We start from the raw sequence: 57671 nt of genomic DNA, 5'->3' as shown, positions 1-57671 counted from the left end.
ACGATAAATTTAAACATAGAAGTCACTCTTGGTTTGGACATGAATGCGCAATTGGCGCGCCGACAACGGGCGCGCGATTATAGCAGACTTATTAAAGACTAGGAAATATACAGAGGATAACCAGCTTTTTCTGGTCTGTGGGGTCAGGCAATACTGGGCAATGCGGCGTCCGCCATCGCCTGATAATGCTCCTGTAGCTGTTGGATTTTGTCCCTACTGAGTGAAGTCGCATAGGGTTTAAACAGCATTAATACCTTCACAATGCCATTATAGATGTCCTGTTGTTCCAGCACCCCGGTCATTCTGCGCGCTTTGACATAGGGCGTCCAAAAGCTCACCACCATCTTCAGCATATGCGCCAGCTCGTTGGCATCGTCGTTACTGATGGCAATCACCTCGGCCTCTCGTAGCCCGATCACAACGGCCTTCACCTGCTCAAATAATCGTGCCTGAAACGCAATGTAGTCTTTTTTAAGGACGTCATCACGAGCCAGAATATCGTTCAGGTTGTCGTAGAAAAAATGGTATCGCCACATCAATTCAAATAACGAATCAAGATACTGAGTAAGCTGCTCTACCGGTTCATCATGGGCGGCTAAAGGCTTAAAATGCGTACTCAGGTGCTCGCTATACAGGGCAAAAATATTGCGGATGATGTCTTCTTTGTTTTTAAAGTGGTAATACAGGTTACCTGGACTGATCCCCATGTTGGAAGCAATGTGATTAGTAGTAATTGCCCGCTCGCCATGTAAGTTAAACAAAGCAATGCTGGTACGAATAATTTTTTCCTTGGTGTTCATATTCGGTTCTCTGATAACACGTAATTAATGAGGCGATATTGACCTTTCGGTTATAACGCACAGTGAAAATAGCACTAAATGGGAATAACATTAAATTTTCATTTTGAAATCAGACCAGTGATATTGTGTCGTAAGCTTGATAATATAAGGCAAATTTGAATTGTTATGATCTCAACATGCAAGTAACCGCTTTATATCCGGGCACCTTTGACCCGCTCACCAACGGGCATGCCGACTTAATCAAACGCGCGGCCAAAATGTTCGATACCGTCATTTTAGCCATCGCACACAACCCCAACAAAAAACCCTGTTTTACTTTGGATGAACGTGTTGCTTTGGCCAAAGAGGTGCTGGCGGCACATAGCAATGTCAAAGTGATTGGTTTCAGCGGGCTGTTAGTTGACTTGGCCAAACAACAGCAAGCCAATGTGCTGATCCGAGGGATCCGTGCGGTTTCCGATTTTGATTATGAATTCCAGCTGGCCAACATGAATCGACGCCTGTTTCCTGAGCTGGAAAGTGTGTTTTTGACGCCATCCGAGAAAAACTCTTTCATTTCTTCGACTCTGGTCAAAGAAGTTGCCTTGCATAACGGCGATGTCAGTGAGTTTGTCAGCCCACAGGTCGCCAAAGCCCTTGAGGAAAAGTTACACGGATGAAAAACCAATTTTTTATGCTTAGCGGCCTGATGTTGGCGTCGGCACAAGCGTTTGCCTCGCCCTGGATTGAGGCTGAACAAAGCAACCTTAAACACTCCATTGATCTCTTGGTCAGTGCCGGCGTCATCCAGCGCCCGGTCAATCAGTATCCCCTGATGTGGAATGGCTTAGTAGATGATCTGGCCAACACTGACCCCAGCGCACTGCCCGACGATGTGCAGTTTGCCTTGCTACATGTGAATCATGCTCTTGAACAGGCCAAGCGGGACAGGCTTTCTGGCGTCAAGGCGCACTACAGCGATGAACAAACTATGCCAGCCGGCTTTGGCCAGCAGACCCGCTCTCGCAGTGGTATCAGCAGTTTTGGGCAGCTCACCGGCAGTAATGTCAGTGCCCGTGTCCAGGTTAACTATGCGGATGACCCGCAGGATGGCAAACATGTCAATCATCACGGCAGCCACCTTGCTGTGTTACTGGGAGACTGGGCATTCAGCGCTGAGCGCTTGGATTACTGGTGGGGTCCGGGCAATGAGAACGCACTCATGCTTTCTAATAACGCCGCCCCGATGAAAGCGCTGCGTATCAGTCGAGCCAATACCAATTACAGCGGCCCCAGCTTTTTGTCTTTTATCGGTCCCTGGCAAATTACCGCCATTGCAGCAAAGCAACGTCCATTATTGGACGTCGACAATGAAAAAGACTTCTGGGGGTTCAGAGTATCGGCCTCTCCCATCGCAGGTCTGGAACTGGCGTATGCCACTACGGCCAGCGATTTTGTATACCAGGTCGATGCGCAGGATGAAACTCAGGCACAACAGCGCCTCAGCAGCATAGATGTCAAATACGCCTCGCGCATTGCAAGTGTCCCGGTTGCCTTTTACGGTGAGCTCAGTGGCGAGAACGACCAGGGCGCATTGCCGGCGCACCGGAATTTCACCTTAGGCACAGAAGCCTTCTGGGGCACGGTGGAGTATCGCATCAAATCTTACCTTGAATACAGTGACACAGAAACCGACTGTCAGGCACAGCAGGTCAGTTTCCAGTGCCATTTTGCGACCAAAGGCAAAGGCGCAGACTACCAGGAGCGAGGACGCTGGCTGGGTGCTCATATGGGACCACAGGCAAAGTCACTAAGCTTAGGCGCCAACTACTACGGTATGGGTGGTTACGGGGGGTATGCCAAACTAAAACGGCTGGAGTTTAGCACCCTGGATATTGACCGGGATTTATTGCAGGTCGGCTATCAACAGGGTTTATTTAACGGTTTGCTGAAGCTGGACCTGGCATACTGGCGCGATAAGGGCACGACTGACTCAAATAACGAAACATCCGCCTCAGTTAGCTGGGAATACCGCTTCTAACGGATTGCCGCCCGGCTCATATTCGGGCGGCATAGTTCACTGTGGGTGTGATCTGTTCCTCAGGCCACGAACTGACAAGGAATACGTGCAGGCTCAGCAGCTTGCAACATAAACTCCATCGCCACTTCATCACAGTTGTTTTTACGCAGGCACAATTCACAGTCTTTCATGACTTTTTCAGGCAGACTGTCTTTGCTGCACCCACTAAAGCCTTGCTTATCGAAAAAGCCGGGCACCCGCGTCAATACAATAACGCGCTTCAGTGCCAGACGCTTGGCTTTATCCAGCAAATGCGAGACCAGCAACTGCCCCTGGCCTTTCACCTTCACTGTCGGATCGACCCCGAGTGAACGGATCTCGGCAAGGCCGGTATCATAAATATACAACGATGCACAGCCGGTGACCTTGCCGTCGACCTCAGTCACAGCAAACTCATTGATACTGTGGATCATATCGCTTTTGGCCCGAGGCAGGTTTTCACCTACCTTAGCCCAGTACTGGATCAACCCTGCGATGGCTTCAACATCGTTTAAGGTCGCGTCACGTACCGTGATTTGCTGTTTTTTTTTCGCCGCACCAATGGCTGCTGACACCTGCGCCATTGAAGTGCCGCCTTTCGCACTGCGCGCTGCAATACAGGCATCCAGCTGTAATACCGGGTAAACATCCTGCTCTATCTGAGCACAGACCGACTGAAATTGCGCCAGGCTGAGATCTTCCAGATTTTTTTGCTCACTCAGTGCCAGCTGTACCAGCTGGCCGACAATGTGATGGCCCTCGCGGAATGGGATCCCTTTGGCAACCAGATAGTCGGCCAGCTCAGTGGCATTGGCGTGTCCGCCCTGCGCTGCCTGCTTGGTTTTATCGCCATTGACTTTGACACTTTCAATGCAGGACTGGGCCATATGCAACGCGGCCAGCCAGGTTGGCATAGCGTCAAATACGCCTTCTTTGTCTTCCTGCATGTCTTTATTGTAAGCCAGTGGTAGCGCTTTTAATGTCATCATCATGGCACTGAAAGCACCAAATACCCGGCCGGTTTTACCCCGGATCAGCTCCAGCGCATCGGGGTTTTTCTTTTGTGGCATTAAAGACGAGCCGGATGTCACGTTGTCGCCCAGCTCAATAAAGCCAGCTTCTCCGGAGTTATAAAAAATCATATCCTCGGCAAGGCGCGACAGATGCAACATAGAAATAGAAGCACAGCTCAGTAGTTCCAGCACAAAATCCCGGTCCGACACCGCGTCCAGGCTATTGCGGGTGGCACAGCGAAAGTTCAGCTCCGCAGCCAGCTGCTCTCTGTCGATATCGTAGGCAGTGCCCGCCAGTGCGCCGCTGCCAAGCGGGCATTCATTTAAGCGTGTCACGGCATCCTGCAGGCGCGAGGTATCACGCTCCAGCATTTCTACATAGGCCATGCACCAGTGGCTGAACAGCACAGGTTGTGCCCGTTGCAAGTGGGTATAACCCGGTAAAATGGTGCCCAGCTCACGCTCTGCCAGCGCAACAAACGCCACTTTAAGCGCCCCAAGTGCTTCGAGCACAGTGCCTGCCGTGTCGCGACACCACAAGCGAAAGTCGGTGGCCACCTGATCGTTACGGCTGCGTCCGGTGTGGAGCTTTTTGCCCAGATCGCCCACTTTGTCGATCAGTCGTGCTTCCACATAGGAGTGAATGTCTTCATACCCAGCCGTCGCAATGGCGTGCGGATCAACACAGGCCTCGTCCAGTAACGCCTGCAACGCCGCCACAAGCTCGGCATGTTCATCAGCGCTCAAGACCCGCACCTGCTTGAGTGCGCCCGCCCAGGCTATCGAGCCGACAATATCCTGCTCAGCCAGCTGATAGTCAAACGGCAAGGAATCATTAAATTGTTTAAAGGCCGCATCCGGCCCAGACGAAAAGCGTCCACCCCACAGTGCCATGTTACTTTACTCCTCTGATCACCGTTATTTAACCGACTTTTGCTTGTTCAATGCCGCAATACGACTGGACAAAGAGAACAAGCGGATAAAGCCTTCGGCATGAGACTGGTCGTACACATCGTCCTCACCGAAAGTCGCAAACGCTTCGCTATACAAGCTGTTCACCGAGCGCTTTTGTATCGCGCTGACCTGACCTTTATACAGTTTCAGCACCACCTCGCCGCTGGCCACCTGCGCCAGTGACTGGGCGGCCGCCAGCAGCGAATCTTTTAACGGAGTGAACCAGCGACCGTCGTACACCAGATGTGCAAACTCGTTGGCCACGGTTTCTTTCCATTTACGGCTGGCCTTGTCCAGCACCAGCTCATCAATGGCCTGAAGTGCAGCCACCATCACAGTTCCCCCCGGAGTTTCGTAACAACCGCGCGACTTCATACCCACCAAACGGTTTTCAACGATATCAATGCGGCCCACACCATGTTTAGCGGCAATCTCGTTCAGCGTCAGCAGGCAGTGATAAGGACTGAGGTTTTGACCATTCACAGCCACCACCTGACCGGCCTCAATCTGCACACTGACCAGTTCAGCCTCATCGGGCGCCTGTTCTGGCGATACCGTCCAGGTCCAAACCTGCTCGCTGGGCTGGTTCCAGGGATCTTCCAGCTCGCCGCCTTCATGAGAAATATGCCAGGCATTGGCATCACGGCTATAGATTTTGGTGGCAGAGGCGGCGCAAGGAATGCTGCGCTCGGCCAGATAGTCCAGCAAGGACTCCCGGCTCGACAGCGACCACTCCCGCCACGGCGCAATAACCCCAAGGTCCGGCGCAAGCGCGGCAAAGCAAGATTCGAAACGCACCTGATCATTTCCTTTACCAGTACAGCCATGGGATAGCGCATCCGCGCCGACTTTGCGAGCGATTTCAACCTGCGCTTTGGCAATGATAGGACGCGCCATGGAAGTCCCCAACAGATAAGTGCCTTCGTAGATCGCACCACTTTGCAAGGTTGGATAGATGTAATCACTGACCAGTTCGGCCTTTAAGTCGACGATATGGCATTCGCTGGCACCAGATGCCAGGGCTTTTTCCTCGACGCCCTGAAGCTCTTCTTCACCCTGGCCGACATCGGCAACAAAGGCGACCACTTCACAGCCGTAGTTTTCTTTTAACCAGGGCACAATGGCCGACGTATCCAGACCACCTGAGTAAGCCAGAACAACTTTTTTAATCTTTTTCATGATGTTTTTACCTTAATTCTTAAATCCTATTGGCTCAGACGATTTGTTTATTCATGAGCGCCAGTAACAGGGCGTTTTGCGCATGCATGCGGTTTTCTGCCTGTTGCAGGATCCGCGCTTTAGGGCCGTCCATCACCTGGGAGGTGATCTCATAGCCCCGGTGTGCAGGCTGGCAATGCAGCACTGTGCTGGCCCCGGTTTGTTCGAGTAATGCCTGATTGAGCTGGTAGGGCATAAAGGTGGTTTTTGCCTGATCAAGTGACGTATCACTGCCCATTGACACCCAGGTATCTGTGTACAGGGCGTTGGCACCGACTGCGGCTTCAATGCGGTCGCTGATCAGCACAGACGCCCCATTAACCGCCGCGATTTGCTCCGCCTGCTTAACGATTTGTGCATCGGGCGAATGGCCTTTCGGGCATACAGCCACAAAATCGGCCCCCAATGTTGCCGCCAGCAGCAATAAAGACTGACAGACATTGTTACCCTCACCCAGATACGCCAATTTGATCTGGCTGACGTCGCCAAACGCCTCCTGCAGGGTCAGAAAATCGGCCAGCGCCTGACAAGGGTGGTACAAGTCACACAAGCTGTTCACCACCGGAATTGATGAGTGCTCAGCCAACACCTCCAGGGTGTGGTGAGAAGAAACCCGTGCTACCAGTGCATCGGCCCAGGTGGCAATATTGAGCGCAAAATCCTGTACAGATTCACGGCTGCCCATGGCGCCGTTTTGCTGGTCCAGATAGACCGCATGACCGCCCAGTTTGTTAATCCCAATATCAAATGACAAACGGGTTCTGAGGCTGGGTTTTTCAAATAGCGTAACCACAGACTTGCCCGCCAGTGCGTGGGCAAATTCCTGCGGCTGTTGTTTCATATCGCTTGCCAGGGCAAGCAGCTTAAGTGCCTGGCTTTTATCAAATTCCAGACCAGTTATAAAATGACTCGACATAAGGTTTCCTAAGGTAAAATTTGCGTTCCGACGTGCTGCCCCTCCAGCAGGGCAAGCAAGTTATCTGGCTTTTGCCAGCTCGAGATATACACCCCGCGTCGTAAATGTCGGGCAGCGTGAAGACTGGTCTTAACTTTGACCTCCATCCCGCCCACAATCACCTTTTGTGCTATCAGTTGTTCTATCTGGTCGCTATTTAATTGCGCCAGCGGTTGACCTGCGCCATCTAATACCGCCTCTACATCGGTCATAAAAATCAGTTCAGCGCCCAGCTGATGTGCCAGTGCTGCGGCCGCTTCGTCGGCATTGACGTTAAACAGTGCGCCATCAGCGCCTATGCCAATCGAGCTGACCAAGGGGATCCGTCCGGCTACCAGCATCTCAGGCAGCAAACTGTCGCCCTGCGGCTCACAGGTGCCCACCTGCCCCAGTGCTTTGAGTTTTTGCGTGGTCATCAGGCCCGCCTCATACAAGCTGAGTCCAACTGGCCTTAACCCCGCCGTAATAGCCTGGGCCATGAGTTGTTTGTTGGCACACCCGGCCAGTGCGCCGACAATATAAGGCATTTGCTCTTTAGGGCTGATCCGCAGCCCCTGGTGTTTAGCAGTGGCAAATCCAGCGTCATTAAGCCAGCTATCCACGAGCGCGCCACCACCGTGCACCACCACAAAACCTTGCGTTTGGTCTTGCAGCACACGCGTATTCAGTGCGCTGAATAAATCATGGGCGGCCTGCTCTGAATTAAGCACCGCGCCACCGAGTTTGATCACCCAGATTTTCTTATCTGTCATGGTTTACCCCACTAACCCTTGCTCATGGGGATACTGGCTGGCCAGATTCATACACTGCAGCGCCTGCCCTGCCGCCCCTTTCAGTAAATTATCTATCGCCACTGTGACAATCAGTTGCTGCCCCCGCTGCTGCCAACCAATATCCACAAAGGCGCGATTTGCCACCCCTTTGATTGACGGCATGCAGGCCCCTTTGAGACGGATCAGCGGCTCGTCAGCCAGCACCTGATAGGCTTGTGCAACCTGATGCTCCGACACACCTGGCTTGAGTGAGACATAAATGGTTTCCAGAATCCCCCGAGGAAAATTGCCCAGATGCGGCGTAAACAACACTGGGTGCGCGAGGTAGCGTTCAATTTCCGGGGTATGGCGATGATTAAACAGCCCATAAGGTGCCAGAGACACTTCGCAAAAGTGGGTGTTCAGGCTGGCTTTGCGGCCAGCGCCGGTGACACCCGAGACGGCATTGATAATAATGGTCGTGTCGCTGAGTAAGTCGGCCTGCTTCAGCGGCTTAAGCGCATTTAGCGCAGCGGTTGGATAGCACCCGGGCACCGCCACCAGCTGAGCTTCGCTCAGGGAATCGCCGTACCACTCAACCAGGCCATACTGCGCCTTGTCGAGCCACTGTGAGTAAGGGTGGCTAAAGCCATAGTATTGCTCGTAATCTGCGCTGTTTTTAAGCCGATAGGCCCCGGACAAGTCGAAGACTTTCTTGCCCATGTTCAGAAAGGTTTGGGCCAGCTCTACGCTTACCTTGTGGTCGGTACAAAGGCAGACATAGTCGACATCGCTGTCGGCTATGTCTGCAAACGCCTCATTCGTCAAAGGAAGCAGGGAGACATCAAGTAAACCTGTATGCTCAGGATATAACTCGCTCAGACACTTCCCTTTATCCAGGCTGTGCGCTGACACATAACAGCCACTGAGATTCAAACCCGGGTGACGGGCCACTAAACTGGCCAGCTCTGCGCCGCTATATCCGCTGGCGCCAACAATTGCTACGTTAAACATCGATAACTCTTTAAACTAAAGTGAACACAAAGACCTTATATTTGCTATTGATGAGCTTATCGTCGCATTGTTGCACCCTCTATATTTATGCTAAAAAAATGAATTGATATTCACCTTACATACATATAGATTTTTATGCAACAGGTTTGAATAAATATTTTCAGGATAAACGCAATGTCTCTACCCGACTTTAAAACCATGTACCGCGAACTGATAGCGCGCCCTTCTGTCAGCGCGCTCGATGCCAGCCTCAATCAAAGCAACCGGGCAGTCATTGAACTGCTTGCGCAGTGGTGTGAGCAGCTGGGTTTTAGTACCGAAATCACCGAGCTGCACGCCGCGCCGGGCAAGTTCAACTTACTCGCCAGACGGTGCCCGCCAGGCATGGCAGAGCACAGCGGCGGCCTGATGCTGGCCGGACACACAGACACCGTGCCCTTTGATGACAGCCGCTGGAACTTTGATCCCTTCACCCTCAGCGAGCGGGATAACCGTTTATATGGTTTGGGCAGTATTGATATGAAAGGTTTTTTTGCCTTTGTTTTGAAAGCACTGGAGGACCTGAAAGATCTTAAGCAGAGCGCCCCAATCATGATCCTGGCCACTGCAGATGAAGAGATCACCATGGCCGGTGCACAGGAAATTGCACGCCACAGTAACCTCAAGCCAGAGCGCTGTATCATAGGTGAGCCAACCGATATGGTGCCGGTTTATACCCACAAAGGGCATATGTCTTCGGCGATTCGGGTAACAGGGCGCTCCGGGCACAGCTCCGATCCGGATCGCGGCCTAAATGCCATCGAGATCATGCAACAGGTGATTACTAATCTGTTACAGTTAAAAGAAGATTTAAAGAATAAATATTCACTTGAGGATTTTGCAATTCCGTACCCGACCTTGAATTTAGGTCATATTCATGGCGGCGATAACGCCAACCGAATTTGTGGCTGCTGCGAGCTACATATTGACCTGCGACCTCTGCCCGGACTCAGCATTGCAGAGCTACAGGCCTTGTTACTGCAGGCCGTTGCCCCGATCAATGCGCGTTATCCCGACAGCGTGTCGGTGCTTGACTTGCATGACCCCATTCCTGCTTTTCATGGCACCCGGGATTGCGCACTGGTAACGCTGGCTGAAAAAATTTCAGGTCAGCAGGCCGTGGCCGTAAATTATTGTACGGAAGCGCCCTTTTTACAGCAGCTTGGTTGCGAGACGATTGTCATGGGACCCGGCTCCATTGCCCAGGCACATCAGCCCGATGAATATTTGGCGATGGAAAAAATCAAACCCAGTCAGCAGATCCTCACGGAGCTTATCAAGCAGCAGTGCTTTGTGTAATAGTGTGTAATTTGCACAAACGACAACCAGCCACTATACCTGATCAGATGTAATACATGAGCGGTAAAAGCCTGCCTGAGCGCGCCCCGTCAAGCGCGTTTAAGCTCGCTTTTATCGTGATTGATGTGCCCGAACAGGCACATCAGGGCCGTTCGGGCCATCGATTGTCAGCATGGATGCCGCAGTATCGCTCTACTGACAAGGAAGGGGCAAAAAATGTGCAAACCACTTTCTCATAACCGGTGTCATGGTATCCACGGTACCATGCGCCGTTACTTGCCCGGTAAACAACCGAATATCCGCCTTGTTTCTCACCTTCCGCTGATGTGCGCCGCTCGCCGATTTTTCTCATCACTTCATCAGGGGCAAACTTATGTACAGACTGACCGATTTTTATCGTCTCAGTGCCACACTGACCGGCTACGACGAGGTCGAATTACAGTGCACGGGCGTGGGTCCCACTTACTGCAAAACGCTCAGCCAATGGGTGCGTCAGGACGTGATACAGGAACTTTATCACCGGGCTGAGGAAATTGGTTCGCTCGAGTGTGACTCCAATCAGGCACAATTTTACGACCGTATCTGGAACTGCGCCAAACTTGGCCCGGTTGCCAGAAACATCATCAAGATGTGGTATCTCTCCATCTGGTATCAGCTGCCTGCCGACTGGAATGCTCTGTATGGGGTTGACGATTTCAGTGCAGATAAACAGCCTGTTGAAGACTATGTGATCTCCAGCAATGCCTATATTCAGGGCCTGGTGTGGAATGCCCTGGGTAGTCACCCCATGGGAGCAAAGCAGCCTGGGTACGGCACCTGGGCCTTTCCCGGCCAATCAGTGAAACCTCTTAACCTGGATTAGGAAAGCAGCATGACACATCATCATACAGAATACGACGTGGTCATCGTCGGGGCCGGTATTGCAGGTGCCATTATGGCTAAACAGCTGGGTGAGCAAGGCAAGAAAGTGCTGATCCTGGAAGCGGGCACGGGCACCGACGGACGTTTCTTCGACCAGGGTAAAGAGAAAGGCTATGAGTCTTATATGACGCGTTTCTTCACTGCCATGGCCAAGATCCCCAACGCCCCGTATCCCAACAACCCTAATGCCCCGCAACCTTTGGTCACCGATATTCAAAAGCCACCGCTGGATAAGCCCGTCAGTGATCACGGCTATTTTGTTCAGTATGGCCCGGATCCGTTTGCCAGTACCTACACTCGTAGTGAAGGCGGCACCACCTTGCACTGGCTGGGCACCTGCCTGCGCATGCTACCCGAAGACTTTGAGCTCAAAACGCGCTTTGGCCGTGGCCGCGACTGGCCCATCAGCTATCAGGATTTGCAACCCTGGTACGAAATCGCGGAACAACATATTGGGGTCTCGGCCAATGCCGATGTGCAAACCTATCAGCAGATTGATAACCCCAGCGTACAGCTACCGTTTGAAGAAAATTACGATTATCCGATGGAGCAAATTCCGCAGAGCTTTTTGGATCAGTATCTGGCCAAAGGGCTTCAGGGCATGCAAGTTGAAATTGACAACCAGCCCTACCCCATTGATGTGGTGGCAACCCCACAAGGGCGCAACGGCATGCCGAGGGGTGATTACCGCCCTGTGGGGGCAGCAGGAAACCCAGATCTGGGTCAACGCTGTGCGGGTAATTCTAACTGTGTGCCTATCTGTCCTATCCAGGCCAAGTACTCAGCTTTAAAAACGCTGGAGCAAGCCAAAAACACGGGTAACGTGACCATAGAGACTCAGGCGGTCGCCTACAACCTGGAGGTGGACCACAAAACGCAGCACATCTCTAAGGTCCACTACAAACGCTACCACTCTACTAAATCCGCAGCTTATGACGATAAAACGGTCAAAGGCAAAGTGGTGGTACTGGCCGCCCACGCCGTCGAAAACGCCAAGCTATTGCTGGCCTCCAATGTGGCAAATTCCAGCGATCAGGTCGGTCGTAACCTGATGGACCACCCAACTATGCTGACCTGGGGCCTGATGCCCTGCAAAATCGGCGCATTCCGTGGCCCGGGTTCAACCTCAGGGATCCCTTCACTGCGTGGCGGAGCATTTCGCGCCGAGCAAGCCGCTTTTCGTATTGAGATAGGTAACTGGGGCTGGAGCTGGCCGGAAGGCGCGCCGATTGCCACTGTGCCAGAGCTTATCGATGAGCAAAACTTATTTGGCCCGGCCCTGCGTCACAAAATCGCCGAAGAATACCCGCGCATGTTCCGCTTTGGCTTTTTGGTAGAGCAACTCCCCGACCCCGATAATCGCGTCACCATAGACGATCAATACCGGGATCAGCTGGGCAACTATCGGCCGGTGATCCACTACAAGGTCACCGACTACACCCGCGCCGGTATGGCACAGGCTAAAGAAGTGTCGGATGCCATTTTCCAGCGCCTTGCCGTCGAACCTTTTACCAAATATAAAGCCAACGATCCGGGTTATGTGCAGTATCAGGGCAAAGGTTATGTCTACAACGGTGCCGGGCATCTGGTTGGTACGCACCTGATGGGCGATGATCCAAAAACCTCGGTGGTAAACCGCGAACAACGCAGCTGGGATCACCCGAATCTCTACCTGGTTGGCTGCGGCAATATGCCCACCATTGCGACCAGTAATCCGACTTTAACCATGGCAGCACTGACCTTCTGGGCTGCTGACAACGTGTTAAACGCACTCGACCAGTATGAATGAGGGATCTGCCATGTATCATAAACTGCAAAAACGTCCGATAGAAACGCTCGAACAGCTGCACTACGACCTGCAACTGGCGATTGAGCTGGAATTCTCCACCTTGCCAGTCTACCTCACCGCCTTGTATTCCATTGAGGAAGGCACCAATCAGTGTGCCTATACAGTGATCCGCTCGGTTGTGATGGAGGAGATGTTCCATCTGACCAATGCTGCGAACCTGCTGATCGCCACCGGAGGTAGTCCGGCAATCAACAGTCCGGAGTTTCTGCCTACCTTTCCGACTAGGCTGCCTGACGGCGAAACCTGGTTTGAAGCAGATCTGCAAAAGTTCAGCCCGGAGGCACTGCAAAACTTTCTCAACATTGAAATGCCCGCCGCTTTGGCAAAAAAGGGGGATATCACCATAGGCGAATTCTATGCCGGTATTGAAAACGGCTTGCAGACGCTGCACGAACGCTACGGACCCGACCTGTTCCCCGCAGACTGCCACGACAAGCAAATCGCGCACAAGTATTACTATGGCGGCGGCGGAGAGATCACCCCTGTGACAGACCTGGCCTCCGCCAATTTTGCCCTTAATGCCATCATAGCGCAGGGCGAAGGGATGCCAGATGAATGCTGGGATCCGGATCAGCCCTTTCCGCTGGGTGATACCACGGGCGTAGACAGCGGCGACCACCAGTTATTTATGCAGCCCAGGGAGCTGTCTCATTACTACCGCTTTAACGAACTGCTGCTGGGTTATCGCTATGTCCAGGGCGACACGCCCAACTCAGGGCCGACCGGTCCGGCTATCCCGATTGATTATCACCTGGTATATAACGTGGTGAAAAACCCACAACCGGAACACTATCAGCCTTACCCCGCGATAGCCCGGCTCGACACTGAGTTTAACCTGACCCTGAGCCTGCTGCTGGATCAACTTCATCTGGCCTTTAATGGCCAGCCAGACTTACTGGTTGCCGCCGTTGGCACTATGTTCGGACTCAAGGAAAAGGCCCAAAGCATGATGCGGGTACCTCTGCCCGACCACAGCGGGCGCAACGCTACGCCCACCTGGCGCTATATTGCCGCCACAGACCGCCCGGGAGGATGCTGATATGACCACCAGACGCTTCGATCACATTATTGTGATCATGTTTGAAAACCAGTATCGCGGCTACGTGATGAATAACCCGTACATGCGCAACTTGGCCGCGCAGGGCATTGAGCTGACCAACAGCTTTGGCGTGATGCACCCGTCGCAGACCAACTATATTGCGTCTCTGGCAGGCGAGCTGTGCAATGTAACCGACGATGAAGTGCCACCGCGCTTGCCCCAGCGCACCCTGGTCGACCTGATTGAAGACTCAGCTCAGAACCTGGACTGGCGCGCCTACATGGAAAGCTATGTGGCGGGCTGGACGCCCTGGAAAGCAACCAACTTCACGCCCGTAAATAGCTATCCCTATGTGCTTAAGCACGACCCGTTTTCATCGTTTTCCCGCATTCTCGACAGCGAAACGCGCTGGAAAAAAATTGGCAACGAAGCACAGTTTTATCAGGATCTGCTCAACTATACTCTGCCTGAGTTTGCCTGGTTTACCCCCAATATGTGGCACGACGGGCATTACTTACTTGGCACAAAAGATAATGACCTCAAGGGTGAACGCGCGCCGGTACTGGTGGATCAGCAGGCCGACTGGCTGAAGTCATTCTTTGCGTCGATTAACTTCCCCGGCCCCAACAGCAAGCTGCCCGACAATACCCTGGTGGTGGTCACCTATGACGAAGCCGATTTTGAATCGGATTACGATACCAGCCAGAAGTACAAATATTACTACGACGGGCCCAATCAGATTTATACGGTGTTACTGGGCGATACCCTGACGCCGTCGCAGCAGCATGAAGGTTACAATCATTATTCCTTGCTGCGCACCATAGAGGAAAACTTCTCGCTCGGCACCCTGGGTAAAAACGACGAACATGCCAACTATTTCCGCTTTTTGTGGGATGAGGCACTGCACTGGCAACCCGCGGCTTGTGTGCCCCACATTGAGCGTGCCAGTGAACTGCAAACCGCCAGCCTGGGTGAGCTGCTCTACCTGTTTTATACCCGGGATGACAGACCGGGGCATCTGTATTGCACAAGCTTTGATGGCCATGCCTGGTCTGAGCCCTTACTGATGCACGAAGACTGTAAAGATCAGCTACAACTGAGTGCGCAGGACACTACCCTGGTGCTGGGCTATCGCGACCTGGACCTGAGAATTACGTTGCAAACGCTGACGGCAAATCAGGGCTGGCAACCCCTGGCTGCGCCCAGCGATGACTGTGTATCGGCCCTTGCCCTTCAGGTGTTGCCGAAAAGTCACGAGCTGCTTTTGGTGTATCGCGACCAGCAAGGCACTATGCAGGCTCAGCGCTATGCCCAGCAACAGTGGCAAAGCCAGCCACAAACACTGGTGTGCAGGCCGCAAGGGAATTTTACTCTGGCCTCACTGGGCAGCAATACCTTGTTGATTTACCGTGAAGGCAACGCCAATGCACTGGCCTGCCTGAGCTACAACAGTGCCGAGTTTAATGTCACCGATGTCAGCAACAGCGCCTATGCCGGCCCCCAGGACAATGCCGTGAGCCATCAGTGGTCGGCTAACGGCTTTGGTATTGGCCACTTTTCGCAGGCACCGAGTAAACTCACACCCGAAGAGCCAGAGCCACAAGAGCACAGTTACCAAAGTGACGGCCAGCTGGCCGCCGCCACGCTCGATGGCGTGCTGTACTTGTTCCACAACGCCCCCAACAGTCAGCAACTTTTGAATGCCTGTTTCTCCATTCCCGGTGTACTCACCAGCCAGTTGCCCGTGTCTTACGACCCGGCCAAGGCAGATACCACCAGCAATGGGTATGGCACCATGGCCGAGGCGGGCTGGAGTGAACAGCAGCCGCTCAACAACGTCCACAGACACCCAGACACCCCATTGTGCGCCACGCGTTACCGCGACCAGTTGTGGTGCTTTTATCAAAGCAGTCGAGACCAACAATTGCGTGCGCATGTGGCAGCCTATCGGTCGATACACAGGCACAGAAATGCGGAGCAAGACTGAGACACGACAAAACGTGAACACCATAAATCACTGAGTACAGACGAAGGCGGCCAGGGATCCCGTTGCCTTCGTGCAGTCACTGAAGGGATCAGCCTATGGCATACGGGATAAGCACCCAAATGCCAGTAGCAATTAATGAGGACACCACCATGACTGACGTAACGCCCCCTGATCTTTCAAAGCCGCTGCTGATCGATCCGGCACAGGATAACCCACCCGCCCCGACCACTGAGCTTGGCCCACTGCAACATCTGATAGGCACCTGGACCAATCAGCCGCTGGGTACTTCTGGCATGGGTGGCACAGACAAACCGTTTTCGTACTGCCTGATGCCACTGCCCCAGGAAGCCAGTTATATTCTGAAAAACTTTGCTTATTATGAGGAACTGACCTTTTCAGCCATTCACGGTACGGCGCCTAACCGCGGTGGCTTAGGCACTCAGGTTGCCAATACTCTGTTTTATGAACAGCGCGTCTACTTTGCCGATGGCCCGGCCAAAGATCAGCTGGTGCACGCCGAAAATGGTTCATTACTGTTTCTAAGCGACCAAAAGCAGCTGCTGGGCCCCTATGGCAATGGAGATAAGCCAGGCCTGGGCACAGAAACCGTGCCCAACAGCGTGCCGCCCACACAAGCTTATAACTTTATCAAGCAAATGTCGGTGCCCCACGGTAACTCCATTCTCGCCAGCGGCCATTTCCAGTCTGGCACAGGCGTGCCGACCATTCCGATGCTGAGCAAGAGCGACGTCTTGCCCATGGGCCTGCCCCATGATGTCAGCACCGATCAGTACAACACCAAAAGTGTCGGTAATCTGAATCCGGACTTTACCCTGAACCCCAACCAGCCGCTGACCAATGCACTGGAAGTGTCACCACCCAAGAAGTTTATTCTGCTGGAAGTCGATACCGCCCACTCCGGCATTCCGGTCACCAACATTGGCTTTGAACAGCAACACGCCAACGTTAGCCGTTACGCCATCAGCTACTGGCTGGAATCACTCGATGGCACTGATAACTTTACCCAGTTGCAGTACTCGCAAAATATCACCATGGAGATCCCCATTCAGGGCCAGTCCGTCACCTTCCCGCACATCACCACCAATACCTTAGTTAAAAAAGTCTAAACTGAGCGGGCATAAAAAAACCGGACTGAATTCAGTCCGGTTTTTCTCTAAACACGCTTAGATGGGCGAACCCGGCGGCATTGGCAAGGCTTTAAAGCCCGCGGGCCATGTGCCGCTTTTCAGATACTGGGCCACCTGATCAGCCAGGTAGGTTTCGAATGCATCCTCTTTAGAGGCACCACCAAACAAGGAGTCGTTGCCGTATTGCTCCACCAGCTGTTTGAGGTAATAACGCAGCTGCGCCTGAATTTCCGGTGCCAGCTTGTCACTGCTGCCGAGCTCAGCGAGGCGGTAAGCCGTTAAAAACTGCACCCGCTGCGCAAGCTTAGTCGCCATGCCCGGCTGTGCTTTGGGCTGGAAAACATGCTGATAGAGGGTATTCAATACCTCATCGCTGCTCAGGTGGGCACTATTGCGGGCTTCCTGCTGCGCCAGGCGATTTAATCGCTCAGGATTAAGCAACAAGCTCAAAGTATGCTGCGCCGCCACTTCCGGCAGCGCCATGGCATCGAGCGTCAGGCCGGTGCGACCTTTCACACTCTCCCGGGTTTTATACTCACCATAGGCTTTGGGCGGGATCAGCGCCAATACCGATTCTGGGATCATCAGCTGCTCAGGCGATAAGGTCTCCAACAGGGCCGACAGGGCCGCCTGCTGCTTTGCCTTAGCCACTACTTGAGCGCCTTTCGGAGCCTGCTCGCCTCGCACTTCGTAGTCATAGTCTACGCCGCCAATCAGTTTTACTGCCGATTCCACCTGATAACGATGGAATAAGTACAGCGGCACCAGCTTTTCTTCCAGCTGAGACAAAGCCTCACCGGTTTTGATGTTATTCAGGCCAAAACGGGCCAGCGCCTTTTGACGAATATCCAGCACCCGAGTCAACTCGGCAGCCGGATCGTTGCCGTTATCCCACAGGTGGGCGGTCGGGTGCGCACCGCCTTTCGGACGAGCATCGGCATCCGAGATAAACTCCAGCCCTTTGCTCTTGTTTTCAGCCAAAATCGCGGCCAGTGCCTGGGCTTCGTCTTGTGCGGTAAAGTCACTGTAACCATACTTAATGACCTGAGTATCCCACTCGCCCATGCCGGTGGCATAGCCTTTACTGATATCCAGCTCACCCTGCTCGTTCATACCCACCAGCGGATGTGGGTAATCCATTACCGAGGCACGCTCTTTAACCGACGCCGAGAAGTTATGGGCAATTCCCAGGGTGTGGCCAATTTCGTGGGCACTGAGCTGGCGAATACGGTCCAGCGCCATGGCATGCAAACGCTCCGTCACTTCATCGCCTTTAACAAATGGCGCGGCCAGGGCTTCGGCTATCAGAATATCCTGGCGCACCCGCAACGAGCCCAGCGTCACATGACCTTTGATGATCTCGCCGGTGCGCGGATCGATCACCGATGCACCATATGACCAGCCACGGGTGGCACGATGCACCCACTGGATCACGTTGTAACGAATGTCCATAGGGTCGGCATTTTCCGGCAGCACTTTGACCTGGAAAGCATTTTTGTAACCCGCCGCTTCAAAAGCCTGATCCCACCAGCGTGCACCATCCAGCAACGCGGTTTTCACCGGCTCAGGTACGCCCGGATCCAGATAATACACAATCGGCTCGACCGGCTCAGACACTTTTGCCGTCGGATCTTTTTTGTTTAAACGATGACGCGGGATATAGCGTACATACATAGACTCGCTCAGCGGTGCCGAGTAGTCTTTATGCTCTATGCTCCAGTAGCCCGACTGCGGATGAAATGCGCGGGGCTGATAGTTATCATCCGGCAGTTCAATCAGCGAGTGGTGCTGGTGGACAGTGACCGCATAAGGGTTCGCCGTGGCCTGTTTTACATATTCGCCGGGCTTGCTGCCCTTAAAGGTCAGTACCGCTTCCAGCTCAGTATTTTTCATAAAGGCTTTAGAGCGCGGCATATAGGTCGCGCTGCTGCTGGCATCCAGGCTGTAACTGCCCTGATTGCGCGCCGCCAGGGTGCGAGATACGCCATGCACATCCGATAACAGATAAGGCGTATAGTCAATCAGTACGCTGTCGTCATCTTCAGCCACCACCTTAAAGCCGTTTAAAATGCTTGAGGCAAAGGCCTCTTTCACGCTTTGCTGCTCCGCCGGGTTATCGGCACTGGCACGAAAATAGGTATTCAGTGCACGCAGCATCACCTTGTCACCGAAGCGCTCGAACTGCACCAGATACGTGCTGCCCAGCTGGCCTCTATCCAGGCCTATGTCGTTTGAGCCGACGCCATACGGCAGGCTGTGCTGCAACAAAAATGGCTGAGCGAGCTTGTCGACATCGAGATAAATCTTGCCACTGGATGGGTCGCTGTAAAACGCATAGAACCCGGGAAAATGGTTGAGTTTGTCAGTAAATTCATCAATAGACTTAATTGCAGCGTGCGCTTGGGGTATCATAGCCAGCAGCAAAGTCGAGAACATGTGAGGTGCAAAGCGTGATTTTCGCATTTTCTTATCTTTGTTATTTGAGGTTAGATGACTGGTACCCCTTTTGTATATTAAATCGTATACAAAATACAGTTATTTAGGACAAAATTCAGCGCTGTTTGCGGCCTGCTCTCTCACTCTATCAGGGCTGCAACATAACCGTTATCAGGACTAAAATTTATGCGTAGACTTCCACCGGTGTTAATTGAAGACGGCTGTTCCCGTGAACTGGTTTCACTGATCCGAACCATTCTGGCTGCCTGTAAAGAAATCTCTTTCCGCGTCGGTCAGGGCGCGCTGTCAGGCGTGCTGGGTTCAACGCTGGATGAAAACATTCAGGGCGAAACTCAGAAGAAACTCGACGTACTGTCTAACCAGCTACTTAAAGACATTCTGCTGGAGTCTGGCTATGTGAAAGCCATTGCCTCGGAAGAAGAGGAAGGCACGGTAGCAGGTAACCCGGATGCCAAATTTATAGTCGCATTCGACCCGCTGGATGGCTCATCCAATACCGATATCAATTCACTGGTTGGCACCATCTTCTCTATTATGGAAGCACCGGCAGATGCCGATCCGGCCGATCCGGCTATCTTTATGCAGCCAGGTCACAAGCAGGTTGCCGCAGGCTACGTCCTGTACGGTCCGTGCACCACGCTGGCACTGACCACAGGTAAAGGCACCCGCATCTTCACGCTGGACAAAACCCACGGCAGTTTCCTGCTGACTCAAGAGTTTGCCAAAGTACCGGCCGACACCAAAGAATTTGCCATCAACGCCTCAAACCAGCGCCACTGGCAACCGGCCATGCAAAACTACATCAACGACCTGCTGGCAGGTGACACCGGCCCGCGCGGTAAAAACTTCAACATGCGCTGGATTGCAGCCATGGTGGGTGATGTACACCGCGTACTATGTCGCGGCGGCCTGTTTACTTATCCGGCCGACACCAAAAACCCGGAAAAGCCATACAAACTGCGCCTAATGTACGAAGCCAACCCGATGGCCATGCTGGTAGAACAAGCCGGCGGCCTGGCTCACACCGGCGAGCAACGCATTCTGGATATCGACCCGGAGCACATCCACCAGCGCGTGGCGGTGATCTTAGGCTCGAAAAACGAAGTCGAAGCGTGTCTTGGGTATCATAAGTAACATCCTGATTTAGCGACACACTTTATACGCCATGGTGAGTTCGCCATGGCGTTTTTATCTCTCTCTTTTTTCTCATCAAAACCGTCACTGCAACCTGCTCCTCACAACCCCTTCTGCACCATGGTAAACTGAGCCGAACAATAACACTGTGCAATCCGGAGGCACAATGACACAAGTACACCATTATGGCAGCTTCAGAGAGCATGACTTTTACCTGGGGTTTTATCGTGAAAATGTAGAGAGTGCCTATTTTGCCAAGTCAGCATTTGGCGTGCACAAGGCGCACCTTGAATCTATGACTGGGGACAGTTGGGAGTTTGAATGGTCCCGGCGTTGGATTAGCGGATTTAACTTTGCCCTGCATGCCAAACGCCCGCATAACGAAGCACGCTGGTTTTTACATCAAGCTTACAATTACCGGCTGGTGCACTTTAAGCGCCATTTATTCCCGCAACAGCGCCATGAGCTGCGTATTGACGACGTGGCCATCAGCCGCCCGGGTGAGCGACTCAGTCACGGCATTCACCCGTCGGACTGGTACGACACCATTATGCTGGCACTGGCTTACAACGACGGTGAGGCACTGGCCTGGCTGGATGAATTTGACGAGCAGGCGATGAACTACGACGCTAACGCCCGGTTTATTCAACCCCTACAGCTGGCTGAATTTCACATTGTCAAAGCCATTTTAAAACCGCAATCCCGGGATCTGGTACAGGCTATCCAGGCCTATATGCAGGTTGATGTATCAGGAGAATCGGGCAAAGATGCGTTCTATACGCACAACTACTCTTTGCCTAAGATAGACTGCTTACTCAGTGTTTTCTGTCATGAGGACGAACAAACCTATTGCGCAAAAATGTGCGACGCGCTGGATAAGTTTGCAGCTTGTGCGAAAAAAGCAGACCAGGATGACGACCTGTTCCCGGACTTTGCCCTGGCGCTGCTCGGGCCAGCTCGCATGGCCTATCGTAATAAAGGCTACCTGATCCCAGATCATCCTTATCTGCCACAATGGCTGATCACGGAAGATCTCCACGAGATGGCAGCGCCACCTCAACCAGATTCGCTGTAGCCTGGCACCACACAAATTAAAAAAGCCATGGCCGCTTGTGCGTGCCATGGCTTTTTTATTTTACTGCATCGCCGGTTACTGGCAGTTTTCGATCGCTTCCCAAGGCCCTAATGAGGCCGGGTTATTGCCCTGGTTCCACCATTTGGCTTGGTAGGTTTGACCTTCAAAGGTCACCTGATCGCCGGTGATGTAGATGTCGTTTGCATTCCAAAGTGCCGGGCAGGCATTACCTGGCTCAAAGGTTACCTCTACGCTGTGCGCTGCAGCCAGTGCCACAAAGGTGTAGCTTGACTGCGCTGTCACACTGACGCCGTCGACTTTCACTGTCGCAACGCGATATCCGCTGTCTGGTACAAAGGTCAGTGTGAAGTCGGTATTGCCTTTGCCACTGATCACGCCGCTGGCATCCGGGGCTGGTGAAATGCTGCCGCCTGTGCCCACAACCGTAGCCGTGATGTCATAGAACACCGGTACATCAATGGTTGCATCGGTAAAGTTACCCGAGACAAAGTCAAAGTTGGCCGCGCTGAGGCTGTTCACATCGGTGTTTTTCAGTACCAGACGCTTTTGATCGCCTTTTGAGGCTGTCTCATCCAGTGTGATCACTGTGTCTGCGCCTTCCTGCGTCAGGATCAACATGGAGAAGCTGTAGTTAAACAGCGGCATGCTGATCACAGTTTTAGCCGGATCAAAGCTGTTCACGGTCAGTGCCATATTCCAGCCCCAGTTCTGGCTGTTCAGCGGCACGATAAAGCCCAGGCGGTCATAACCACCAGTCACGTTATCAAACATTTCCGGAGTTAAGTCGCCAATCGTCAGGCCGACCAGTTCAACCGAGCTGTAGATGCCACCATCTTTGGCCTGCACACCAATCACCAGTGCTGTGTCAGTTTCGTAGGCTTTGAGGTGCTTAAAGCCAATTCCGGCAGTACCACGAATTTTATCAAGCGAAGGGTTAAAGCCGGTCACGGTTTGTTTGCCTGACCAGGCAATTTCATAAATATCCGACTGGGCGATCACCGCTTCAGTGTTCACGTTCACAGCCGCGGCCGATACGCCTTCTAGTACCACACGTTGACCGGCAAATGCCAGTTCGGCACCGGCAGGAACATCCGACACAGACAGGTTGCTCAGCGGCGCGCTCGCCTGCCAGTCGCGCAGAATAATGCGGTCTTCGCCCACGGTGAAATCACGCACTGTGGTCACAGAGCCACTTTGCTCATGTAGCTCGATAACATCCACACCGCCACCGGGCAGCACTAAATCGTTACCCCAACCCGCCGAGAGTTTTTCATCGTATTTTGAGCCTTCAATGACATCGTCCGCCGGGGTGTCGAAGATAGTATTGTAGCCACCAAATTTATGAACGTACTTGGTGATACAGGTGCCCAACTCGTCACAGGTGATCTCATCTTTGGTCAGCAAACGCGCCGTGCCCCAGGCACCGCGCAGGTGGGCCGCAGCCAGCAAACCAGACATAGTCGCCTGAACTGTGATGGGATTGCCATTGTCGTCTTTGTCTGGCCAGCTCTTCGCCAGCGCCTGCTCCCAGGTCATGTTGGCCGCAGTCAGTAGCTGGGTCATCACGCCATAGTTAAAGCGCATGGCATCGCGCATCACCAGTTCCTGATTATCCGGGATCAACAGATCGGCAAACGAGTTCACACCGTTTTTGCCCACAAAGGTGCCTTCCCAGCGGTTAACGTCGGTGGCCTGAATTTTGTTGCCACCAGAGCCGACAATTTCCACCAGCGCCTCGGTTTTACAGCCGATCCAGGTGCTGTCTTCCACAAACACATAGAAACTATCGTACTCAGTGCCATCCACAGTCACGACTTTCGGGCTGTAGTAGCCCGCATCGATAAGTACCGCTTCACCCAGCTGATACCCCACAAACCCCCAGGCGTTCATGGAGTTATACTGCATCTTCTTGAACATCTCGGGATCATTGGGGGTCTGCGCGTTGTAAAAGCCATCAATACCCAGCTTAGTGAAGAACTGATTGATGGTGGTGGGCTCCGGGATCATGCTGCCTGTTGAGCAATCCCGGATCATGCGCCCCGGTGCCGATACTTTGGCATACCTGTAAACCGGGTTATCGAGATTCTCCAGGTAAAAATCTGCAAGCGCTGGGTTAATACCCGATTCGAAGTTTCTTAAGCTGTCCAAAAAGTCCTGTACGCCGGTGCCCGCCGACGCGGAACAACTTAACATTACGGCCACTGCACATCCTGTCATTTTCACTTTCATTAGGTGTTTCCTCATTATTTTTTTAATCGAAACAAACCCAGCCATATCAACCCGAATAGAGCAACAATTTTAATGAACAACCGCAGCCCAACCCGAAGCCGCCTACCAATAAACCCGCATTAAATATCTATACCGGGCTCATATCGCTGAGGTAGTGAGCTAACCTATCTTGCATCACACACAAAACGGGCATTTCTATTTGCTCAACTAATATACAAGCTAGCCTTGACCAAATAATAAGTCAATCGTTTTTACAAAATTTATTGCAATAAGGTTTCAAGCAGAAATGAGGGCGAAAAAGCAGAGAAATAAGGCAAGCCGGGCAAACTTGCCTTAACCGAGTAGAAGTGTGAGTGCACAGCGCGGACCCAGCAATATTTGCCTGGGCAACGCGCGCTTACACCCTGAACCGCGCACCTTTGCAACCTTCCTTGCCAGGCTACGCGCGGATTGACCAGTTAAAACCAAACTGGCCTAAAGGAAGTGGGTGCTTCCTTTATTAGGTTGCCGCACGGCACGGGCGACCGTGCGCTCTGTCGGTATTAGAAGCGAATGCTGGCACCGACAAAGTAACGGGTACCAAATTCATCCACAGCATGAACGATATTGCCTGCTGTAGGCTGCCTTAGTACCAGGGCCTCATTGAGCAGGTTAACCGCTTCCAGCGACACGTCTATGTTGTCTGTTACATGCCAGACCACAGAGGCATCAACCTGATCATAGGCATCGTTCGAGCTGTCCAGGCCACTGCCGTTGAGCTGTCTGACCCAGTTATCACGGTAGTTATACGCCAGGCGCACGCTGAACATGTCATTCTCGTAGTAACCAGACAGGTTGTAGGAATTTCTCGATACTTCCTCAATCGGTGTTTCCTTTCCGGTCGAGTCGGTGCGGCTGCTGTCGGTATAGGTGTAATTTGCCTGCACCCCAAAACCATTTTCGAATGCATGCTGATATTGCAACTCAATACCACGTACATCGGCCGTGCCCACGTTACGTGAACGCGTTACCAGACACCCTTCACCACATCCCGGATAAAACTCAGCGGCCGTCGTTTGCTCAATGTAATCACTGATGTTCTTCACAAACAAGGTGGCACCCAACACAGACGACGGGTTAAAGTACCACTCAACCCCCATGTCGTATTGATCTGACTTATACGGGTCCAAGTCCGGGCTACCCACGTTCGCCGTTTTAAAGCTTTCAGAAATGATGTCAGCCACTTTCATGTCATCATAATCAGGGCGCGACACCGTTGAACCGGCGGCAAAACGGAAGATCATGTCTTCACTCAGGTCGATGGCTAAGTTCAGGCTTGGCAGATAGTTAGTGTAGGTTTTGTCCACTTCCCCTTTCACGCCATTGATTTCGCCTTTAGAAAGAATGTCGGTTTCCACCACACGCAGGCCCAAGTTACCGCGGAATCCTTCACCCGAGAAATTAGCCTTTACATAGGCTGCGGCAATGTCTTCTTCAATAGAGAAGGCATCTTTGACCGTAACAGTGCCAGGTGCATTGTTGCGCGCGTAGTCCCACAGGCCACGGGTTGCAATCGGGAAAGAAGACAGGCTGCCGGCGCGCCCCTCGGCACTGTGCAGGCCTGAAACAAATCCGCCGTTAAAGTCGCCCAGCGTCAGTCGCTCGCCCCCTTCACGGATGGCATCTACGCTCAGATCCTGGTTGTTTTCTTGATAAGAAAAGACCTGCTCCTGAAACTTAATCCCCGTCTGAATAGAGGTGATCACCGGCGAGTCCAGCTCGAAGGTGAAATCGGCCTGGATATAGTCGATTTCATTGTCGCGTTCGTAATTGATGTAAGTGTATTCATGGAACAGCTCTAAATTATCATGGCTGCTCAGGTAGTCTGAATTGACCGGCTGTAATTCAAGCGGCCCATCGACATTGTAAGAAAAGCCTGAGTTAGCACGCTCGGTAATGTCGCCCCACCAGGTACTTGTCTGGCCGATACGGCCTTCGGCGGTTGACTGGCCCAGTACAAAGTCTGCCGACCAGGCATCCGCCTGATAGTTGGCCGTAAAATTAAGTACATCCGATTGCATATCGGGCGTGCGCAGTACGCTGTTATTGAATAGTGGTGCGCCACCCGGGCCCGATGCGCGCACGGTGGCGCCGGTGACTATGCCCTGCTCATTCACGCTGACGGTTTCGCTTTGCAAGGTACCTGAGCTCATAATGGCGAACATCGCCGAGTTAATATGGTCGTTTTGCAGCTCGAACAGGTTGTAGTCCAGGCTGAGCGTCAGTGCATCGCTGGGCGCGTACTGAACACTTATCTGGCTGCTGCTGCGCTCCCTGTCTTCATCAAAGATAATCGATGAGGCACAGCAAGAGGTTTTTCTTAAAATGCCAGCGCTGTCTTCCAGCTCAGATGCACCAGGAGGTCCGAAGGTGGATAAGGTTTCACGATATACTTTAGACTCTTCATTGGAGTATGCGACAAGGATACCAAAGTTTTCCTGGTCATTTTTCCAACTCGCCAGGCCAGAATAGGCCGGCGACCAGTCTTCGGCATTGCTGTGGTAGGCATTTTCGACAGACGCAAACACAGTGCCCGATTCCATCTCCAGCGGCTTACGGGTTTTCAGGTTTACCGTACCACCCATCGCACCTTCGTTGATGTCCGACTCCACCGACTTATAGACATCCATGCCCGAGATCTGCTCTGATGCAAGCATCTCAAAGTTAAAGCTACGGTTCATCCCGCCTAAGTCAAACCAGCCAACACTGGCTACGTTTTGACCATTAAGCAGTACCATACTGTGCTCCGGTGCAGTACCACGAACAGTTACGCCGCTGACCTCACCAAAGGTTCTGACCACAGTCACACCCGGAATACGCTGCATCGCATCACCGATGTTTTTATCCGGGAACTTACCAATGTCTTCCGCTGAAATCGAATCAACGACCGAGTTAGCAAAACGCTTAGTGTTAAGCGCCTCGGTGAGGCTGCGGCGGATCCCTCTGACCTCAATGGTCTCCATTGCCTGATTCGCCCCTTCCTGTTGCTCTGCCGCGGCACCAAATGACATGCCAGACAGCGCCGTTGCGACACAGGCTGCGACATAACTGGATTTCAGATAACTGTTCAGATATCTGCTTTTTACCTTTGAGCCCTGATTTTTCATGCTCTTCTCCCCTTTGCCTTTTCCCAAGCCGTTCATTCCCAGTGAGTCGACAGGCTTGTGTTTTTATTAAACTGTCATTTTTTATTAGTAAAATTGAATTACTAAGTATTTATTAAATCATTTTGACTAATTGTCAAGCACTTATTATTTCGTTTTTCTGAATCTTTTAAAGTTGCTCTGCCATTGCGCGGGCACTGACTGCTCTGCTTGAGTAGGCGCAAACATAAGTCGATAAATCAGCATATTGCGTTATTTCGTAGTCTGAGCGCATGGCAATCACAATGACTTTATCGGGCCACTTTTGCAGTGCCTGTTGAACACGTTGCTGCTGCGCCACCACATCAAAGCTTTCGCCGGGTAAGGGATAGTCTTCGGTGATCAGTACCAGAGGCTCTGCCAGCGGTTCAGTCGGTGCCTGTAACGCCGCCATCAGTTGGTCATGTTGCCACAGCCGGTATTCCCGTCCGCGCTCAGCAAGGGTAGAAAGGATCACATCCCGCGCCGAATTGGGGTCGTTCGGACCTATTCCCCGGCTGTTCACTATGTTGTCGTACCCTTTGGGATCGGCGGCAAATGCCAGGGTAAATGCCCGGCCTTCGAGTGGCCATTGCTGGCGCTCGTTACGTACAACCCGGATGGCTGCCACTGCCGCTTCTCGCGCCAGCTCATTGGCGCTTTCCAGCACGCTGGGTGCAGTGTGTAACGATGCGGAAAAATGCTGATATTTAAAGGCCAGCACCTGCTGCAAACGGGCATCGACAACAGACTCAGGCAGGCTACCTTGCTTCACAGCAGCCACTACGCCATCAATGGTTTGTGCCTGGATGGCCTTGTAAGGCGTGGTGCTGTTTTCGTAGTGTTCTTCACTGAGCATCACCAGATTGGCGCCCGCCTGCAATGCCAAAATCGCCGCCTCTGCGGGCGCGTAATTCTTACGCATCGACCACATGTTCATGCTGTCGGTGATGATCAGTCCCTCAAAACCCAGTTGCTGACGCAAGATGCCCTGTAAAATGGTCGCAGACAGAGTTGCCGGATACTCGGGGTCTATCTGCGGATAACGAATATGACTGGTCATGATCAGCGGCACGCCCGTTTCAATCGCTGCCTTGAAGGGCAATAAGTCTTCGCGCATCAATTGTTGCAAAGACTTGTCGACTTCCGGCAGGGTCTGGTGCGAATCGCTGTGAGTATCGCCGTGGCCGGGAAAGTGTTTGGCACAGCTCAGGCTGCCACTGCGCTGTACACCGCGCACTGCTGCGGCAACATGCCGGGCAACGTGATGGCTCTGCTCGCCAAAGGCACGCAGGCCAATAATGGGGTTATCCGGGTTGGCATTAACATCGGCACAGGGTGACAGCAAGGTATTGTAGCCCACTTCCTGCATCTGTTCGGCAAACACCTGATACATGTCGGCGGTAAGGGCCGTATTATCGGCCTTGCCCAGGCCCAGATTACCAGGACCCAGATCGGTATACTGAGTCAGGATCCCCCAGGCACCTTCCTGATCAACGGCCAACAGCAAAGGCGCATCGCAGGCTCTCAGCGAAGCTTCGTGTTGTAACTCGCACGCCAGCTGGGCGGCACTGGTGGGGTTCGCGGCATTGTCATCGGTGATGTAAAAGCCGCCGATATGGCGCTCCTTGACCAAGGTTTTAGCGTAGTCGCGATCCTCTCCGGCAAATGCCAGAACAAACAGCTGCCCGACTTTTTCTTCAACAGAAAGTGTGTCGATAAGCTGTGCTACTTTCTTTTCAATATCCATACTGCCCTCTGATTTTTGGCAAAACAAAGCCCTCGGCGCTGGTGCGCCGATTTAAAATGGGTTCAGGTTAACGCGGTGCCCCTCTGGCACCTCACAGGTAAATCAGACTCGCCTTAGTGGCCGACTAAGTTAGGCTCTGCGGCGAGCGAGTGCCTTTACGCGGCGGATTTTGCCCCGGTGATCAGTCCGACCAGATCTTCTTTGGTCACATCACTGACCGACACATCCGCAACCGACTGGCCCTGATACAGCACCACTGCGCGATCGCAGGTTTCGACCACATGTTGCATATTGTGGCTGATCAGCAGCACCGCTACGCCCTGAGAGCTGATCACATTGATCAGTTCATTGACCTGGGCACTTTGTTCCACCCCCAGCGCGGCCGTTGGCTCATCCATAATGACAATGTCGGCACCCCAGTTCACGGCACGGGCAATGGCCACCGCCTGGCGCTGACCACCTGACAAACGGTGGATCTGCTCCTGATAACTCGGAATGCGGCTGTTCAGTCGGTTCAGGGCCTTCTTCGCCCGTTTCTCCATGGCTTTTTTATCCAGCCAGCCGAGTCGGCGTAAGATCGGGTTCTTGTGCAGGATCTCTCGATTGAGAAAGAGGTTTTCCGTGATATCGAACTCAGGCACCATGGCCAGGTCTTGAAACACGGTTTCTATGCCGGCCTCGCGCGCCGCCAGCGGCGAATCGATATGGACCGCTTGACCATTCACCAGGATGGCACCTTCATCGGGTGGGTGGATCCCTGAGATACAGCGCACCAGCGTGGATTTACCCGCACCGTTGTCACCCAGTAAACCGACTACTTCGCCTTTATTGATGGTAAAGCTGACCCCTTTCAGGGCGTGAACGCCGCCAAAGCGCTTGTGTACATCCCTGACTTCGAGGGCGATTTGATCCAATGCACTTCTAACCATTTTTCAACTCCTTGACACCAATTGCCACTGCCACAATCAATATCGCGCCGCGGGCTATCATTTGTTCATTTGTGGAAAAACCCGACAAGATCAGGCCGTTGTTGATCATGCCCATCAACCAGGAACCCAGAATGGCACCTATGATACAGGCGCGGCCACCAAACAGGCTGGTGCCGCCAATTGCCACCGCTGCGATAACCGTCAGCAGGTCGGCCTCACCCAGGGTGTAACGCGCCCCGTGCAGACGACCTGCGTACAACAGTCCTGCCAGTGCCGCAGCCATGGAAGAAATAACCAGCGCGTAAATACGCACCTGAGTCACCTTAATTCCCATGGCTAATGCCGCTTTGGGGCTGCCACCTACCGCAAGTAAGTGCTTACCAAAGGCTAACTTAGTCAGCACCACGTAGCCTAGTGCCGCAATGACCAGGGTCCAGATAAATAAAGACGGAATACCAAACAACTCACCGGCGCCAAAAAACGCGGTAAAGGTTTGATCTATGATTGGCACAGACTCCAGGTTGGTCAGCTGGCGCGATAAGCCCGTGATCACCCCCATAGTGCCTAAGGTGATCAATAAGGAGGATACCTGCAACCGCTCAATCAGCAAGCCGTTGATCAGGCCCACAATCAGGCCCACACTGAGTGCCCCCAGTACCGCCAGCGGAATCCCCACATGCTGTAGTAGCAGTGCCCCGACCAGCGCCGATAAGGCCACCACAGAGCCAATCGACAAATCGATGTGGCCCACCGCCAGTGCAAAGGTCAGCCCGACCGCCATCACGGTGATAGGTGCAGTCTGGCGCACAATGTTCATAAAATTGGTCAGGCTAAAAAAGCCCGTGTCATGCAGTGCAACGGCAAAAATCAGCATCACTGCAAGGAATATATAGTAGATAAAAAACTCTCGTTTTACTGCCAGCAACTTGAGCTGCTGCAAGGGTAGTTGATTAACGCTCATGGTATTCCTTATTGTTTTAACGCTAAATTCAGGAGCCTGGGCACAGGTGACTGGAACGCCTGCTGCCAGATCTCAGCAATATTGTTTCGCTTCACGGTATCAAACGGCACCAGGGTAAAATGCGGTGCCGGTAGGCCCAGTGTGGAGGCCGCACCCAGCCGTGCCATGGTTTGCCCAATGTCAAAGGGGCGGTCTGAAATGGTGCCATAGACGTTGCCCCCCATGGCCATATCCAGCAGGTTATTAACGCCCAGGTCATGGGTGATCACTTTAATATCGCGTCGGCCTAACGAGCGCAGCGCTTCTACCACCCCCTCGGCGGCAGCATCCCAGGACACATAGATGGCTTCAAGTTCCGGATGTTGCAACACCATGGCCGCAGCCACATTGCTGGTCTCGTGCTCTTTGATAAAGCCCTTTTCGATGATCACATCCAGTTCAGGGTAGGCTTTTAGCCCTTTGCGGAACGCGTTATCGCGATTATTGGTGATAAAGTAGCTGGCATCGTGATAGATCATGCCTATCTTACCTTTGCTATCCAGCGCATCCGCCGCCAGGTCGGCGGCCGCCTTGCCCATGCCAAACATGTCGTCAGTGACAATACCGACAAAGTCTTTGCCTTGCTCAAAGCCGGGAATGGGGTTACTAAGTAATACCAGTTTGGCGCCCCGCTCTATCGCCCTGGCATAACTTTGCTTAGTGCTGACACCATCAACACTCAAAGACAAAATAATATCGGGGTTGAGTGCAGCGATGTTCTCCAAATCGGCCACTTGCTTGGCGGGGTCGAACTGAGCATCGGTTGCTGCCACTACTTTAATGCCTAACTTTTCGAATTCGGCACGTGCCCCGCGCGATACCGCGGCAACCCAGGGACTGGCACCGTGCCAGACCAGTGCAGCAGTCAAATCTTTTGATTTAATCGCCTCACTTTGCTGCTCGCTCAGGTGGATATCACTGGATTTTGCCGCCTTACTCCAGTCGATGCTTTGTGCCGCCCAGCTCATCGACGTTGCACAGAGCGCAGCAGCGGTAAACATCCCACTCAGCCACGCCCGACGGCGATGACCCTTCATCTGAGTTCCTGTAGACATAAGTAGATCCTGCTGTTGATTATTAAAATTCGCACTTGCGAACATCCTGGCCGCCGTTTTTGTACTGGCATTTAGGATCAGTTTTGTTGTATTTATAGTCATATTCGGCCAACAAATGATTTATGTCAATCAGTTTGACTAATTATTTTTTATTCGGTTTAGTCTCATGATCGAGTAAGATGATCGGCTTAGTTCAGGGATAATGTGTTGTATAAGCAGGTACATACGGCACAATCACTGGGGCGATATCACAATACAGCCCCAACATCAGATTCAAATAGTAAGGCGAATACATTGAAAGGCTCCAACGCAAAACAGAATAAATCGATAAATTTGCGTCTTGTACTCTCTCAGATTGTCACACAGGGGCCAATCTCCCGTGTTGAGATTGCCCGCAATACCCAGCTGACCAAGCAAACCATTACCAATATGGTTGAAGAACTGCTGAGCGTGCAGCTGGTAGAAGAAACGGGCATTAAAAAATCCGAAGGCGCAGGTAAGCCCTCGAAAATGCTGGTGCTGAATAAAAGGGCCGCATATACGCTGGCGGTGCGCATTGTTGATAACGAACTGGAAGTCGGTTTATTTTACCTCAATGGCGAGCTGCTTAACCGCTTACACACCCGGCTCGAAAGCAACGACGTCTTGCTCGATAAGATCCAATACCTGATAGATACGTTACTGACCGTCGCAAACCTGAGCGTTACCCAGGTGCTGGGTTGTGGTTTATCGGTACAATTGAGCCACCTCAAAGGCGTCGAGATTTTTGCTCACAACCGCCAGCTTCAGCAACAACTGGCAGATACCCTGGCCGTGCCCGTCGCGCTGGAAAGCACCGCATCCGCCTGTGCCAGTTACCAGATGCTGTTTGGTGAAGCACGGTTGCTGGATAGCTTTGTCTATGTCCATCTGGGCAATCAGGTGGAGTCGGCTGTGGTATACGAGCGGCGGATCCTGCTCGGTCAGAATGGTTTGACCGGCGCGCTGGGTGAGCTATTTGTAACCCCGGAAACCGATGAAGACACCGCAGAGCTGGGCAGGCTTAATGACTTTGCGTCGCTCAGTGCGCTTAAGCAAAGCCTGGGACGAGCGGGCTGCAGTACCGAAGAGCTGCACCACCAGTTGCAGGAGCACCCGGTGATCGAGCGCTGGCTTGAACAGGCCGCCGAACCTATGCGGATCGCCATTCACAGCCTGGAGTCTTTGCTCAATACCCAGACCATTATTTTAGGCGGCGACATTAATGACTGGCTGCTGGATAAGCTGACTTCAGAACTGCGCCCGTTTATTCCCTCCATTGCGCAGTTTGGCGAACGCCAGGTGGTGCGCCTGGTCAAAACCCCGGACGTTGCCAATATCGCCCTCAAGGGCATTGCCACCTTGCCACTGCACAGTGCACTCAGTGCCAAAAATATGCAGACTTTGTATCTGCCTGCACTCAATCAGCCCAGCGAGCTTCAGGAACTGGTGTTTTAATTTTGGGTGGTAAGGGTTGCGACCGGCAGGTCCAAATCTTGCCCCCACTCGCTCCAGGACGCATCGTAAACAGATAACGGATAAAACCCGCATTCATCGGCAATCATGGCCAGAATACAGGCGGTGATCCCGGAGCCACAACTGAACTGCAAGGCCTGACTGGTGACGCCCGCCTCACTCAGCAGCGCCCGCAACTGCGCCTTGGGTTTTAGCAAACCACTGTCATCCAGCACGCTGGCATAATGCACATTGCCACTGCCCGGAATATGGCCACTGCGCATGCCTGCTCTGGGCTCGCGCTCCTGTCCGCTAAACCTTTGCGGGCTGCGCGCATCCAGTAATAGCACCTCGGGGTCGTCTATGGCCGCCAGCACCGCTGTTTTATCAATAAAATAGCCAGTTTGGGGGTTGGCAACAAAATCACCCAGTTCGCTTGTATGGGCATACTCAGCTGCCAGTGGTAAACCCAGCTCCAGCCATTTAACCAGGCCACCATCCAGCACATAAACCTGTTCAAACCCCATGGCCTTAAACATCCACCAGCCACGGGCGGCACTGAACAAGCCAAAGTTGTCGTACACAATCACAGTATCCTGTTGGCTGATCCCCAACTCTCTAACCCCTTGCTGAAACCGCTCGGCACTACACATGGTATTTGGAAATATGCCATCGGGGTCGCTGAATGTTTGGCCAATATCAAAACGTTTTGCCCCGGCAATGATCCCCGGCGGCTCGTAATTTCCTTTTGTCCCGGGTTTGAGCATGCCACAATCGAGTACGACCACGCGATCGAGGCTGTTCAGTAACCAGTGACAACTTTTGATGTTTTTCATAATGTTAACTTTTGCTGAAATTGAGGTACAAAGGTGATTTTGTTCACAAGCTTTGGTTATACTAGGCTGCTTTAATGCCCAAAACAAGAAAGTCCATGTCCTTACAAGCCATAGATCCTCACCATTTGAGTGGCCCCATCTTAGTGGTCCTGCCCCGCTATATTGGCGACGCCATCAATACATTGCCAGCCATCGCGCTGCTCAATGAATTGTATCCGGGGAAAAAGATCTATCTGCTAGTTCGCCCTTATATGCGAGAAGTGCTACAAAGAGCGCACGGATATGACTTTGAACTGCTGGATGATGCAAGGCATCAGGCAGAAGAAAAGGCAAGCCTGCTTGGTTTTGCTAAAACGCTCAGGGCCTTGGGCTGCTCCATGGCGGTGTTGTTTCGTGGCTCGCTCACCGATGCCGTTCTTTGTAAACTGGCCAGGATCCGCTATGTAGCCGGATATGCCCAAAACGGCCGCTCCCCTCTGTTATCACATACCCTCAAGCTAAATCATTGCCACCACTATCTATTTCGCTATTGCCGTTTGGTGAACGACATCCATGGCAAACCATTCGACAAATTTGCGCTGCCCCGCCTCAAAGCAAAAACATTGCCGCTCACACAGTCCCAGTCGCGCGCGACGGGGGTTTATCTTGGTGGTAAAAACAAAGGCACCCGCCACTATCCCGCAGAATTAGCAGCGCAAGCGCTGCTAAGAATACATCAGCAAAGCGGCACCCGGTTTTATTTGCTCGGGGACCCATCCGAGCAGCAAGATATGGAAGAACTCAAACAGCTGTTAGACGCAGAGGGAGTTCAGGTAGCCAACCTGGCGGGCAAAACATCTGTGGGCGAGTTAGTCGACACCATTGCAGCCATGGATGCCATGATCACCATAGATTCCGGCCCGATGCATATTGCTGCCGCATGCAAAGTGCCAACGCTGGCGCTGGCAGGCCTGGGCACATCGCCCTTTTCATTGGTTACGCCATTAACACCGCTGTGTCATACCATCACCAGCCACTCGACAAGTCTTCATGAGTCGGAAATTATCTGTGCGATACAACCTCAGGACCTTGCACAGCAGTTCAGCCAGATGCTTGGTGAAGGTCACGGTTCCTGACACGCAACATTTAATACTTCACCGAATATTCTATCCTCTTCTGTCTTTGTGCTTGTATACCAGATCCACAGTCGCTACTATTCTGTTTGCAAAAAAGGAATAACCGGATCACACACATGTCAATTAACAAGCATGCACTACACCCAAAACAATGTTCTAACCTCATTCGTATGGGCAACCAGTTTGATGGTGGATACGTCGTCCCCAAAAATCATATAAAAGACACGGACTATTTACTCTCACTCGGTATCAATGATGACTGGCGATTTGATAAAGAGTTTCAGGCACTCAACCCGGATTGCCGGGTGGTGGGGGTAGACTATACTGTCGGACTTGGCTTTATTGTTCGTAAAACCCTGCAAAATAGCATCAAGTCTTTGCTCAACACCTTGCTGTTTCGCCATGATAAACGCCAAAAATACTGGACGCGTTTGTTAAACTGCGTGTTCTTCTACAGCTTCTTCCGTGGTAAAAATAGCCACCTGCAGCGCCGTGTTAGCAAGACTTCCGGCCAGCTGGATATCAGCCTGGATGAGCTTATTCAGCAGCATTGCGGGACGCCGGAAGACACGGTTTTCCTGAAAATGGACATTGAAGGGGCTGAATATCAGGTGATTGATGACCTGTGCAAGCATGCCGACCGCATCAATGTGGTTGCTGCCGAGTTTCATCATCTGGATACACAAACAGAGCACTTCAACCAGTTTATTGCGGCGATGTCTGAACGCTTTCATGTTGTACATATTCACGGCAACAACTATGGCAGATATGTCGATTCCATCGACTTTCCTGAAACCGTCGAAATCACTTTTATCAATAAAACCCTGATGCCAGACGCACAACCTTCTACCCACTCCTATCCGGTTGCAGGGCTCGACTTTCCAAATAACCCTAAAAAGCCAGATTATTCGTTAGCGTTCGAATAATCAGATCTTGATCACCTCACCACGCAATGGTGCCAGCCTGGCCAGGATCTGGTTTTGCGTGGTGTGGGCAATGCCCGCTTCGGTCATGGCGTTGATCAACAGCTCAACCACACGGTTAAAGTCGGCTTCGGTGATCTGCATGCCGGTGTGGATCTGTACCATAGAGTCGCCCTGATAGTCGCAGGGTCCGTCCAGGGTGTCACATAAGTGTGTGATAAAGCCCTGGCGGAAGTGACTTACATTGGCTTTGGCAAAATAAGGTAAAATGGCTTTATCGCGCCCTATCTGGTTAATAAATAAATCCACCAGACGTTCCAGCCCAGCCTGACCGCCTATCTGTTGATACAAAGTGGGCTGGCTGGCAGACTGACAGCCACTCAATGCGACGCTGGCCAACAGTAAAATAAGGCCATACAGCACACGACTGGCATTGCGTGTTAGTTTTTTCACCACCGCGCTTCCTTAAAAATAACCTGTGACAGACACATACCAGCCGGTTTGGTCCGGCTGACCGGCAATGCTGCCCAAATCCAGCCAGGCTGCGGTGATATTGACCTGTTTATTGATAAACCAGGCGACAAACACATCCTGCCACTGTTGCTCGCCAAGTCCCAGGTTGTCGGGTTTTTCACGGTACTCGTAGCCCAGCGCCAGGTTTTGACTGAGAAAAATAGCCGTACTGGCTTCGAGATAAATACGTTCGCTGCCCTGCTGGCCACCATAGCCCAGCAGACCAAGCTGGTTGGCCTCGGTATGGCGCGCGGTGATATTCCAAAATGCATTAAAGCCACCCAGAGCCCCCAGGTGCAGCTTGCTGGCAGCCAGATAGATATCGGTGCCGCTGTCATCCTCAGCACCCAGTAAGGCAGCAACGGCATCATCTTTGAGTGATTTATGCTGCAAGCCAAGACTTAACTGCGGCCAGGTGCTGTAGACAATATCTCCATACAGGCGCACTTTAACGCCGCTGATCGACTGTTCTATATCGGTATTGAGTGCCGGTACGGCAAAGGTTTGCTCGGCATAACTGAGCTCAACACGGTCAAACAGATTGGCCTGAATACCACACACATCAAGACGATAATCATCAACGCTGGCGCGGCTGCAAAAGCCGCCAAGGCTCCACTGTTCTTCGCTGGCATAGCCTGCCAGTTGTGCCCAGGGGACTATGCCACCCCCAGCACTCCCTTCAACCTGAGACACGCCGGGTGTGGCCAGTAACTTACCTGATCCGGCAAAGCCTGATGTGCTGATGCACAAGGCACCGCAAGCTAAAACAAACCTGTACAGGTTAGCCCGCTTCATGATACTGGCCTAGCCATTGCGTCAATAACTCCGCCTTCAACGGCTTACTCAAGTAATAGCCCTGAGCGTAATCACAGCCCATTTCTTTAAGCAGCTCCAAAGAGGCTTTATCTTCTACCCCCTCAGCAACCACAGAGAAGCCAAGTTGATGTCCCAGGCTGATGGTGGAGCGCACAATACACTGATCCTGATGGGTTTCAGCCAGTTTGAGAATAAACACTTTATCCAGCTTAAGCTCATCAATGGGCAGCATTTTTAAGCGGCCCAGTGAGGTTTGCCCGACCCCGTAGTCGTCCAGCGAGATATGCACGCCAATTTCTTTGAGCACTTTAAGCGCCGCGATGCCTTTTTCTTCATTTTCAATCATATCCCGCTCGGTCAGCTCTATGGTGATTAATGACGGCGATATCTGGTAGCGATCCAGCATAGCTTCAAGGTGTGGCACAAAGTCGGGGTCGGCAATGTCCTGCGCCGACACATTAATAGCCGCTTTCATGGTGATCCCCTGCTCGACCCAGTTGGCCACCTGCGCCACCACTGTTTTGAGCACCCACTGAGTCAACTCAACAATCAAACCTGACTGCTCTGCCAAGTCAATAAAGAATTCGGGCGATACCCACTCGCCATTGCGCCGCTGCCAGCGGATCAGTGATTCAACCTTGTCCACTTGCTGACTATGCATATTCAGTTTAGGCTGATAGGTCATAAACAGCTGGCCATCGTCGCTTTGCAGCGCGGCTTTAAGTTCATCGATGATCAGCAAACGCTCCAGGTAGGCCTCGTCTTCACCGGTTTGATAGAAATACACGGCATTGCTGCCCTGTTGCGCCGCATTGTCGGCCGCGATCAGCGCCCGGCGCACCAGATCTTCAGGATCCTCAGCCTGCTCAGGGTAATGCACCACCCCAACGCTAAAACGCAGATTGATCTCCAGGTTTTGCACCTGATAGGGCTGGTTCAGCGCACTTAAAAAGCCCGCGACGCAACCCTCCATTGAGCTGTCTTCTTTGGCCGCCAGCACAGTTAAAAACTCGTCCCCACCCAGGCGAGCATTCAACCCGTCAAAATCGGCGCCGATTTGTTCAATGCGCTGTGCAACAGCCTGAATACAGCTGTCCCCCACGCGCGGTCCCAGTTTATCGTTTATGTGTCTGAGCCCTTTAATATCAACCACCAGCAGGTAATACACCCGGCCATCTTGCAGCAGCTGAGTCAGCTTCTCCATGGCGGCTGCCCGGTTATAAAAGCGGGTCAGACCGTCGTGACTGGCCTGATAACGAATTTGCTTTTCCCGTGCCTGAATATCGTCGCCCATTTCATGAAAGGCATCTACCAGCTGGCAGATCTCTTTGGTGGGGCGAGACTCATGTACCGTTGCCTCATAATCACCCAGCGCAAAACGGCGTGCCATCACAGTGAGCTGCTGCAGGGGCGTTGCCAGGTTACGGGCCAAGAAGCCACTGGCCACAAAGCCAAACAGCATGGTCACGCACGACGTCAAAATAATGCTCAGTACCAGCTGATCAAACTCCTGATAGTCCTTGGTCATATCGGCACTCAGCACCAAGCTCACCGGTGAGGATTTGAGCGCAGGTAGCGCCACCTCAGCGTTAATGTAAACAGGAAATTCACTCAGCCAGCGAGTGATTTTTTGTTCATGTAGATAAGCGAACAAGTCCTGAGACTCAGGCAAACTTAACGAGCTGGTCTTGATCTGCTCACCATGACCAATAAAGCTCATTTCCATGCCGGTCAGTTCACGCAGCTGCCCGGCAACCTCTTTATCAACGGCAAAACCGACAATCGCAAAGGCAATGGTCCGCGGTGCCTTTACGGGCAAAATAATCGCCTGATAGAGCTGATTATTGAGACTAACGAACGCAGAGTGCTCATCGTGACTGAGCAGCTCTCTGAGTAGTGGCCGCAAGTCTTCGGCCAACTCGATTTCGGCCTGGTTGGCGGAGATCAGCTGACCACGCACGTCGAGCAACAGCATCAGATCGGCATCAATACGCTGGCTGTGATTAAACAGCACACTTTCTATGGTCGGGGCATCCCGAGTGGCAACGGCCTGTTTAAAGCCAAAGTCCTGGGTCAGTACCGTGGCGGCGGTGACCAGCAGGCGCTCTTTGGCGCTGAGGTATTGCTGATAGACATTTTGCGCCGTCTGAATATCCTGCTGTACCTTACGCTCATTGAACTGACTGGTAGACCACCAGAAGCTCACTAAGCTGGCCACAGCGGTCAGTAACACCAGACCAACGCACAGTGCGATAATGCGATTTTTAAAACTAGTGCCCATGATGCTCCTTAAACATCTCAGAGAATGTGTTTCTGGGTGCCGGGTCCTGAATGTTAATTGTCACAGGCCCGGATTGTTGTAATTCTGTCACCGAAACAATTCTTCTTTTATCAATATCTTGCTGCTGCATCGCGTGCCAGATAGCCACCTGCGTGCTAGTGTTCGGCAGTATAACTGTCCCCTGAACATCGCTGATAAATACCTCTTTTGACTGAGAGACATAAATATAGCCGACCATGGAATCATGAATGTTACAGCCCAGAACAACCACACCGGGTTGCTCAAAACGCACAGGCGCATTGGGCGTACCAGAGTAAAGTTTCAGCTCAAAGCGTTTGGTTTGCGAAAAAGAATACACGTGATGACGAATATCATCACTGTTAGGAAAACTCACAAATTGCCCCTGCGCAATGGTCAGTAGCCTGGGCTCAAACTGTTTATTAACCTGATCCATAATGGCGATGTCGGTTGTCGGCTGTACATGCAGTGGCGAAGTCACCTCCACAACAACATCAGCCAATGGGGTACCGTGTTGATCCACAAACTGAAGGGGGTACCCGTTACCGGATCCGTTACCGGATCCATACGAAGAGCTTACAAACCCCCAGAGCAGTATTACACAGAAATAGCTAACTGCACGCCTGAACTGAGTCAGACGGCAAAGTGTGATCCTTACCAGGTTATGCCCACTGAGCGTCATGGTTGTGTGCCTGAGTTTCATGCATACCCCTAAGTAAAAGTGACCGTGAAAAGAAAAGCAAGGACTAACCGCAAATGACACCACCACAATATTATTCAAGACAACAAAAAAGCGGCAATCTGCCGCTTTTGTTACTCAGATAGCGCCACTCAGGCGTCGATCAGGCCATACTCTTTATCCAGCACGGCAATCACTTCGTCGAGCGGGCTTTGTGGAATAGTAAGCTGCTTACCGACAATTTTACTGGCAATGCCCACATAAGTATCAGACACCGACATCATCACCGACTCCGGCAATTTGTAGCTGGCAGCCAGTTGCTCGCGCTCACTCATGCGGTCTTTGTTCAGCAATACGTCGCTGTCGGGCACATTATTGATCAACAGCTGGCGGAAACCTTCTTTTGAGTTCTCAACGATTTTGCCGTCACGGTAAGCCGGGCCATCCCAGATCCGCGATGAATCAGGTGTGCCCACTTCATCAATGTAGATCAGGCGCTCTGTGCCATCTTTGTCTTCGACATAACCAAATTCGAACTTGGTATCAACAAAGATCTGGTCCAGCTGCGCCAGCTCTTTAGAGATCAAGGCAAAGCCTTCGCTCAATAGCTTTTCATACAGTGCAACATCGGCTTCGGATTTAAAGTTGAATGCATCCAGGTTGTCCGTGATATTGCTGCGGGTGATGTTCACATCATCGACTTCCGGTACATCTGGCAAGCCGCGAATGATCCCTTTGGTTGACGGGGTGATCAAAACCTCATCCAGCTTCTGATGCGCATTCAGGCCTTCTGGCAAATTGATCCCGCAGAACTCGCGTACACCTTTGCTGTAATCACGCCACATGCTGCCGGTGATATACTGACGGGCAATGGCTTCGACGCGCACTGTGCTGGCTTTGCGGACAATCCAGACATAAGGATGTGGAATATCCACGATGTGGTTACCAGCCAGACCGGCTTCATCGAACAATTTAAACCAATGGGCGGCAACACTGTTCAGTGCGATACCTTTACCCGGCACACCATTGAGGCCATTTTCGCCCTGCCAGATGCAGTCGAAGGCCGAAATGCGATCTGAGATCACCATGATCGCCAGCTCAGTTCCGGTGGGAACATCATAGCCTTTTTCTTCAATTAAGCGGGCGCTGTCCTGGTCGGTTAACCAATAAACTGAACGTACTTTACCACTGTGCACAGCACCTTTGGTGCGAATGGGTAGATCGTCATTGACGTCTAGAACTTTGTAGCTACTCATTGTATCTCCATAGAGAACGGCTGCGTCTTGCTAAAGGACGCAAAATACAGAGGGGGTTAGAGCGGTGTATGATAGTCGAGCAGCCGTTAAATCACAATTGCTTTACCGCACTGTTCGGCAATATGCCGCAGGCAGGTTTAGCTTGGGGCACAAGTATTTTATGATGCAGGCGTGATCCGCCATTGATGTGAGACTATGCTAGAAATTAATGACCTGATATTTCGCTGGCCCGGCCAGACAGGCGCTACACTCAACATACCCAAACTGGAAGTTGCCGCCGGTGAGCGGGTATTTTTACATGGCCCGAGCGGCAGTGGTAAATCAACCCTGCTGGGGCTTTTGAGCGGCGTTAACAAACCCGAGTCTGGCAGTATACGCTTGCTGGATAAGGACCTGGCTCAGCTCAGTGATGCCGCCAGAGACAAGTTTCGGGCCGATCATATTGGTACTATATTTCAGAACTTTAACTTGCTGCCCTATCTCAGCCCAATAGAAAACGTCACGCTGGGTTGTCATTTTTCCCGCAGCCGCACCGAGCGCGTCAAAGCGTCAGGTAAAACACTGACCCAGCAGGGCGAGCAGCTGTTACAGCAACTCGGCCTGGATCCCAGTATTATGGCACGCTCAGTAGCCCAGCTAAGTATTGGTCAGCAACAGCGGGTGGCCGCAGCACGCGCCTTTATTGGTCAACCGGAGCTTATCATTGCCGATGAACCAACCTCTGCACTGGATGCCGATAACCGTAACGCCTTTATCGAGCTGTTGTTCAAAGAAGCCAGCCAATATGGCGCAACCATTTTATTCGTCAGCCATGACAGCAGCCTGGCCGCTATGTTTGATAAATATCTGAGCCTGACCGACATTAACGAGGTAGCTCAATGCAGTTGATCACCTTAGCAACCAAAAGTATGTTCAATCGCAAGGCCAGTGTGCTGCTGACCTTGTTTACCATCGCCATCAGTGTGATGCTGCTGCTGACCATTGAGCGAGTACGCCAGGAAGCCAAAAGCAGTTTCAGCAACACCGTGTCGGGTACCGATCTGATCGTCGGCGCACGCAGCGGGGATATTCAGCTTTTGCTTTCCAGCGTATTTCGCATCGGTCATGCCAACAACAGCGTCAGCTGGGACAGCTATCAGGATATCAAGTCGCAGCGCGGTGTAAGCTGGGCCATTCCCATCAGCCTAGGCGACAGCCATAAAGGCCACGCAGTACTGGGCACCGACAGCGCTTACTTTGAACACTTTCGCTATGGCAAAAAGCAAAACCTGGCCTTTGCCGCGGGCCGTGCGTTTGTCAATGCACAGGAAGTGGTACTGGGCAACGAGGTTGCCAGTAAAATGCATTATCAGCTTGGCCAGCAAATTGTGATCTCACACGGCATGGGCAATACCAGCTTTCACCATCACGACGATAACCCGATGACCATAGTCGGGATCCTGGCGCCTACCGGCACGCCGGTGGATAAAACCGTGCATGTGCCACTGGCAGCCATCGAGGCCATGCATAGCCAGCCTAAATCAGCGCCCCGCATGATAGGTAAGCCGCAACAGTCAACCGCACACAGTCATAGTGATACTGACGAGCATGGTCACAACCATGCAGATGAGCATGAACATGAACACAATCACAGTCATGACCACGACCATGCGAATGAACATGGGCACAATGACAGCCATGACCACGACCATGCAGACCAACATGACCACGGTCATGACAAGCCCGACACCGTCGCTGTTGCTGTACCAGCCCCCGCACATTTGCATGGCGATCTGATCGGCGAGCCAAAGCAGATCACCGCATTTTTGATGGGTCTGGATTCACCGCTTTATACCCTGCAAACTCGCCGCAATATCAACAATTACAAAGCAGAGCCGCTGCTGGCGATTATGCCCGGTGTTACATTGCGAGAGCTGTGGCGCATGCTGGGCCTGGTAGAGAAGATCCTGTTGCTGTTCTCAGGTGTCGTCGTGCTGATCAGCCTGCTGGGTATGCTCACCACCTTACTGGCAACCCTCAACCAGCGCCGCCGAGAGCTGGCCATTCTGCGCTCTGTGGGCGCGCGGCCACGGCATATTTTTACCCTGATGAGCAGTGAAGCCATTTTAATTACGGCAGCGGGTTGCGCACTGGGTATTGCCCTGTTTTACGCCCTGATCGCTCTGGCGCAGGGCACACTGCAAAGTCAGTTTGGGATCAGCCTGAGCATTTCACTGCTCAGTTACTATGAACTCATGCTGATCGGCGTTATTATGGCGGCCGGCACTTTGATGGGCATATTGCCTGCAACCCGGGCCTATTTCTATTCGCTCAGCGATGGCATGAGCATTAAGCTATAAGAGGTTTTGAATGACACCATTACGCACTTTTTTCTGGCTATGTACTGCGCTATTGCTCATTTCAGTACAAGTGCAGGCAGGGCCCCCTAAAGAAATTTTCTGGGAAGATCTGATCCCTCAGGGCCATGTCCAGCTCAGCAATCAGGACGCTGCCGCCAGCCATGATGGCGACCAGCAAAACTGGGTGCAGCCGGACCTGGATGCACCTGTGGTCAAAAGCCTGGATGGTAAGCAAGTGAGTTTACCCGGATTTGTGGTACCACTGGAAGGCGACAGTGAAGTGATCACGGAATTTCTGCTGGTCCCCTACTTTGGTGCCTGTATTCACGTACCACCGCCGCCGCCCAATCAGATTGTCCACGTTAAAATCAAGAATGGCGTGCCCATCGACAGCCTGTATGATGCCATTACTGTGACGGGAACTATGAAGGTTGCAACCTGGAAAGGCGACCTGGCACAAACCGGCTACCAAATGGATGCGGTTGGCGTCGCGCCGTTTGAACTATAAACGCCGGATGATGTATCTGAAAGTGGCTCAGGGGTGAGCCACGCACTACTGACTCTGAGCCTTTAGCAAAGGCAGCTTTTGAAATGGAAGGTATCACACTGGTCGATTGCCGTATTACAGGTGGCCCATGCAGTACGATACGCGCCGCCAGCAATCTGAGGAGTTTCGCCACCAGCAAGTGTGCGTGTCGGTTTGCCAAGCTGCTTTATCGATTTTTTGTTTAACTGTAGTTTCATGGTTTATTTCCTTATTGATGTTTGTAGTGTGTGCTCATAGGCACTTACCCACCATTGCACACATTTCAACCAAATGCAAAGCTACACGTCGGCCAGTTGTTTGCAGAGTATGCGCATCAATTTGGTATCTTCCTGCATCAATACTTTTAGTTTGTCGACCGGGATCCAGATGATTTCACACGGCGTTTCGGCCAGGTATTCCAGTGCCGACACGCCACTCAGTAAAGCGGTTACGCCCAGTGTCTCGCCGGGTCCTCTGACCACGACTTGACTGTGACCCTGCGCACCGGCTGCCACTTCCCGCACACTGCCACGATATATCACCCCCAGTTTGCTGAGCGACTTGCCCTGGCGGATCAGTACCTGTCCTGCGTCATACACGCCGCGTTCCTGACACGCACTGATTTGTTCTCGGGTGGATTGTGAAACCCCGTGTAGCCAGGGGATCTGCTGATCTAACTGGGCCGCTTCGGTCTGGCGGAAAATCGAGGCTTTTTGTAATGCGGCCATGCGCTTTTCAACATCTTCCAGCAAGCGACTGGCTTCGGGCTTATCGAGCACCGCCAGCTTTAACTGCTCGTTGATCACTGCACGCTCACGGTTGAGCAACAACCGGGTCGCTGCCTGTGATTGCAAAGCCTGAACGATATCCGGAAACGTCTCCTGAAGCGCATTAATACGGTCTATGGTTTGAGCGATATTATCCTGAACTTGCTGGCGTACCTCGGCCGCTATCTGGGCATTCGGTGAAAGCGTATCAATATGGCTTTGCAGTGCCTCCTGGGCCTGAATAAAGCCCCGGGCCACGTCATACCCCACCACCAAGCGCTCAAAGTACAGCCTTAATAACGAGCGCTCTAACCAGGCAATACCGCGCAACCGCTCCAGCCAGCCGGGCACCCGCCAGGTTGCAAACAGGGTATCGCACTGCCCGATACAGGGCTCACCGTCGAGTGCCAGCTCAACCGCTTCCACCAGCAAGTTGGTGGCCCGTTTACCCAAAGTTCCCTGCTCAAACTGCGTCCAGTAATGCTTGCGTTCGGTTTCCAGCAGACGACGTAAAAAGGCGGTATTGAGATCGTCTTTATCTATCGGTGTTGCCGTATCTGACGGTGCCATCGCCCCCAGCTTGACCTGAGCTTTTACCTGCTGCCAGTCGGCACCGCGTAAAAACGGACTGTCCATCATAGTCGGCAACATAGTTTGCAGGGTATTGGCCACCTGCTGATTGGCTTTATCCACCGTGGCCTGTTTGGCCGGAGGCAGGCTGTCGAGACGCAGAAACTTCAATAACATGCCCATAGTGCCGCCGTTAATTAGAATCGTCAGTACCACAATGCCGGCACACAAAAACAGCATGCGATCGCTGACCTCTTTGGGGATCGCTTCGCTGGCAGCCACAGTCAGCGCCAGCGCTAAAGAAACCGCGCCGCGCAGACCACCCCAGCACAACACGCTGGCTTTCTCAAACGTAATACCAACGCCGATACGACTCAGCAATGGGGTAAATACCGTAATAGAAATGGCCCGGATCAACATGATCCCCACATACAAGATACCCAGCGTCTGCCATGCCTGAAGGTCGTCCAGTGGCACCCGAATGGCCACCAGGATCCCCACTAACAGGAAAATGCAGGTATTGGCAATGTGCGCCATCATTTCCCAGAAGTGGTGTAAAAACCCGGCAACCTCCGGGCTTATCCGGGTGCGCCCGACACTGGCCAACACCAGCGCCAGCGTCACCACAGCCACCACCCCGGAAACATGAAATGATTCGGAAATGAAAAACGCCGAATACGCCGCCGCAATGGTCAGGGTGATCTCTATCATAGGATCGTTAAACACCCGATCGATCCACATAATACACAATCCGCCCAGCACCAGGCCTATCGCCAGCCCCACCAGCACCACCCCGGCAAACTGGCCAACTGCCTGGACAGGCGAGGCCATCATGGCTCCTTCTCCCCCGCTGCTGGCCAGCACCCAGACATAAAACAAACTGAAAAACACAATGGCAGTACCATCGTTAAGCAAAGACTCGCCTTCAATCAGGGTTTCGAGACGTTTACGTGAGCTGACTTCCTTCAGCAAGGCCACCACGGCCACCGGATCGGTGGCGCTGATCAGGGCACCAAACATCAGGCACATGGCCCAGCTCCACTGCCAGTGTTCGGGCACGCTCACATGTAATAACTCGGCCGTCAGCCAGATGGCCAGCATCAGACCCGGCACCGCCAGAATGGCAATCTGGGTAAACATACGCCGGAATAAATGCACTTCCATGGCAAAAGCGCTTTCAAAGATCAGGGTAGGTAAAAACAGAAAGAGAAACAGGTGCGGATCGATGTCGGCTACCAGCGTCAGGGTATCACCCACCACCTGCATATCGCCGCCAAAGACCTCACCGCGCTGCGCAAGGCCGATGCAGATCCCAATCACCAGTAATGCCACGGTGTAAGGGATCTGGGTGTTTTTCAGGGCATGGCGGGTCAGTGCACCAATAAACAGGGCCAGGATCAAAAATACCAGGACCAGAATGCCAGATTCAAACCGCATACCAGCCACCTTAATCACCACGTTCACAATGGTGTAAGCTTAGTTCACCCAGGCTGGCCCTGTTAGTTTCAGCGTAAAAAACTCAGCGCTCGGTTTTGCCCGGATAATAGATGGTTACCGGCTGTGAGTAATTCGGCACATCATCATAGCTAAACACCGCGTAATACTTGGCAATATCCGGTGTGCCGAAGTTATCCAGTGTATAGTTATCCCGTCCGCCGTAAAGCTTCACCCCATCAAACGGCGAACGCGGCGGATGAAAACGGTTACGCACCACAAAGAAGCCGACCAGATCCTCGTCTTCCTCATTTTCCCAGGTCAGCTTAACCACGCCGTTTTCGACCTGAGTTTGCAGATTATGGGGCGCTGCCACCGGGTGTTTACGGCGCTCGATATAATCGATCTTCAATTGTGCCGGTTGCTGATCCTGACAGTTGGTCCAGTTCACCAGTGCATCCGTGGCCTGCGACTCCGCCGTGGCACGAATAATAAAGTAAAATGGCGTCTGTGCCTGATGCAAACGTTCCAGTTCCTGCAAGCTGTAGCTGTCAAAGATAAAGTGATGTTCGGCACGCTCTCTGAGTTGCTCATTGCTCACCTCATAGCCGATATACTCAATCTTCTGACGCTGCTTCACATGCTGATAGTCCACATCTCTGAGCTCTACCAGCTCTATGGTAAAGCGCACATCCCGCGCCGAGGCAATAGAATTACAGCAACGCACAGTGAGGCAGGCATTGGTAAATACAGTGCGATCCACTGGCAAGTCCACATTCAGATCAAACGACATCTGGCCATATACGATATCGCCTTCGGCATCAAAGCCCGACGCCAACTTGTCGGCCACCACTTTGTCTTTGTAAATGGTATTACAGGACAGCGGGCTGAGGGCAAGCTGCTGCTCAGGTAACTGATACACCAGCTCCAGATTGGGCCGATAGTGCAGACCACTGCCAAACGAGCCGTAGCCAATGTCGAATTGCATGACCTGAGAGTCTTTGCCCAGAGGCAATTTTTTCGGCCCCTGCAAGCGTAGCAGTAAGCGCTTCTGCTTGAGCAGCTTGGCCAGCAGACTACGTTCAACCCCATTAAACAGCCATTTCATCCAGATCCCCTGGGTGAGCTTATCGGACTCTATGGTTTGTCCCAGCGTATGCAAAGGCTTAGCCTCGGCAATACAACTGTAGTCATAGATGTCTTCAACCTGATCGGCATCGAGAATCGCCACCGACCACTCGCCATATTTTTCAATTTTAGCGGCCACCCGGTTCATCGGATAGATAAAGAACTGGGCGCTTAAGATCTGTGAGCCTTCCACAATACTGCTGAGATCAAACTGCACTACACCCATGCTGATCCCCCGCTTTTTATCGACGCCGATAAACATGGAGTTATAGCCAAAGTGCTCTTTGTTCTTGGCCTGGTTGTTCTGCGATAAATAGCCCACCGTTTCGCGGGAAGGGAATAAAGTACGGGCGCTTTCTGTGCGGCCCAGACGCGTTTTCAGGCGCAATTCAGGGCTGAACGGGGATTTAATTTTAGTGACCTTATCAACGGCGCGAATGTTATAAAAATAACTGTGTCCGCTTTGCAGCTGGCGGTCGATAAAACCCTGTGTTTTAGTAATGGCCACCAGGGTTTCTTCGCCGCAAGGGTTCTTGTTGTGCTGGCTGCGATAAACTTCAAAGTAGATGTCGTCCCGGTCTTCATACTGCCACTCCAGCTCAACACTGTCATGAGCCACGGATTTAATGGTAAAACCTTCAACCCGCTTAGGCGCCAGCGGCGAGTAATTGATGGCCTCGCTCAGCGCATATTGTACGGCGGGAATATTTTCGGCCACACTCTCGGACATGTTTTTCATGTAATCCGGAATGTTACGCGTGCCCACCTCCACCACAGTGGCGATGATCCCTTTGCGATAATAATACTCGCGGCCACTGCCGTGGATCAGCTGAGCCGGCGGCTTGCCACGGTGGATCCCATACTGACGTCCGGTGACCTTTTTGATCTCGTGATTCATATTGGCGCACAACACATTCAGATCCGTGCCTTCGATCTCCACCTCATGATTAAACTTATGGGCGGGGAAAAACACGTTACCCTGAGAGTGATAATCCAGTGCAATGCGGATATTCTCGTGACTTTCCACAAAATCGCGAATGGCACAGGTTTCCGGCTCCGAAAAGGCATGAGGACCGCCATAGGTGTTCGAGCCGGTATTCTGATTGCGCATAAACTTGGCATCAAAGTTCCGGTTCAAGTCCACCCCAAAAGTACCATCGCCATTGTTACGCCGGTTCTTACGCCAAAATGAAAAGTGGTTGCGAGAGTACTCAAAGCCATCAGGGTTCAGACAGGGCACCATGTACAGCGTATTACGCGTTAATGCATGTTGCAGCTTAGGGTTAAAACGATAGTTATCAATTACATACTGAACAAACTTCACCGCCAGCTCGTTGCCTATCCACTCTCTGGCATGAATCGAGCCGGTATACAGTAAGGCCGGTTTATCATCGGCATAGGTCACATCCAGGGAAATGGTCACCAGCATGATCGGTCGGCCTTCCCAGGTCTCACCTATGCTCTGTAAACGGATCAAATGGGGATGTGCGCTCATGGCGCTTTGCAGGAACTCTATGGTGTCCTGATAGGACGCATATTGGATTTTCATAGCGGTTGCTCAGTTGCAGAAAACGAAAAGCCATAACCCGGATCAGGCAGCCTGATCCGGTACAGCCAGAAAGCATTAATGTGTGGTCAGCCCGGCAGGCATCACCTGTTGCCAGTGCGCCACTATTTTTTCCAGTTTCTTGTCCTTCAGATTTTTCACGACACATAACTGCTGTGGCTCGGTATTCAGGGCTTCAACCACACCATGTGCACCGAAGGTGGTCATGATCTCATCGATCATCTTGTCGCCGATCCCTTTCACCTGCGCCAGGATCTCCCGGATCTGGGCATCATCAAACATCGGAGCCGGATAGCTGTTGAGCTCTACACCCGCCTGCTCATCGCTGCCCGGAATGGGTTGCAGGGCTTTGGCTTGTGCCGATTTAGCTTGCAGCACAAAGTTGTCTTGCAGGTTCCAGATCTCGCTTGGCCATTCTTCGATGCGTTGATATTGAGTATCCAGAATTGGAAACTGTTGTTCATCCATGCCGTGGAAAGTCTCGCCACAGTCCTGGCTCGGTGTGTAACTGGAAAAACCAATGTGGCGCATGGTGCGCAGCAAGCGTGAATCGATTTTGCCCAGCTCCTCCCAGTTATACAGCGGAATATTTGGCTTACGGAAACGACCGTCCGACAGTAACCACATCAGATACTGACCGATCCAGTCACGAATATACGGAAACGCCGCAAACGCGGTGGCGCATTCCAGGATCCTGAGCTTGCCATCTTTGCCCAGCGCAATGTCGCAGGCCCAGTACTCAGCGTTGGCCGCTTTTGACGCGGCAGTCGCCAGCTTCAGGACCGACTTAGGCACTGCCTGATAATCCATACTGCCACCCTGACTGGTGTTGGTCAGCCACTCGCCTTCAGGAGGGCGACGCCAGAACGCACACACTGGCTTATGACCCACCAGCATGACACGGATGTCTGCTTCCATAGGCACAAAGTCTTGCACGTAGGCTGGGTAGTATTTTTTCTCCGTCAACAGCGCCATTGCTTCGTCGTAATTATCCACTTTGTGGACAAAGTAGCCGCCATAGTTAGACGGGCCATAGGAGCGCTTGATGATCTTCGGATAACTGGCCTGGCTCAGGTAACGCTTGGCTTTTTCCGGGACATAGAAGATTTCGGTGTGTGGTGCCGGTAGCTTGTATTTGCGGCAAAAATGGGTCACGTTCTCTTTTGACTTGTTAGAGAACTGGCTGTCCAGCGAGGGTAAAAAGCGCACATGCGGCAATGCACGGGCGATTTCACGAAACGTTTCGTAGGCCGTCGCGGGAATATTACCGATCAGCACATCGATTTGCTTGCGCTTCACTTCGGCAATAAAACGCGCTTTGTCATTGCCCCAGTGATATACCACAGTTTCGATTTTATCTGGCCAACCTTTGAAGTTGGATTTGTCAAAAAAGCGTAAGACGTAATCCAGATAGAGAAGTCCAATCTTTGGGAGTTTGGGTTTTGCAGTCATTGCTCGGGCCACCTTGGCAAAATTAATGGGTTGGTAAAATAACTCTGTGCTGTGGCCATCAGGCCACTTTGTGCGTGTGCAGCGCATTGTGTTGCGTTGCAGTGCGCTCGATCAGTTCCACCATGGCATCGATCTTGGCCTGGTTAAAATTGATCCCCAGCGCTTCTTGTTCTGGCGTTGCAAAGGCCGGAATGGTGTTTACTTCCAGCACCACATATTCCTCACGCTCGCGGTCATAAATGAGATCGACACCGGCGATTTCCAGACCTAAAGTACTGGCAGCGCGCAGCGCCAGCTCGACCACTTCGTCGTCGGGCTCGCGAACAAACACCGAGCCGCCACTGGTGATATTGGTTTTCCAGTCATCCTTTGGCGCTTTGCGGCCATAGCAACCGACAAACTTGCCATCCACCACATCAATGCGGTAATCGGTGTTGTCGTAATCAATAAAGCGCTCAACGTAGAAATAACGTAAGTCGGTGCGGCTCAAAAACGGCAGCAGCATGTCCAGCGCCTGTTCACTGTCGATTTTGACAATGCCAACACCACCCCAGCCGTCGGTGGGCTTGTAGATCAGCTTGCCACCAAAATCCCGCAGCGCCTGCTTTAACCCGTCCATGTCGTTTTTGTGGCACAAACGATAATCCGCCGTGCAGATCCCTTGGCTGTTCAGCAAGTGAGAGGTACGAAATTTATCTTCCGCCAGTGCAAACGCGTCGTAATTATTGAGCGTCGGAATGGCCTGGCTCAGCGCCTGATAGAGATACACCTGAAACTGAGTTTGCTGACCCGCGTTGTAGCTTAAAAACGCATCCAGCTGCTCCATCACCACGCCGTTACAGCTGATCTGGCCATCCTTTGCCCGGGCATCGCGCAGATTCAGCCCCGTACTGGTCTGGATCCCGCGCTCAGCCAGCGCATGAACCAGGCGCTGCTCTATCTCGCGCCCTCCCCCATTTTCGTACATCCAGATGCCAACGTGCGGTGCCGTGACTGAGCGTGTCATAAAGTGTCTCCTTGGTCCTTGAACAGGTGCATAAAATTTGGTCAGGAAGGCTATTTTACAGGGCACTGTGTGACAGATTTTTGATCGTTTTTCTGTACCTATCGGGATCCAAAAACTGTTCATAATTCCGTCACCCCACTGTCATCGAAAATCGCCACGATGGGCCAAAATTACCGCAGGGACCTGTTATGGATAGTCTGGACTTTAATGAACTCGCGTCTTTAATTCGTTGTAATTCTTACAGTAAACATAAAGCTGGTGTGGATGCACACGGCGAACAAATGATTGAACTGGCGGCACCGCTGGGCTATACGCTCACCCGCTATCAAAGAGAGCATATTGGCGATCATTTATTATTGCGTGCGCCCAGAGGCGCTGGCAAAAAAGTACTCTTACTGGGTCATCTGGATACCGTCTATCCCCCCGACACCTTTGTCGAATTCAGTGAAGATGAAGAATGTGTTTACGGTCCTGGCGTGTGTGATATGAAAGGCGGCAACTGGGTCGCACTGAACGCACTGCGTCAGCTCAAGCGCACCTATGGCAAGCTCCATAACATTGACTGGTTGCTGGTCAGCGATGAAGAAATTGGCAGCGACGACAGCAAAGCACTGACCACTAAAATCGCCAAGCAGTATGATGCCTGTCTGGTGTTTGAAGCCGCCGGTAAAAATCACGAACTGGTGGTGGCCCGCAAAGGCATTGCCACCTATACCATTACGATTACCGGTAAAGCGGCCCATGCCGGCAACCATTACCGGGATGGGATTGATGCAAACTTTGCACTGGCAAACATGCTGATGGAAATGTCGGCCCTGACCGACCTGAAGCGAGGCAGCACCGTCAATGTGGGTAAAATCCAGGGCGGCATTGGTGCCAACACCATTTCCCCTTCGGCCACTATGATAGTAGAAGCACGCTTTACCAAAGCCTCTGAGCAGCAGCGTTTACTCGAAGGTATTGAGAACATCTGCCTGGCCATTGAAGTGACTGGGGTGTCGGTCAAATTGGAAGGGGGTCTGCAACGCGGCGTTATGGCCCCGACAGACAAACAATCGGCTTTACTGAGTGAGATCAATGAGATCCTGGGCTATGAGCTGCCAGTGGAACATCGCGGTGGGGTATCCGATGCCAACACGGCCGCAGCCACCGGCACACCAACGTTAGATGGCTTTGGCCCCTATGGTGACGGGGACCACACCATTCACGAGCGGGCACTCAAGTCCAGTTTTGCACTGCGCATTGCCCAGGTTACTCAGATCCTGGCTAGTCTGTGCTATCAGGCCGAATCGCAGCCCGCCCTCAGTGACAGCGATTAACGCTGGCACTGTGGGCAATAAACGGTACTGCGCTGACCCAGGCGGATCTCTTTGAGTGTGGTTTCACAGCTAATACAGGGTTCGCCTTTGCGACCATAGACCAGCAGTTCCTGGGCAAAGTAACCCGGTTTACCGTCACTTTGCGCAAAGTCTTTAAGGGTGGTCCCGCCCTGTTTAATGGCACTTGCCAGCGTCTCTTTGATAATAGGCGTAAGACGCTCATAACGGTGTAACGAGACTTTCCCAGCTTCCCGTTTTGGGTGGATCCCGGCTTTGAACAAAGACTCGTTGGCGTAGATATTACCTACTCCGACGACCACCTGGTTGTCCATAATAAACTGTTTGATCGCCACCTTTTTACCGCGACTAGCTGTATATAAGTGCTCGGCGGTAAACGCCTCGGTCAGCGGCTCCGGCCCCAGTTTTGCAAATACGCTGTGCTCCTCAGTAACCCCTTGCCACAGGCAGGCACCAAAGCGGCGAGGATCGTTCAGGCGCAATGCCAGCCCGTTGGCAAAATGAAATTCAATGTGGTCATGCTTTTTGAGTGGCGTATCCTGCGCCACAACGCGCAGGTTGCCTGACATGCCCAGATGTAAGATGGCCGTGCCCAGCGGACTTTCCAGCAGTAAGTATTTTGCCCGCCGTTTGACGGCACTGATGACCTGCCCTTCTAACAGACTGATCTGCTCAGGGACCGGCCAGCGTAACTGACGCTGATGCACAATTACTTTGCTGACATTTTGATGCTTGATATGGGGTTCGATGCCTAAACGGCTCACTTCTACTTCAGGTAATTCTGGCATTACTTCAACTCAATAGGGGCAAATAACTGTTGTGCCTGTGTTTTGTCGACACTAAACCAACGCTGTGATTGTCTGGCAAAAAGATAATAGCTTTGCTGTTGCTGATACAGCTGAAAACTCACCGGTAATTCACTGCCAGCCAGCCAGAACTGGGCAACGCTGAGCGCAGCACTGCCCGGCAAGCCGGGATTTTCAGTCAGGGTCAGCTCACTTTCCTGCCACCGGGTGATCAACGCTTCCAACTCAGCGGGTTGCGCCTGCCAGGTGGCATCCTTATCGGCACTGAGCCGCCAGGAGGTGCCAATGCGTTCAATCTTATAACCGGGAAACCCCAGTGCCAGCACAAAACTTTGTTGCTCAAAAAGCGGCATACTGCCCAGTTCTTCTTTCGGCGGATTTATTTTTTGATGAATACCGTTAAGAAAAAAGATCATGATCAACATAGAGAAGATCACCACATTGTTCCAGGCCTTACGGCTCAAACGCATAACTGCTCCAGTGCTTATTTGCCCGCAATGCGGCGGGTTAGTCAGAGCCTAAATCATATCCCGCAGCGGGTGTTAAGTACACTCAGATGCGAAAGAAGCCAATGTTTTTACTCAATACCCCAGACATTTGTGACAACTTCTTAGTGGCCTGTTTGTTGTCATTCAAAGCACTCATAGCATCCTGAGCGGCTTCGGTGATCTCTTCCATATTCGAGGCAACCTCATTGATGGCCGACGCCTGCTGTTGCGCCACGTTGACCACCTCCCCTACCTGAGACAAAGAGTTTTGCGCCTGAGTGTCGATTTGCTCCAGCAGCTCAGTGGCTTCGAAGGTCAGCGTCCGGCCATGTTCAACCTGGGGCTGAGTTTTTTCCATGGCCGCCACAGTTGCAGAGGTTTCGCTTTGCACTTCCCGGATCATGGATTCTATCTGATCTGTGGCCTCAAACGTCCTGCGTGCCAGCTGACGCACTTCGTCTGCCACCACCGCAAAGCCGCGTCCGGATTCTCCGGCACGTGCAGCCTCAATGGCCGCATTAAGTGCCAGCAGGTTAGTCTGTTCAGAGATCCCGCTGATCACATTGGCGATGCCGCCGATCTGCTTGGTCTGCTCTGCCAGCTTTTGAATTTGCGACACCGTGCCATCGACCGTTTGCGCTATGGTATCCATTGCCTCTGCGGTATTACGAATTGCCTGGCGTCCCTGATCAGCAAAAGTCACCGTTTGTGTCGAATTTTCTTCCGTTTGTCTGGCAATATCACTCACCCGCATCATGTTTTCTCGCAATGAGTCAAGCATTCTGGCGGTATTACTGGTGGCTTCTGCCTGATGCTGCGCCGCATCATAAATCTCTCCAGACGCGCCCGTTACCGCATCGGCCTGCACTGAGAGCTGCTCAGAGACTTCTTTGATACTGGTGACGATCCGGGTTAGTTCACCAGACATGCGGCAAACAGAGTCCAGCATGCTGTCCGGGTAGTCGGTCTGGATCTGCCCCGTCAGATCGCCCCCTGAAATGCGTGTCACTGCCGCTGCGGCATCTTGCGGCTCACCACCGAGTGAGCGCTGGAAACTACGCTCTATCGCCCAACCCACCAGCACACTGATGGCCACAGCAATAAAGGTGAACCATAGCATCAGCTGGGAAAATCCCCCCGCTGCTTCACGGGCAGCCGGGGTCAGGGTTTGGTTTTGCTGTTCCTGATAGTCAATAAACTCGTTGATCACGTTGAGCCAGCTAATAAAAGCCGGACGCGCTTCATCCAGTACCAGGGTATCTACGCTCTGACCGGCTTTTTTATTACTCAGTATGGTGCGGATCAGCGGGAGTGTTTTTGCTTCAATCCGTTTGATACGGTTCAGGATCTCACGCTCCTGGGCGCTAAAATGGGCGCCTGAGTTAACCATTTGCGTCATCTTAGCGTCGGAATCCTGATAGAAACGGGCAAGCTGCTCAATTTCCCGTTCATATTCACTCAACTCAGACGCGCTGCGGGCGATGGCCACATCGCGAATGGCGATTGCCCGGTCATGTACACTGCCCCGAAAGTTAATGGCATAACGTTGCTTGACCGAGTTAACGTCGGTGATCTCGGTTAACGTATGATCGATAAAGGTCACGCGATTACTGCCTATCACCGTCATGACAATCAACAACAGTAATGCAATACCAAACCCGACAACCAGACGGCTTTTAACCGTTAACCCCATTAACCACTGCACCATAGCGTGCCTCCATGACAGCAACATACTGAAAGTTCAAAGTTAGTCGCAGGATAGCAAGCTGTAAAGTAGATAAAACAAATCACCATGATTGAAAAAACAATTGGTTGCTTTGCACACAAACGGACCACAACCCGATTATTTTGGAACCAGAATAGGGATTTTTGTCTGAGTTGCCCTCATCGCATACGAGTAAGCCATGTATAATTTGCGCTGTGCGTCTGCCCAAAGGCAATCGCACAGCGCTGAAATGGCTATCAGCGCTTCAGCGAACTGCCGGTGAAAAACTATCAGGTTCCTGAAACTTACGGGAGCTGCTATCTGGCTGTACAAGGTGAAACAGATACTCAAATCACCTATCGCGAAGAGGGTGATGCCCGTTTTGGACTTTATCTGTAAATTTGACAAAAAATGAAAAAGCAGTGATCCGAATAATCAGACTATTCGTTTTATAGAATGAAGGGTTCGCAGTACGGTGTACTAAACAATCCCCTTCGCGACGGCACTGATAAACGCGCACTTTAAGTGCGCGTTTTCTCTTTTCTCAAACCGATAAAAATTTATTTGCTCACCACATCAACCAGATTACCCCGAAGCACATCTGAGCACTGACCCGCCTGACGCAACAGCGTGATAAACGCCTGCGTAAGAGGCGGTGGTTGCTGCGTGTTGGCCCACAATGCATAGACAGGGCGCATATGCTGCCACTCGCCCACATAGCAAAACGGCTTGTCCAGTTCAGCGACTTCAGTCATCGGCAAGACAGCCGCCCCCAGGCCCTGTCTCTTGATCACATTTC

General features: G+C 52.3%; 46 protein-coding genes and 1 pseudogene (1 of these 47 running past the window's edge). 18 read left to right on the top strand and 29 right to left on the bottom strand.

What is annotated here, in order from left to right; translation table 11 throughout:
* Together thiI and C3B51_RS08430 are read right to left on the bottom strand one after the other, a co-directional pair.
* A protein-coding gene (gene thiI / locus C3B51_RS08435) for a tRNA uracil 4-sulfurtransferase ThiI (protein ID WP_125778664.1) crosses the window boundary here: on the bottom strand, window positions 1-17 show its 5' portion. Its footprint begins 1441 nt before the window's first position; the window shows 17 of its 1458 coding nt (coding positions 1-17); it begins with the start codon at window positions 15-17; its stop codon lies beyond the left edge, outside the window.
* Window positions 18-143: 126 nt separating this feature from the next.
* Window positions 144-800 (bottom strand): TetR/AcrR family transcriptional regulator, encoded by a 657-nt coding sequence (locus C3B51_RS08430; RefSeq protein WP_125716769.1) that lies wholly within the window; start codon window positions 798-800, stop codon window positions 144-146.
* Between the two features lie 176 nt (window positions 801-976).
* On the opposite strand from C3B51_RS08430, the gene coaD reads away from it, so the two are divergent.
* Complete coding sequence (coaD, locus tag C3B51_RS08425; RefSeq protein WP_125716770.1) at window positions 977-1459, top strand: pantetheine-phosphate adenylyltransferase; 483 nt, start codon at window positions 977-979, stop codon at window positions 1457-1459.
* Window positions 1456-2820, top strand: coding sequence for a capsule assembly Wzi family protein (locus tag C3B51_RS08420; protein ID WP_130244751.1), 1365 nt, complete (start codon window positions 1456-1458; stop codon window positions 2818-2820). Before coaD ends, C3B51_RS08420 begins: the two co-directional genes overlap by 4 nt.
* A gap of 59 nt (window positions 2821-2879) precedes the next feature.
* Here C3B51_RS08420 and argH read toward each other — a convergent pair whose 3' ends face one another.
* Genes argH through argC form a run of 5 tightly spaced genes read right to left on the bottom strand, consistent with a single transcriptional unit; the run spans window position 2880 to window position 8744 of the window.
* Window positions 2880-4745, bottom strand: a complete 1866-nt coding sequence (gene argH / locus C3B51_RS08415) for an argininosuccinate lyase (RefSeq protein WP_130244750.1) — start codon at window positions 4743-4745, stop codon at window positions 2880-2882.
* Between the two features lie 24 nt (window positions 4746-4769).
* Window positions 4770-5984: an argininosuccinate synthase gene (locus C3B51_RS08410; RefSeq protein ID WP_130244749.1), complete on the bottom strand. Its 1215-nt coding sequence runs from the start codon at window positions 5982-5984 to the stop codon at window positions 4770-4772.
* Between the two features lie 34 nt (window positions 5985-6018).
* A complete protein-coding gene (locus tag C3B51_RS08405) occupies window positions 6019-6939 on the bottom strand; it encodes an ornithine carbamoyltransferase (RefSeq protein ID WP_130244748.1) in 921 nt (306 codons plus the stop codon).
* Window positions 6940-6947: 8 nt separating this feature from the next.
* Window positions 6948-7730: an acetylglutamate kinase gene (gene argB, locus C3B51_RS08400; RefSeq protein ID WP_130244747.1), complete on the bottom strand. Its 783-nt coding sequence runs from the start codon at window positions 7728-7730 to the stop codon at window positions 6948-6950.
* Between the two features lie 3 nt (window positions 7731-7733).
* A complete protein-coding gene (gene argC / locus C3B51_RS08395; RefSeq protein ID WP_130244746.1) occupies window positions 7734-8744 on the bottom strand; it encodes an N-acetyl-gamma-glutamyl-phosphate reductase in 1011 nt (336 codons plus the stop codon).
* A gap of 174 nt (window positions 8745-8918) precedes the next feature.
* Between argC and argE the strand changes: the two genes are divergently transcribed.
* From argE to C3B51_RS08360, 7 genes are all read left to right on the top strand, one after another.
* The gene (gene argE, locus C3B51_RS08390) at window positions 8919-10082 is read left to right on the top strand and encodes an acetylornithine deacetylase (RefSeq protein ID WP_130244745.1); all 1164 of its coding nucleotides are present in this window, start codon (window positions 8919-8921) and stop codon (window positions 10080-10082) included.
* Between the two features lie 56 nt (window positions 10083-10138).
* A complete protein-coding gene (locus tag C3B51_RS08385; protein WP_130244744.1) occupies window positions 10139-10321 on the top strand; it encodes a hypothetical protein in 183 nt (60 codons plus the stop codon).
* A 134-nt stretch (window positions 10322-10455) separates the two neighbouring features.
* The gene (locus C3B51_RS08380; RefSeq protein ID WP_130244743.1) at window positions 10456-10944 is read left to right on the top strand and encodes a hypothetical protein; all 489 of its coding nucleotides are present in this window, start codon (window positions 10456-10458) and stop codon (window positions 10942-10944) included.
* A 9-nt stretch (window positions 10945-10953) separates the two neighbouring features.
* Window positions 10954-12792 carry a GMC family oxidoreductase gene (locus C3B51_RS08375; RefSeq protein WP_130244742.1) on the top strand — a complete coding sequence of 613 codons (1839 nt, stop codon included), beginning with the start codon at window positions 10954-10956 and terminating at the stop codon, window positions 12790-12792.
* 10 nt (window positions 12793-12802) lie between these two features.
* Window positions 12803-13891, top strand: a complete 1089-nt coding sequence (locus C3B51_RS08370) for a ferritin-like domain-containing protein (RefSeq protein WP_130244741.1) — start codon at window positions 12803-12805, stop codon at window positions 13889-13891.
* A gap of 1 nt (window position 13892) precedes the next feature.
* Window positions 13893-15878 (top strand): alkaline phosphatase family protein, encoded by a 1986-nt coding sequence (locus C3B51_RS08365; protein ID WP_130244740.1) that lies wholly within the window; start codon window positions 13893-13895, stop codon window positions 15876-15878.
* A gap of 95 nt (window positions 15879-15973) precedes the next feature.
* A complete protein-coding gene (locus tag C3B51_RS08360; protein ID WP_240701870.1) occupies window positions 15974-17005 on the top strand; it encodes a heme-binding protein in 1032 nt (343 codons plus the stop codon).
* A 57-nt stretch (window positions 17006-17062) separates the two neighbouring features.
* Here the strand turns inward: C3B51_RS08360 and C3B51_RS08355 are convergent, their stop codons facing one another.
* Entirely contained in the window at window positions 17063-19489 is a 2427-nt protein-coding gene (locus C3B51_RS08355) for a zinc-dependent metalloprotease (RefSeq protein ID WP_130244739.1), read from the bottom strand.
* 159 nt (window positions 19490-19648) lie between these two features.
* Here C3B51_RS08355 and C3B51_RS08350 point away from each other — a divergent pair, with 159 nt between their 5' ends.
* Together C3B51_RS08350 and C3B51_RS08345 are read left to right on the top strand one after the other, a co-directional pair.
* A complete protein-coding gene (locus C3B51_RS08350) occupies window positions 19649-20617 on the top strand; it encodes a class 1 fructose-bisphosphatase (RefSeq protein ID WP_130244738.1) in 969 nt (322 codons plus the stop codon).
* A gap of 166 nt (window positions 20618-20783) precedes the next feature.
* Window positions 20784-21692: a hypothetical protein gene (locus C3B51_RS08345; RefSeq protein WP_130244737.1), complete on the top strand. Its 909-nt coding sequence runs from the start codon at window positions 20784-20786 to the stop codon at window positions 21690-21692.
* 75 nt (window positions 21693-21767) lie between these two features.
* On the opposite strand, the gene C3B51_RS08340 is transcribed toward C3B51_RS08345, so the two are convergent.
* From C3B51_RS08340 to C3B51_RS08315, 6 genes are all read right to left on the bottom strand, one after another.
* A complete protein-coding gene (locus C3B51_RS08340; RefSeq protein WP_130244736.1) occupies window positions 21768-23942 on the bottom strand; it encodes a carbohydrate-binding protein in 2175 nt (724 codons plus the stop codon).
* Between the two features lie 542 nt (window positions 23943-24484).
* Window positions 24485-27088 carry a TonB-dependent receptor gene (locus tag C3B51_RS08335; protein WP_130244735.1) on the bottom strand — a complete coding sequence of 868 codons (2604 nt, stop codon included), beginning with the start codon at window positions 27086-27088 and terminating at the stop codon, window positions 24485-24487.
* A gap of 166 nt (window positions 27089-27254) precedes the next feature.
* The gene (locus C3B51_RS08330; protein ID WP_130244734.1) at window positions 27255-28853 is read right to left on the bottom strand and encodes a glycoside hydrolase family 3 protein; all 1599 of its coding nucleotides are present in this window, start codon (window positions 28851-28853) and stop codon (window positions 27255-27257) included.
* Window positions 28854-29008: 155 nt separating this feature from the next.
* Complete coding sequence (locus C3B51_RS08325) at window positions 29009-29782, bottom strand: ATP-binding cassette domain-containing protein (protein WP_130244733.1); 774 nt, start codon at window positions 29780-29782, stop codon at window positions 29009-29011.
* Window positions 29775-30743, bottom strand: coding sequence for an ABC transporter permease (locus C3B51_RS08320; RefSeq protein WP_046005381.1), 969 nt, complete (start codon window positions 30741-30743; stop codon window positions 29775-29777). The genes C3B51_RS08325 and C3B51_RS08320 overlap by 8 nt, the downstream gene beginning before the upstream one ends.
* Before the next feature lie 8 nt (window positions 30744-30751).
* Window positions 30752-31837, bottom strand: coding sequence for a substrate-binding domain-containing protein (locus C3B51_RS08315; RefSeq protein WP_240657363.1), 1086 nt, complete (start codon window positions 31835-31837; stop codon window positions 30752-30754).
* Between the two features lie 294 nt (window positions 31838-32131).
* Here C3B51_RS08315 and C3B51_RS08310 point away from each other — a divergent pair, with 294 nt between their 5' ends.
* Window positions 32132-33313, top strand: coding sequence for an ROK family transcriptional regulator (locus C3B51_RS08310; protein ID WP_125716789.1), 1182 nt, complete (start codon window positions 32132-32134; stop codon window positions 33311-33313).
* Here C3B51_RS08310 and C3B51_RS08305 read toward each other — a convergent pair.
* Entirely contained in the window at window positions 33310-34146 is an 837-nt protein-coding gene (locus C3B51_RS08305) for a sulfurtransferase (protein ID WP_125716790.1), read from the bottom strand. The genes C3B51_RS08310 and C3B51_RS08305 overlap by 4 nt on opposite strands.
* 95 nt (window positions 34147-34241) lie before the next feature.
* On the opposite strand from C3B51_RS08305, the gene C3B51_RS08300 reads away from it, so the two are divergent.
* Together C3B51_RS08300 and C3B51_RS08295 are read left to right on the top strand one after the other, a co-directional pair.
* Complete coding sequence (locus tag C3B51_RS08300) at window positions 34242-35261, top strand: glycosyltransferase family 9 protein (protein ID WP_130244732.1); 1020 nt, start codon at window positions 34242-34244, stop codon at window positions 35259-35261.
* A 116-nt stretch (window positions 35262-35377) separates the two neighbouring features.
* Window positions 35378-36187 (top strand): FkbM family methyltransferase, encoded by an 810-nt coding sequence (locus C3B51_RS08295; RefSeq protein WP_125716792.1) that lies wholly within the window; start codon window positions 35378-35380, stop codon window positions 36185-36187.
* Here the strand turns inward: C3B51_RS08295 and C3B51_RS08290 are convergent, their stop codons facing one another.
* The 5 genes from C3B51_RS08290 to C3B51_RS08270 form a co-directional block, all read right to left on the bottom strand.
* Window positions 36188-36607 carry a group I truncated hemoglobin gene (locus tag C3B51_RS08290; RefSeq protein ID WP_125716905.1) on the bottom strand — a complete coding sequence of 140 codons (420 nt, stop codon included), beginning with the start codon at window positions 36605-36607 and terminating at the stop codon, window positions 36188-36190. It lies immediately after the preceding gene.
* Between the two features lie 42 nt (window positions 36608-36649).
* Window positions 36650-37492: a DUF3034 family protein gene (locus C3B51_RS08285; RefSeq protein WP_125716793.1), complete on the bottom strand. Its 843-nt coding sequence runs from the start codon at window positions 37490-37492 to the stop codon at window positions 36650-36652.
* The gene (locus C3B51_RS08280; RefSeq protein ID WP_130244731.1) at window positions 37479-39794 is read right to left on the bottom strand and encodes a putative bifunctional diguanylate cyclase/phosphodiesterase; all 2316 of its coding nucleotides are present in this window, start codon (window positions 39792-39794) and stop codon (window positions 37479-37481) included. Before C3B51_RS08280 ends, C3B51_RS08285 begins: the two co-directional genes overlap by 14 nt.
* Window positions 39784-40515 (bottom strand): methylamine utilization protein, encoded by a 732-nt coding sequence (locus C3B51_RS08275; RefSeq protein ID WP_130244730.1) that lies wholly within the window; start codon window positions 40513-40515, stop codon window positions 39784-39786. Before C3B51_RS08275 ends, C3B51_RS08280 begins: the two co-directional genes overlap by 11 nt.
* A 128-nt stretch (window positions 40516-40643) precedes the next feature.
* Window positions 40644-41747, bottom strand: a complete 1104-nt coding sequence (locus tag C3B51_RS08270; protein ID WP_130244729.1) for a phosphoribosylaminoimidazolesuccinocarboxamide synthase — start codon at window positions 41745-41747, stop codon at window positions 40644-40646.
* Between the two features lie 195 nt (window positions 41748-41942).
* Between C3B51_RS08270 and C3B51_RS08265 the strand changes: the two genes are divergently transcribed.
* From C3B51_RS08265 to C3B51_RS08255, 3 genes are read left to right on the top strand one after another with little or no spacing between them, the layout of a single operon-like run.
* Window positions 41943-42635, top strand: coding sequence for an ABC transporter ATP-binding protein (locus tag C3B51_RS08265; protein WP_130244728.1), 693 nt, complete (start codon window positions 41943-41945; stop codon window positions 42633-42635).
* Window positions 42626-44086, top strand: a complete 1461-nt coding sequence (locus C3B51_RS08260) for an ABC transporter permease (protein ID WP_130244727.1) — start codon at window positions 42626-42628, stop codon at window positions 44084-44086. The genes C3B51_RS08265 and C3B51_RS08260 overlap by 10 nt, the downstream gene beginning before the upstream one ends.
* A 10-nt stretch (window positions 44087-44096) precedes the next feature.
* Entirely contained in the window at window positions 44097-44594 is a 498-nt protein-coding gene (locus C3B51_RS08255) for a DUF3299 domain-containing protein (RefSeq protein WP_130244726.1), read from the top strand.
* A gap of 62 nt (window positions 44595-44656) precedes the next feature.
* Here the strand turns inward: C3B51_RS08255 and C3B51_RS23555 are convergent, their stop codons facing one another.
* The 5 genes from C3B51_RS23555 to C3B51_RS08235 form a co-directional block, all read right to left on the bottom strand.
* Entirely contained in the window at window positions 44657-44830 is a 174-nt protein-coding gene (locus tag C3B51_RS23555) for a hypothetical protein (RefSeq protein WP_164519186.1), read from the bottom strand.
* 81 nt (window positions 44831-44911) lie between these two features.
* Window positions 44912-47386, bottom strand: a complete 2475-nt coding sequence (locus C3B51_RS08250; RefSeq protein WP_130244725.1) for a cation:proton antiporter — start codon at window positions 47384-47386, stop codon at window positions 44912-44914.
* Window positions 47387-47468: 82 nt separating this feature from the next.
* Window positions 47469-50060, bottom strand: a complete 2592-nt coding sequence (locus C3B51_RS08245) for a M14 family zinc carboxypeptidase (RefSeq protein WP_130244724.1) — start codon at window positions 50058-50060, stop codon at window positions 47469-47471.
* A gap of 75 nt (window positions 50061-50135) precedes the next feature.
* Entirely contained in the window at window positions 50136-51530 is a 1395-nt protein-coding gene (locus C3B51_RS08240; RefSeq protein WP_130244723.1) for an ATP-grasp domain-containing protein, read from the bottom strand.
* A 58-nt stretch (window positions 51531-51588) separates the two neighbouring features.
* Complete coding sequence (locus C3B51_RS08235; RefSeq protein WP_046005366.1) at window positions 51589-52536, bottom strand: ATP-grasp domain-containing protein; 948 nt, start codon at window positions 52534-52536, stop codon at window positions 51589-51591.
* Between the two features lie 188 nt (window positions 52537-52724).
* Between C3B51_RS08235 and C3B51_RS08230 the strand changes: the two genes are divergently transcribed.
* Window positions 52725-53855 (top strand): M20 family metallopeptidase, encoded by a 1131-nt coding sequence (locus tag C3B51_RS08230; RefSeq protein WP_130244722.1) that lies wholly within the window; start codon window positions 52725-52727, stop codon window positions 53853-53855.
* Here the strand turns inward: C3B51_RS08230 and mutM are convergent.
* The 4 genes and pseudogenes from mutM to C3B51_RS08210 form a co-directional block, all read right to left on the bottom strand.
* Entirely contained in the window at window positions 53852-54661 is an 810-nt protein-coding gene (gene mutM / locus C3B51_RS08225; RefSeq protein ID WP_130244721.1) for a bifunctional DNA-formamidopyrimidine glycosylase/DNA-(apurinic or apyrimidinic site) lyase, read from the bottom strand. The genes C3B51_RS08230 and mutM overlap by 4 nt on opposite strands.
* Window positions 54661-55149 (bottom strand): hypothetical protein, encoded by a 489-nt coding sequence (locus C3B51_RS08220; RefSeq protein WP_125716805.1) that lies wholly within the window; start codon window positions 55147-55149, stop codon window positions 54661-54663. The genes mutM and C3B51_RS08220 overlap by 1 nt, the downstream gene beginning before the upstream one ends.
* 82 nt (window positions 55150-55231) lie before the next feature.
* Window positions 55232-56875, bottom strand: coding sequence for a methyl-accepting chemotaxis protein (locus C3B51_RS08215; protein WP_130244720.1), 1644 nt, complete (start codon window positions 56873-56875; stop codon window positions 55232-55234).
* Window positions 56876-57432: 557 nt separating this feature from the next.
* Window positions 57433-57671 (bottom strand): annotated as a pseudogene (locus C3B51_RS08210) (substrate-binding domain-containing protein); the annotation flags it as partial.

This window comes from Pseudoalteromonas rubra, assembly GCF_004212645.1.
GTDB classification, from domain to species: Bacteria; Pseudomonadota; Gammaproteobacteria; order Enterobacterales; family Alteromonadaceae; genus Pseudoalteromonas; species Pseudoalteromonas rubra_G.
The sequence above is the reverse complement of the archived record's forward strand: the minus strand, read 5'-3'. Positions and strand labels throughout refer to the sequence as shown.

Coding starts and splice junctions, on each gene's coding strand:
- C3B51_RS08430 (WP_125716769.1), bottom strand. CDS start 800: ATGAACACCAAGGAAAAAATTATTCGTACCAGCATTGCTTTGTTTAAC.
- coaD (WP_125716770.1), top strand. CDS start 977: ATGCAAGTAACCGCTTTATATCCGGGCACCTTTGACCCGCTCACCAAC.
- C3B51_RS08420 (WP_130244751.1), top strand. CDS start 1,456: ATGAAAAACCAATTTTTTATGCTTAGCGGCCTGATGTTGGCGTCGGCA.
- argH (WP_130244750.1), bottom strand. CDS start 4,745: ATGGCACTGTGGGGTGGACGCTTTTCGTCTGGGCCGGATGCGGCCTTT.
- C3B51_RS08410 (WP_130244749.1), bottom strand. CDS start 5,984: ATGAAAAAGATTAAAAAAGTTGTTCTGGCTTACTCAGGTGGTCTGGAT.
- C3B51_RS08405 (WP_130244748.1), bottom strand. CDS start 6,939: ATGTCGAGTCATTTTATAACTGGTCTGGAATTTGATAAAAGCCAGGCA.
- argB (WP_130244747.1), bottom strand. CDS start 7,730: ATGACAGATAAGAAAATCTGGGTGATCAAACTCGGTGGCGCGGTGCTT.
- argC (WP_130244746.1), bottom strand. CDS start 8,744: ATGTTTAACGTAGCAATTGTTGGCGCCAGCGGATATAGCGGCGCAGAG.
- argE (WP_130244745.1), top strand. CDS start 8,919: ATGTCTCTACCCGACTTTAAAACCATGTACCGCGAACTGATAGCGCGC.
- C3B51_RS08385 (WP_130244744.1), top strand. CDS start 10,139: ATGAGCGGTAAAAGCCTGCCTGAGCGCGCCCCGTCAAGCGCGTTTAAG.
- C3B51_RS08380 (WP_130244743.1), top strand. CDS start 10,456: ATGTACAGACTGACCGATTTTTATCGTCTCAGTGCCACACTGACCGGC.
- C3B51_RS08375 (WP_130244742.1), top strand. CDS start 10,954: ATGACACATCATCATACAGAATACGACGTGGTCATCGTCGGGGCCGGT.
- C3B51_RS08370 (WP_130244741.1), top strand. CDS start 12,803: ATGTATCATAAACTGCAAAAACGTCCGATAGAAACGCTCGAACAGCTG.
- C3B51_RS08365 (WP_130244740.1), top strand. CDS start 13,893: ATGACCACCAGACGCTTCGATCACATTATTGTGATCATGTTTGAAAAC.
- C3B51_RS08360 (WP_240701870.1), top strand. CDS start 15,974: ATGGCATACGGGATAAGCACCCAAATGCCAGTAGCAATTAATGAGGAC.
- C3B51_RS08355 (WP_130244739.1), bottom strand. CDS start 19,489: ATGCGAAAATCACGCTTTGCACCTCACATGTTCTCGACTTTGCTGCTG.
- C3B51_RS08350 (WP_130244738.1), top strand. CDS start 19,649: ATGCGTAGACTTCCACCGGTGTTAATTGAAGACGGCTGTTCCCGTGAA.
- C3B51_RS08345 (WP_130244737.1), top strand. CDS start 20,784: ATGACACAAGTACACCATTATGGCAGCTTCAGAGAGCATGACTTTTAC.
- C3B51_RS08340 (WP_130244736.1), bottom strand. CDS start 23,942: ATGAAAGTGAAAATGACAGGATGTGCAGTGGCCGTAATGTTAAGTTGT.
- C3B51_RS08335 (WP_130244735.1), bottom strand. CDS start 27,088: ATGAAAAATCAGGGCTCAAAGGTAAAAAGCAGATATCTGAACAGTTAT.
- C3B51_RS08330 (WP_130244734.1), bottom strand. CDS start 28,853: ATGGATATTGAAAAGAAAGTAGCACAGCTTATCGACACACTTTCTGTT.
- C3B51_RS08325 (WP_130244733.1), bottom strand. CDS start 29,782: ATGGTTAGAAGTGCATTGGATCAAATCGCCCTCGAAGTCAGGGATGTA.
- C3B51_RS08320 (WP_046005381.1), bottom strand. CDS start 30,743: ATGAGCGTTAATCAACTACCCTTGCAGCAGCTCAAGTTGCTGGCAGTA.
- C3B51_RS08315 (WP_240657363.1), bottom strand. CDS start 31,837: ATGTCTACAGGAACTCAGATGAAGGGTCATCGCCGTCGGGCGTGGCTG.
- C3B51_RS08305 (WP_125716790.1), bottom strand. CDS start 34,146: ATGAAAAACATCAAAAGTTGTCACTGGTTACTGAACAGCCTCGATCGC.
- C3B51_RS08300 (WP_130244732.1), top strand. CDS start 34,242: ATGTCCTTACAAGCCATAGATCCTCACCATTTGAGTGGCCCCATCTTA.
- C3B51_RS08295 (WP_125716792.1), top strand. CDS start 35,378: ATGTCAATTAACAAGCATGCACTACACCCAAAACAATGTTCTAACCTC.
- C3B51_RS08285 (WP_125716793.1), bottom strand. CDS start 37,492: ATGAAGCGGGCTAACCTGTACAGGTTTGTTTTAGCTTGCGGTGCCTTG.
- C3B51_RS08280 (WP_130244731.1), bottom strand. CDS start 39,794: ATGGGCACTAGTTTTAAAAATCGCATTATCGCACTGTGCGTTGGTCTG.
- C3B51_RS08275 (WP_130244730.1), bottom strand. CDS start 40,515: ATGAAACTCAGGCACACAACCATGACGCTCAGTGGGCATAACCTGGTA.
- C3B51_RS08270 (WP_130244729.1), bottom strand. CDS start 41,747: ATGAGTAGCTACAAAGTTCTAGACGTCAATGACGATCTACCCATTCGC.
- C3B51_RS08265 (WP_130244728.1), top strand. CDS start 41,943: ATGCTAGAAATTAATGACCTGATATTTCGCTGGCCCGGCCAGACAGGC.
- C3B51_RS08260 (WP_130244727.1), top strand. CDS start 42,626: ATGCAGTTGATCACCTTAGCAACCAAAAGTATGTTCAATCGCAAGGCC.
- C3B51_RS08255 (WP_130244726.1), top strand. CDS start 44,097: ATGACACCATTACGCACTTTTTTCTGGCTATGTACTGCGCTATTGCTC.
- C3B51_RS23555 (WP_164519186.1), bottom strand. CDS start 44,830: ATGAAACTACAGTTAAACAAAAAATCGATAAAGCAGCTTGGCAAACCG.
- C3B51_RS08250 (WP_130244725.1), bottom strand. CDS start 47,386: ATGCGGTTTGAATCTGGCATTCTGGTCCTGGTATTTTTGATCCTGGCC.
- C3B51_RS08245 (WP_130244724.1), bottom strand. CDS start 50,060: ATGAAAATCCAATATGCGTCCTATCAGGACACCATAGAGTTCCTGCAA.
- C3B51_RS08240 (WP_130244723.1), bottom strand. CDS start 51,530: ATGACTGCAAAACCCAAACTCCCAAAGATTGGACTTCTCTATCTGGAT.
- C3B51_RS08235 (WP_046005366.1), bottom strand. CDS start 52,536: ATGACACGCTCAGTCACGGCACCGCACGTTGGCATCTGGATGTACGAA.
- C3B51_RS08230 (WP_130244722.1), top strand. CDS start 52,725: ATGGATAGTCTGGACTTTAATGAACTCGCGTCTTTAATTCGTTGTAAT.
- mutM (WP_130244721.1), bottom strand. CDS start 54,661: ATGCCAGAATTACCTGAAGTAGAAGTGAGCCGTTTAGGCATCGAACCC.
- C3B51_RS08220 (WP_125716805.1), bottom strand. CDS start 55,149: ATGCGTTTGAGCCGTAAGGCCTGGAACAATGTGGTGATCTTCTCTATG.
- C3B51_RS08215 (WP_130244720.1), bottom strand. CDS start 56,875: ATGGTGCAGTGGTTAATGGGGTTAACGGTTAAAAGCCGTCTGGTTGTC.